The sequence below is a fragment of the Paraburkholderia sp. IW21 genome, from assembly GCF_041321145.1.
Lineage (GTDB): Bacteria > Pseudomonadota > Gammaproteobacteria > Burkholderiales > Burkholderiaceae > Paraburkholderia.
Genome location: NZ_JBGGWA010000015.1, coordinates 57,672 through 112,502, shown reverse-complemented (window position 1 = coordinate 112,502; position 54,831 = coordinate 57,672). Strand labels below are relative to the sequence as shown.

Genomic DNA, 54,831 nt, shown 5'->3' with positions numbered 1-54,831 from the left:
AGGCAAAGGCTGAGGCCAAGAAGACATCGAAATCGGTTGGTGCAACTGCGGGCAGCGGGCAGCGGAAAGGGCCGCTGCCGGCGATGTACCTCGACCCAAAGAGTGGTGCGACCTGGAGCGGACGCGGTCCGGCTCCGGCGTGGCTAGCCGGTGCGAAAGACCGGACGAAGTTTTTGATTGATGGCGACAACACGGCGGTCGATGCGAAAGCGGCGGTCAGGAAAGCTGTTGCGAAGAAGGCCCCGACGGCGAAGAAAACTGTTGCTAAGAAAGGCGTTAGCGCGAAGGCACTGGCTAAGAAAGCGGCTATGAAAAAGGCCGCCCCGGCTGTGGTTCATAAAGCGCCGGCAAAGAAGGCACCGCTGAAGAGCGTGGTGGCCGGGACTGCTCCGGTGACCACAGTCGAGCCTGGCGCCGAGTCGACGACCTGAGCGCAGTTGTTCGTTGCCCGGTGGACCAGCAATTCTCTGGTTCCACCGGGTACACCAAGCCGAGGATGTCTTATTGCGCCTGTGCTGCCGCCTGGCGCTGCGCGGCCTGCTGTTGCGCGTGCTGCTTCGCAAGGTGCCTGCCGACCACGCAGCCACCGACCGCACCAACGACAGCGTGGTGCCCCGCGTAGTGCCCAGCGACCCCACCTACCGCCGCGCCCGTGAGGCAGCCTGCGGCGTTTGCCGTGCCTGCCGCTGCGAAGGCCAGTGTCGTTGCAACCAAGGCGATTCTTATCGGACCGGTTTTCATTCGAAGATACTCTGAGGTTGGATTTTTCGGACGTGGCGCCTTCCGGCGTCGTTTCAATACCCGCGCCAATCACGACGCTCGCGCCACTCATGTTCACGCCATTCCTGGCGGCGCCATTCACGTTCACGCCACTCGCGACGGTCGCGCCATTCGCGGGCTCGCCAGCCGTCGTCATTGCCGTACGCGACGGCGACAGGTGCGGGCGCATACACGACGGGAGGCGGCGGTGCGTACACTGGTTCTGTCGGCGCATACACAGCTCCGGGGATGCCCAATCCGATGGCGACGTCGACGTGTGCCGATGCGGCCGTTGATGCTGCCAGCACTGCCAGACCGAGCGCTGCGCCGAGAATCTTCTTGTTCATCTTCGCTACTCCTCGCACATTGAGTGCAATGTCAGTGACTACGGCTCGAAGTGTAGGATGGGATATTGGACACAGGTGAAACGGCCGTGCGAGATTGGTAACTGGGGATTACGGGCTACGATGCAGTCTAAGCAGCGGCTTTATCACGCGACTTCGGCCAGCCACTTCGGCACGCGCTTGGAGAGCTGAACAACTGCTCGAAGCATTCTCGACGCCGGTTAGTGGCTTACGGGTTTCGCGGAAGCGCACGTTCTGCGCCTCGATTTGCAAGCAAGCCGCAAGGCTCGCAGGAAGCGGGCAGCAGCTGCCGTTTCGCGGATACGCCCGGGCTCACATGCGGCCCGTGTTCGCAAACGTGAAAAGACCGTTGCCGATGCGTTCCGAATTCGCATATGGGCGCCTATAGTGGAACCATGGTCGCCCTATGGCGAGTTTTCTGTTCAGACCGGGCATCTTTGACGGGGAATGGCGCGATGGCTACTGCGTCTGGTTTGGCTTCCGGCCCTCAGGGAAAGACACCAGAGTCATTGCTGGCCCTGGCCGAGTACCTCGAGCTCTCGCTTGATGAGGGGAAGTGCCTCGTCATGATTCGTCAAGATATAGACATCTGCGCTGTCTACGTAGGCGACCCAACAGGCCCGCAGGACGACTTCACGAGCCACGGGACCATTGCGGCGAGGCTGGCCGACGAGATACTGGAGTCGACACAGGCTGGCGCAAACCGGGTAACAATCGGTGACCAGACGTACCGGTTTATTCGGAGCTTCATGCAAATTGACGACAGCGGAGCTGTGGTATTTGCTCCGATGTAGGCCCGCACGCAATCGAGGAACGATGAAGCGCGCGGTCTTGGAATTTTGAACACCGAACGTCGAGCGAAGACGCGGGAATGCGTCCGGCGTCGACATCTGTGTCTGCGCCGGTCAAAACAACGTCGTCAAAGCCGTCAGCCATGCTGGACTTCCGGACAGCATCGCTGTCTCCAACATCTTGTCCAGCCCCGTCAATACGAGCACGCCAAAGACGACGAAAACCGTTCCAAGAACGGTTTTTCCAACAGTTCCCGCAGAGCGCAGCCGACCTCGCAGGTTCAGTATGGAAGTCCGGGAAAAGAAGCCGAGAATCGCCAGCGGAAGGCCGGCTCCAAGGCCAAATACACCCATCAACAGTGCGATATTGCCGAGATTCCTGCCTTGAGAGGCGAGCGTGGTTGCCGCGCCCAATGTCGGGCCGACGCAGGGACTCCAAACGGCTCCCAGAAGTAGTCCGACCGCGAACTGACCCGACAGGGTGTTGCCCTTTATCCGGCTCAGCCAGTTCTGGGTGGGACCGCTTATTCCCGCGGCCGCGCGATTGAGAGTAGCCTGCAGTCGTTGAGAAAACATCGCGAGCCCAAAAAGAATCATCAGCACAGCGGCCACGCGCCGAAAGACTTCACCATCCGCACCCAATGACACGCCGACGCTGGCCACGAAAATTCCGATGACCGAGAACGACACACCCAATCCGGCGGCGAGTGCGACAACACCCAGCCAATGTGCCGCCAATGCCGACGCAACGAGTACGGGAACGAGGGCGAGTACGCACGGTGACAAGATGGTCAGAACGCCAGCCAGAAAGCCGAGCATGTACGTACCCAGGGAGAAATCCATCACAGGGCCTTGACGAACGTGTCCCTGATATCCTGTTCGCGCGTCTGTCCCGTTGAACGCGCGACCTCGTGGCCGCCCTTGAAAACAACGAACGTTGACTGCTGGGTCACTTTCATTGCCCGCTTCAGGGCAACTTCCTTGTCGTAGTCGGCCACGAAAATGGTGACGTCTTTCATTTCTGGGCTCGCTGCGAGACGGTCCACAATGGGTTGTTGGACCTTGCAGGTGGGACACCAGATCGCGTGGAAGTAGACGACGTTTGACTTCCCGTTGGCGTTCAGCCTGTCAAACTGGACCTGGTTGAACGCCTGTTCGCCAGCGAAAGCCGTTCCGACGGACAGTAACAGGCTCGAAGCGAGAAGATATTTGCGAACAACCTTTAGCATGGCGGTCTACCGAGTGATAAGCGCAGTCTTATTGTTAGACGGTCAGGAAACGAAATGATTGCATCTGTCGCGTTGCTGCAGCCAGCAAGGCTCAGGTTGCCCTGCTGACTGCGACGCGCGTCGCACAGACCCGCTTTGTCCCGGTTGTGTCGGCGGTAGTGTGCGCTGTCAGCACGCACGACGCGGCCCGTGGCTCTGCTGCTGGCAGGCTGCGGATGCTGGCGTGGGCCGGCCTCCTTCGTCCGGTCCGCCAGGAGCTAACACTTTGAATGGGCGAGTTCGTCGCCGTCCATGAGTGCGTCGATGAGCGGGCACGATACCTTGCCTTTCGACGTCGAACAGCGTTGTACGAGCGTCGTCAATGCACCTTCAGGCCCATTCGTTTCCGGCGCAGTTTCTTCTAGCCGAGCGAACCCTCAGAGCACTCAGCTGAAGAGACAGTTGCTTGGCGAGGCTGCTTACTGAGGAACCGTCGCGACCCGCACAACCGAGACAGCAGCGGCAGAGATAAATTCCGCGCGAACCGAATCGCCGACTTTGAAGCTGTCCTGCGACAAAGCCGGGGCGACATCGAACTCCTGTGTCGGAGTCGGACCGCATAGGGTGGCCTCGCGATTCTTCCGCTCGATTTTCAGCACTGTCGCCACGAACTCCGCGCTTCGGGTCGAACTGACTCTCCATCCGACGCTGGCTGCGTGACTGCGGTTTCGATTCGCTCGCGGAGGCTATTCGATGCCACCTTGTGCATATGTGTAAGCAGACTGGCCATGTTAATGTGATTGTCTGGCCAAGCCTGCTGGAGCAGCAAAGGAAGCACCGGGCGTGGTGTTGCTCGCAGTGTAGAGAGTTTGGCAATGCCAGGAAGAAGTCCGCCATCCTGTGGCGTAGAGACTTGCTCACATCTCGCTGCTCTCGGCGGACCGGCAATCCACAGTCGAAATCTTTGCTGAATGGCTTCGTCTTTTCGGTGGTCTGCCCATTGGATACCATGGTGGGCTTTTCGGGCGTCGCGCTTGCGAGTGGCACGCGCGAGCGCGGTCTCCGTTGTGGTCATCTGCTGTGTGCGATTCCGTAATCCGCCTGACACCGGGTATCTCACGGCCAGCAGCGCGAATCGACAGGGCGCCAGCGAGACGGCCTTGCCTCTTCGCAGTTGGGCGCCAACTTCGCCGAGGTCAGGCGACCAGCAAGGAATAAATCGACCGTATGCATCAGGATATTCAAAGAAGCTGGCTTCCGGAGAAAGGCCGACCAGTAGCGAGGCCCAATCTCCGGCTCCTGCAACGCCGATAACAGGACGACTGGGATATTGGCGAGCGCGGGTTGGCATCTGAGGCGGCGGCACATTTCCGCGCCGTCCATCTCCGGCATTTGCCAGTCGGTGATGATGAGCCGCGGTATTTCCCTGGCCGCCTTTTGCAGTGCGTCACGGCCATTTTCGGCCAAGAGGACGTGATGACCACAGCTTTCCAAGGCCAGTTGAAGCGCCCAACGATTCTCAAGGTCATCATCGACAAGCAATACAGTAAGCATGGCATGGCGCGCATTACGACATCTTGCAAGCAGCGCAACCACCATACCCGAACGGCCTGGCCGCTGAACGGAAGTGTCGCTTTTGCGTCAGCACGGCGCTGCCGCTGAACGCAACCGGATGTCCCTGGGCGACGACGGGCTGAAAAGGAAGATTGGGCTTGCGGCAGTCGCCGCCTAGGCGCAGTTACCCAATGCGCCTTCCTTCTGCTATTGCGACGTCGACTTTGTCCGTCCTTTGACGACTGGCCGTACCCGAATTGCGTGATTCAGGATAGCGTTCGCCCGGCGGACGCGAGAATTGACGAGAGCGCGCGCATGTCCACCGGCTTCGCCAGATGATGGTCAAAGCCAGCCGCAAGCGCAGCTTCGCGGTCTGCCCGCGACGCGTCGCCGGTAAGGGCGACGAATTTTACATGGCCGAGGGCCGGCCTGTTTCGGAGCTGTGCGGCAAGGGTAAAGCCGTCGATTTCGGGCATATTCACGTCGAGGAAGGCCACGTCCGGAGTAAAACTTTCCAGCGTGATTAGTGCCTCGGGCGCGCTGATGGCGGTACGAACAATATGTCCGTCCAGTCCCAGCAGCAGTGCCAGCGATTCGACCGTGTCCGCGTCGTCGTCCACCAGGAATACGCGGCAGGCGTGCCTGCTCGCCGCACAACAGGATTCAAACCGCTGCAGCGACAATCATAACCGTTCCTGCCACTCATCTCGAATTCAGAGGGCAGGCAGCGCGCGAAACTGCAAGCTCAGGGCTCGTGGCTCTGTTTCCCGGCCCGAGTGGCCGACGGACGAAGACAGCGGTCCTCAGTGAGCAACCGCAGGTTCATCTAGTAGGCGCAAGGCGACAAGGCAGTCGTCCGGCTGCCCTCGTTTTTTTTTGCTCGTTCTGCGGGCGCTTCACCTGAATGGGGAAGGTAGTGTTCAGTTCGCAGGAGTCGGTCTCCAGCCGTTCAGGGACCCAGTGGAGCTACAGTTCGACTGAAACCTGATTCCGCCCTCTGCGTTTAGCTTTGTAAAGTGCGCGGTCGGCGCGACAGAATAGTGCGTCCAGCGTGTCCTGGTGGGAGGCCTGGGTAACGCCAGCCGATACGGAATATCGCACCTGCTTTCCCACCAGACTGACAACAATCCGGTTCGATGCCGCCTGACGTAATCGTTCGGCGAACTGCAAGGCCTCGTCTGCTGCTGTCCCGGGCATGACAATCAGGAATTCCTCTCCTCCGATTCGCCCGATAACATCGGAGGGACGAGCCATGCTTGTGCCCAGGGCGGCGAAATCGCAGAGAACAGCATCTCCGGCAAGGTGCCCATGCTCGTCGTTGATGCTTTTGAACCAGTCCAGGTCAAAAAGTACGATTGCGACTGACGTTCCGGGAGCCGGCAGAGTCAAAATTGCGCTGCCAAGGTAGTCGAGGACCTGTCGGCGGTTGGGAAGTGCCGTGAGTGCATCGGTCCTCGCCTCATGCAAAGCGCGCCTGTGGGCATTCGCTAGTGCCTGCTCGTTCTCTTTCAGCGGGGAAATTTCACTGCCCACGAGGACAAGCCAGCCGTCATCCAGCAGCGTTTCGGTCATCCAGTACCAGCTGCCGTCGACCATGTCCGTTGTAAAAAAACGCTGCCCCGGCCGACTGCGTCGTCGCCGTTGTGCGTCAGCAATAAATACCCGGGCGTCCTCGCAATCTATTCTTGGGCCGATACCGGCTTGCACCCCTCGCAATATCAGGTCGGCAAACGTCATCGTTCCTTCGACCGCTTCCAGACGGAACGCCCGTTTGAAGGCGGCACTCGCATAACGCAAGACGTCTTCCGGGTCGTAGGTCGCCACAATTAGCGACCCGGCTGCGAACGCGCGAATTAGCGCGTCAGCCGGCCCGGAACCAAACGGCACCGCGCCTGTTGGGTTCATTGTGCTGTCTCTCTCTCGGTAGGCCCCACCGGAATGGGACTTGTTTTTCTGACTGCATTCTATCCGGAAGCAACAGCATTGTGGCCGGTCGGAACGGGACAGGTCTTCGCGACCGGCGGCGAGCAGCGGCTTGGATGTCAAAACATTCCCATCTCGCGAAGTGTGCGCCGGGCTTGGGGCATTACTCAACGCTTCGAGTGCAGGCAGTTCCTTGACCCGCCCCAGATGGGCTCATTGAGAGCAGGCTCTTTCGTTCAAGAGACGCGTCCGTCTCCTCTCATGCGGTCGAAAGTTCCCTCGTTCTGCGGGACGGACGATACCGGGATCCTTCCCAGCCTCCTGCACGACATCTCCGAGGGCCGGGCAGACAACAAAACGTCATCCGCTTGGGAATTCCCGAGAAACGCAGCCCGATTGTCGACGACAGGGTCGGCAACGATTGCGCAGGTCGCTCCGTTGGATAAAGTGGCCACGCGGCTGACAGCATGGCCACTGAAATGTCGGCCGTCGCCGGGTCGTTCTTGAGCCGCCGGCACGGCCCAACGCCATCCATCCATACGCGACATCATCCAGTCCTTCACGATGAGATTCGACCGCTCGGTAGCACTCGCAGTGGAGCGCGGCTTGCCCGTCGGACGCCATGAGCACGCGCGGTAGCCTTCCCGCGCGAGCGGCAGTTGAAGCGGCCGCAGAATATTCGGGTCGCCATCGACAAGAAGCAGCGTCACCAATCAGTCCCATCTTCAACCAGACAGATAAATGAGAGCCGAACCTGGTGTTCCCGCGCCGTGCATTGTTATTCCACCAGGAGCCCATCGCAATTTTCGGGTTGCAGGAGCTACAATTCATTCCGAAAAAGTACTTCTTCCGCGCATCCGTAATACAAATTACAACCGGGAGGGCTCATGGCCGGACCGTCTGCGCCACCTGCAGAGGACCGCGCACGGCATGCGGGCACGTTAATCACTGCGGTACTCGACGAACGCTCGCATCGCGCGCCCGACTTCGCTGCAGAAAACGATGCGTTGCACCGTCTGGCACGTGCACTCACGTCGCCAGACGCCGCCATGCTGCAGACCTTGGCTGACATGGCACTGAACCTGTGCGACGCCGGTAGCGCTGGCATCGGCCTGCGGGAGCATTGTGCTGACGGTGTTCCGGCATTTCGCTGGGCCGCGCTCTCGGGCCACTGCGCCGCCTTCGCAGGCACCGTCGTCCCGAGTGACGACAGCCCGAGTGGCGTCACGCTCAGGCTGTCTGAGGCGCAACTGTTCTCATTTCCCCAGCGCCACTTCGCGTGCCTCGAACACATTGCCCCGGAGGTCGTTGAAGAACTGGTCGTACCGATTCCAGGCCGACCGGAGCCGTGGGGCACCCTGTGGGTAATGTCTCATGACAGGCAGCGTCTGTTCGACACGGAGGACCGCAGAATCCTGACCAGCCTGGCGAACTTCACCTGTGCGACGCTGACGATTACCCAGGCAAAGGCCGCGGCAGAAGCCCGAGCCGCGGACGCGGAGGCCGCAGGGAATGCGCTTGCGCTGGCTGAGGCACGGAAGGACGATTTCATTGCGACCCTCAGCCATGAGTTGCGCAATCCGATTGCTCCTATTGACAGCGCCCTGATGGCCGCGCGCAAGCTAAGTGCCGACTCTCCTTCCGTGCTATCCGCCCTGGACATCGCCGACAGGCAGCTGCGGCTATTGAAACGACTGGTCAGCGACCTGCTTGATGCTTCAAGAGTCAAGCATGGGAAACTGGCTGTTCACCGTTCTTACGGATTGCTCCAGGACATCGTCGCGGATGCGGTAACTGCAATGAAGTCCGATGTTCGCACCAGTCAGCACGAACTGCATATCACAGTTCCACCGTATCCGGTAACCGTCCACGCGGATGTCATGCGCCTCACGCAGGTAGTCTGTAACCTGCTGTCCAATGCGGTGAAATACACGCCTCCCGGCGGCGACATCTCGCTGACGGTGGAGGCGCCGGACCTGAGCAGCGAGCCAACGCCCGGCGAGTCGCCCGGCGATGCGGTCATCACCGTAAAGGACAATGGGTCAGGCATCCCGGCGTCATTGCTCCCGCATGTTTTCGAGATGTTTGCCCAGTCAGCGTCCGCGCGCAAGCACTCAGAAGGCGGACTCGGAATCGGACTGGCTGTGGTCAAGCACCTGGTGACGGCACACAATGGGGCCGTCACCATCGCGAGCGCCGGCGAAGGTCAGGGAACCGAAGTAACGCTACGGCTGCCCATTGTCTGCGCAAGCGTGGTGGCTTGGTCCGCCGCTGCGCCGCGCACGATTGAGCCAAAACGCATCCTGCTTGTCGATGACAGCGCAGACGCCACCGAGGCGCTGGGCACATTGCTGGAACTGGAAGGACATGAGGTCAAGCGGGCGACGAACGGACCTGAAGCACTTGCAATAGTCGAGTCTTTCAGTCCGGACGTTGCGCTCATTGATATCGCGATGCCCGGCATGGACGGTCAGGAACTGGCACAGTTGCTCCGTCTTCGGGCGCAGTGCTCACTGACGAAGCTGGTGGCCTTGACGGGCTACAAGAGGGCAACCGGCATGCCCGCAACCGACGAACGGGTGTTCGACGCCCATCTCATCAAGCCGCTGTCACTCAATGACCTCGCGATGGTGTTGGGGGGTTAGGGCCCGACATCTGAACTGATATGCCGCATCAAGGGGTCGTCCTCGCCTGCCTCACCGAGTTCATCCCCATCTGCCGCAGCCCACATCACGGCTCGACACGCAAACATGCTTGTTACCGGAAGGCTGGACGACGGGCCGATTTCGACCGGTGGTGTACCAGGCCACTTTCGACCGGACGTCGTTACAAAGTGCTGCGAAGCGTCTGACGCATGGATTCGAATCCTCACTCGAAGCTCCGGCGCCAGGACGCGTCAGTGCTGCCCCTCGCGAGGCGAAAGCGTCTTTCGACGCTTTGGAAGATGCGCGAGCGCGGAGCCGTGACAACCCACCCCTGCCGCTACAACTGGCGAATTTTGCCGCAGCCATCGAAGGACTGACGTTTGCCCCTGCTGGATTGGACCGGCTAACGTAAGGCGCGAGCCACTAACTGCGCCCGTCGACAGCTAGCCGCACTCCGGCTTGCTGCTTCTGGATGGAAACGCACATCTGGCAGAGCGCGCGACGCCGCTGGCAACTACCTTCCCTGCTCTTGCCAACTGACGGGGAACTCACCGGCTACAACGTGCATGTGGAGTCAAAACATGTAGCGTTAACACTGGTTTTAGCAGTCGTGTGTTTACCGCAGAATGCTCCTTCGACATGAAATCCCAATACGTGGGCTGCTGCGCGGGCAAGTGACCCCAGCGAAGTCGTGCCGTTGCAGTGACGCGCCACAAACACTTGGCGTGGACGAAGAAGCGTGATGGACATAGCGCAATGACGGCGGCCATTTCGACGTTACGTCGAGGTTACCGGCTTATCGCAAGGACATGTCCCGCACACAGTGGTCTGCATGCCGCAGACCTTGTTATCGAGAAGGCCGGCCGTGCGCCGGAGACGTTCGCTGCTCTGGACTACTGCTTTGATGACGAGCCGGCGTTGAGGTATGCGACCTGCTGGGGACGCACTTGGGTCGAATTGAATGCTGAGGTCTGCGTCACGCGTCAACGCCGTGATACGCAGGGGCAAACAACGGAGAATCGAATGCGCGATGTGCCACATATCGAACCGTCGTCCTACATCCATGCCGAACAAAGGCTGAGGTTTCTCGCGCGCGATGCCCAGAATCCCTGCGCCGCCATCGTCTACTGGTTAGGAGCGACCGAGCCGTCGCGCGAGTCCAGCTTTTTCGATGCCATGCAAAAATTCGGCGCGCTGATGCAACTGGTTCTGCCTGACGAGCGTCCAGGCGTCTTCGTAAAACGCGAAGCCGTTCAGAGCGTTACGGATTTTGGAACCGTGAAGCGACTCGTTTTCAGGGACGGCTCCGCTCTGGATGTTCGATATGCCGGGCCGTGTAGCGACCTGTGCGACGAGTGAACCGCGCAGCCCTGCCTGCAGTTTGTCCCCAGACAGACCGCCGCAGTCACGCGCTGGTGTCGGCCTGCGTAGCCCTGAACGTAACGAGCCGTGAGTGTTGCTGCTGACGACGGCATCCCTGCGCACCCGCGAAGTGTACTAGCGCACTATCGGGCGGTCCGACCCGGCGTTTTACCCGGATTGACCCACGTACCACAGCAGACTGCAACTTCACCGCGGAAGTCCCGGATAGCGGTCGGGCACTGCGATTGAGCCAGGGCACTCGAAGCAACTGTTGCAATAGATGTACGGCTTACGCGCACCGGATTAAAACGCGCTCTTCAAATTTGTAGGAGTGAGTGATGGCGACTGGAACCGTGAAGTGGTTTAACGACTCAAAGGGTTTTGGATTCATCACGCCGGACGATGGCGGGGACGACCTGTTTGCCCACTTCTCGGAAATCAGTGGGGCAGGTTTCAAGACCTTGCAGGAGAATCAGAAGGTCAGCTTCGACGTGAAAATGGGGCCGAAGGGCAAGCAGGCCGCAAATATCAAACCGGTCTAGGGAAAAGTCTGCATCTCTGAATCGCACGATGCCCGGTCCGGTCTGGCGTTGTACTTTCAGGGCGGAGTCGTGCGAGAGCGTCTGGGGAAAAAAGTGGCGCCCGGCACCAGGCGTCGAAATCCGGCATCAAACATGAAGTCGGGCATCAGCCTGAGGAACTGCACGCAAATGCCAATGGTTCTGATGCGTTCGCTGCACTGGGTTTCGATGGACCGGGTCTGCTCGGGCGTCGGCTCTTGCGCGTGCCGCCGTCGAAACGGCAGGCCGAGCAACGACATGGGCGGCTGTTCGTGAATAATCTACTGGAGAGATTGCAATGGACAACGTTTCGCGGGAAGAGAAAATTCGTGTGCGGGCCTATGAGCTCTGGGAAAAAGACGGCAGCCCCGAGGGACGCGCCGACGAGTATTGGGAGCAGGCGAGGGCCCAGACAGACGAAGAAGAGTCCGCGGCCGACGGAAACGGAACTGCACCAAAGAGCCGGATGCCCAAGTGACGGAAGCCGGACACGCTGAGGAGGAGCCCCGCCGTCGGCCGCCCAGGGGAGCCACAACTCTTGCAGTCGAACCGTTCGGCGGCGCGATGCACGCGGCGCGTCCCTTCCGTTGTCGTTGTGCGTGGCCCCCCCGACGCACCGGATGCTATCCAATTTCCTCACGTTGCCGCATAACGCTCCTGACCGCAATTCGACCTTGCAAACTACACAGGATGCCTCTGCAACAGCACCACTGTCAGTAGGCCTTCTTCATACCGCCGCTGTCGGAAGCAGGTGCAGCCATTCCTCCCTTCTTCTGCATCTTCGGCTTCATCTGCTTTTGCGACATATCGCCCGACTTCCCCATCGTGTTTGCGCCGGACGCGCCAGATGGTGACTCCGTGGCTCCATTTGCGTTCGGCGTTCCCATTCCGGTGCCGCCCTGGCCTGCACCAGCGCCCCCACCACCACTTGTGCCCGCACCCTGCGCATATGCGGCGCCAGACAAACTCAGAATGAACGCCGACAACAGGAATCCTTTCGTAGCAGCTCGCATGATGGTCTCCCTCGTGTGCGAAGCGACAGTCGCGACCCGGGTCGGTGCAACCCGCTGCGTTGATTCATGCAATTCCCGTGCCGCCGTTGGCCGTCGCAGAGGTCCCTAGTTTTCACCATCCGCCGTCCAGGAACTATTGCGCGCGCCGCGGCGGCCCGCGCACGGGCACGCGCATGCCGCTGCGCCGCACTGAAGGAGGTTCCCTGGACGCTGCTGTCCGTTTTCAGGGTGGTCAATACACCGCCGGCAGAGTGCACGGGCGCTGGCGAGAATCCATGCCGATAACTGTCGTACGCCAACCTATAGACAGAGATTGTTCACTGACGGGAGTGGGGATGGCGTGTAAATCTGCCGACCGAGTTAGCCCTTGCTGAACCTTGGACTTTGACTGCCTCGGCATGAGCCAGCAGCCGTCGCAGACACTGGCATCAGGCACGCATGCCATGTGCGAACAATGGTCGTTGTGGCATGCGCATTGCGCGCCTACGGGCATCAACCTATAGGAGAAGACCATGACAACCCTTGACCCCAAAATACCGTCGCAGACCGGCGGAGCAGGCGCGAACATCGTTGGCAGCGGAGTTGGCGATGGGCCAGGACCTGATGTGATGGCCGCATCGACTCTGGATGGCACCAAGGTGATGTCGTCTGACGGAGAACACGTTGGCAAAATATCCGACATCATGCTTGACGTTCGTGGTGGCCGCATCGCATACGCCGTTCTCGCCGAGGGAGGCTTTCTTGGCATGGGCAGCAAGCTGCACGCGATTCCCTGGAGCGCGCTGACGCTGGATACCGACGAGAAATGCTTCGTCGTCGACATTGCGGCGCAGCGAATCAAGGATGAGCAGGGCTTCGACAAGGACCATTGGCCGACAATGGCCGACGCGCGGTGGGGTACTACCGTCCACCAGTATTACAATCGTGACCCGTACTGGTCTGCGACCCGCGATGTCAGCGGAGGGGACGTAACTGACCTCTAGCCTCGTTTTGGCAGGCAGAATGCGCGGTCGCCACTCTGCCTGCCTGACCCGACCGGCGTGCACAGGCAACACGCCGGTGCACCGAGCCGCTGCCTCCTCCAAGGAGCACGACATGACGAACCACCGAAAGGAACAGACCCGCAATGCTGGCCGCGAACGTGACAAGGACAAGCGGCTCGTCGACATCCCGAACAGTGACACCGGCTCACCCGCACCTGACAGTGCTGCCCCTATCCTGCAGTCCGAGGACGACGAGCTGTTCGACGAAGACTCGCCGGAATAGCGGCAACGCTCACCCATGAGCCGGATGTCAACTGGCCATAGGGCGGCCCCCCTTTTTGGCAATAGGAAGAGGTCCATCGTGTCAGACAGTTACGTGCCGGACTGCGCCGGTGCGGACGTCGATGCGGAATCGGCTTCTACGGAACCATCGTTGCCAGACTTTTTGGTTCTGTCGCAGTAAGACGACGTGGCCGAGCAAATACGATTGTTATGTATTGCTTATGAAGCGAGAGAGTAGAACTGGTTGGCGGCAGAAAGCGGCGTTTTGTTTGCGCACTTCATCTGCCCTTTCTTGATCATATGCACAACTTCAATGCCGCTCAGAATGACTCGCGCGCAATCGAAGTCCTTGAACCCGAGCATCGCTCTAGTTCTGCGCTTGATCGCCCGATGGTCCTGCTCCACCACGTTGTTCAGATACTTCACCTGCCGAACCTTGATGGGCGTCTCGCGCTCGGCGTTCACTGCATGAAGCGCCCCCAGATTGGAACCACTCTTGTCGATGGTCACCGTCTCGGGTGCGCCATTCTGAGCGATGGCTTTCTCGAAGAAGCAGCGCGCGGCAGCCTTGTCCCGCTTGGCTCTGAACAGAAAGTCGATGGTATTGCCTGCCTTGTCCACGGCGCGATAAAGGTATTTCCACGAGCCTTTGACCTTGAGTGGAGTAAGAGACAGGGCGTAGTCGAACTATTTCCCCGCCTCTCCTCCCCGAACCGGACGTGCGCCTCTCAGCGCATCCGGCTCTCCGCTGAAGTGTCGATCCAATCAAAGGCGGCACCGTCCGCCGTGCCGCCCGTTTGCTTTGTATTTCACTGATTATCGAAGGTCTTCACCTCACTACAGTCAGTTAATCAACCAGGCAAACCACTTCAACTGCCTCCCTTCGCCATGTAGCCGGCTTTCCCGGCCTCGGACTACTACGGAGGCTCCGCCAGCTTGCACATCATCGGGGGCACACTCCCTTAACATCTGTGCAAGCCTTCCCCAGTTCACATGCTGGACTCAAGCGCACGGGCGAGGCTGCCTGTCGCAGTCTTTATCCTTGCTTGCCGCAAGTCGTCGCGAATACCACGGCCTAGCTACGCGCTCTCCATGGTTCCCTGCTGATGGGCCTACATATCCAATCAGCGTTCGCGTTGCTGGGCCGTACATATGATCGGCAACGATCCGCGTCCTGCCTGTTAAGCGGTGTTGAAGGCAGGGGTGACGATTCAACCCTCAGATGCGTTCAAACAGGTTCGTGTTCCTCAACCGTCCCATGCTCAGCCTGGAGGCTCATCTTGGCGTAACCGCTTCGCCGCAAGCCCCGTTTCCCACGGACTTCGTCACCTTGCCAGTGTCGGCAAGTCACCGCCGCTTCGGCTCACTTTCTCTCGTAGCAGAGAAAGGGCATACCCCGGTACTGCAACGACAACTTCTCCGGGTTTTGCATTCCAAACATGGTCAAGCAACTTCACCCCCATGTAGGCGGGCTACGTTGGCTGGGCGTACTATACGTTTCATCCATACGCCAGCTCTTGCCCACAGGAAGCTTGTGCATGCGAAACGTCTTTTCAAACAACGGCACCAATTTGAGCACCCACCGATGCACCGTCGAATGATCGACCCCGATGGCGCGTTCAGCCATCATCTCCTCGAGATCCCGAAGACTGAGCGAATGGGCTACATACCATCGCACGCACAGCAGCATCACATCCAGCGGATAATGAAGCCGCTTCAATACTTTGGCAATGCCTGCAGAGAGGGCCGTTCGTGGTGTCGCGGCCTTCTTCATCGTGAGCTGAAGCAACGTTTGTTCGGCCCGAACTTTAACGCAACATCGTTAATGCGACAGAACCGTTCATCTAAGCTCGACCGAAACAAAGCTGCGCGCGTTGTTGCGCTGGATCAGCACCGCTATCTCTTTCCCTGCCTTTGCTTCCAACGCGGCCACTTGCTCCTGTGATTCGACCAGCGTGCCATTGAGCGACAGGACGATATCGCCGGGCTGGATGCCTGCGGTTGCCGCCGGCCCATGAACCCCCTCCACCATCAGACCTACAGCAAGCCCGCTCGTGCGCCGCTCGCCCTCGCTCAGCGGATGCATGATCAAGCCCAGGCGATCCGTTGCGCTGCCTTCGTTTTGTCGAGCGTTAGGGCTTTCCCGGGACGCGCCGACCATCACCGCCATCGTCATCGATCTTCGATTGCGGATCAGCCTGAGTGTGGTTTTCGTTCCGGGCTGCAGACCAGCAGCATCCTCGACGAGTTCGGCTGAGCGATCAATCGTCTTGTCACCGAACTGCACGATCACGTCGCCCGGCTTGATGCCGATCGCGGCAGCCGGTGTGCCGGGCTCGACGGAGTTGACCAGCGCACCTGCCGGTCGCGGCAGGCCGAAGGCCACCGCCAACCCGGGACCGACGTCCTGCACCTCCACGCCAAGACCGCCCGGAGATATCTTGCGCTGGGTTTGCAACTGCGATTGCACCTTGATCGCCAGGTTGATCGGGATGGCAAAAGTCAGGCTCGGGTACCTGTCTGAGTCCACGTAAACCTGCACGTCGATGCCGACCACCTCGCCAGCACGATTGAACAGCGGGCCACCCGAGTTGTCGGGGTTGATGGAGACGTCGGTCTGGAAAAAAGGAAAATTGCTGCCATCCGGCAGCGTGCGGGAAGTGGCGCTGACTATGCCGGCTGTGACGGTATTCTTGAAGCGGTCGGGCGATCCGATCGTCAGCACCTGTTCGCCAACGCGCACTCGCGACGAGTCGCCAAGTTTGACCGTCGGAAGCTTCGTGGCGTCGATCTGAATCACCGCGACGTCGCTCTGGGCGTCGACAGCCAGCACCTTTGCCTTGAACTCGCGCCGATCGGTCAGCCTGACCATAACTTCGTCAGCTTGATCCACCACATGAGCCGTAGTCAGAATGAGGCCATCGGGGCTAACGATGAACCCGGACCCGACACCCTCTATCGCGCCTGGCGGGTTGCCTTGAGACTCCTGCGGTTGCTGCGCCGCGCGCTTGAAGAACGCAAAAAAGGGATCGTCAGGATCGAGCGCCACGAAGGCTGGGACCGACCCTTGCTGCTCCTGGGCCGTCGTGCTGATATTCACGACGGCGACCCCGTATCGCTCTACGATTGTGGGGAAGTCGACCGGCGCAGCAGCGTTAGCCGGCGAAACCCGCTTCTCCCTCGCAGGCAGCGGAGCCGAGCCCGCGGCAGCCGCCGTTGACTTCAGGCACGGATAGCCAGCGAGAAATACAGCTATCACGGCAGCGCGGAACAAGGTGCGGGCAAAAGTCTGGTGGCACACAGCACACCTCCAGGGCGATCGTTATGCCGGGGCCGGACGCGTGAAGCGCCGGTGGCAAACAAACACTGTGGATAAATTATTTCGCGCGTAGCAACCGGCGACTGTGACACAGCGCACCGATGAAATCGAAAACGAAAAAATCTGCAACGGCCAACGCATTGACAGGCCATGCGGCCCGCCCATGCAATCCACGTTCCGGATCCACCGACGCGAGCCATGAGCGGCCTCAGAAGCAGGTCGGGTTACCGTGAATCGATGTCCGCCTCGTAGAGAGAGAATGTCGACTCCGGATCATTAGCGTCAGGTCATTCTGCACCACTGCTGGAATGATCCGTCAGTCCGTGCCTGGCATCCGGATCACCGGCCCCGGCGGCGCCCGGAGCGGTCGTCTCCTTCTCGACGAGTGCACGGGCTGTGCGCCAGTACTCGTCAGCGCACCCTTCAAGGGCGCCGTCCAGTTGCCAGAGTTCGTATGCGCGCGCCCGGATCTTCTCTTCCACAGTCGTGGCACTCATTGCAATAGTCTCCATTGGTCACAGGGACACAGAGGGATAGAGATGACTGGCACCACTGTCCACGCCGCGGCCACCGGAGTCTTACATGACTGACTCGTGGACGGGATTGTCGGCAATTCGTTCGCACTAGCCATCGCGGCACTGATGGCTAACGGCCCTTGAGAACCGACTATCCGTTGATCGTAATGAGAGGTCGCTGTTGCCCGTGAGCGAGCTGTTCCAGCGTGACGAGTTGGCGTTCGAGAAGGGCTTCGAGATCCGCACGGTCCAGGCGATTGGATCTGGAGCGTCCTTGAGCAGCTATCAGGGTTGCGAATTCATGTGGACTCAGCATCTTCATCTCCTGGCTTATAGGGACTGCATTCGCTGGGAACTTGAGCTGTTGCCGTCCCGCTGCGAGCCGGATCACCCATCGATCAGGATGCGAGGCGTCTATGCTGACCGGGTGCGTACCGCACGCCGAGGAGGTCACTTTATGCTGCCTCTGTTCAATGATCAATATGTGGGATGAATATTTTTGAGATGACCTTGTCCGTCGGGACTGTGTGCGGGTAAACGTGGATCGCAGCCTCTGCTCAGCAGCAGGGATCCGGTGCGAACGCCTGTAAACCTAGAAGCCCTCTACAAGCGCACTGCCCCGCTCATCACGGCGCCCGGAAAGCGAAGGGCGGTGATAGAGCCGCTTCGAGTTCTTCATCGTGTCACCCTACCAGCACATCCAGTTACCGTGACACTGCCGTCGCGACGCCTCTGTCCGCGCCTTACCGGAGCGTCACCATGGATAACGCGGTCGCGCTAAACCGCACCGTCGCCGAATTCTCAGGCCGCCAGATCACGCTCAAAACCGGCATGCCACGCGGTGCCATCGCCGGCATCGCAAATACCAACCGTGCCGTTGCTTGGTCGAGTAACCGTGACTTACCGATAAAAATCGGGCCGACTGCGCCGCCGGCGGGATATTGATCTTCGTCGCAGTTGTCGAACTCAACGATGTCAAAGCCATGGCTTGCAGCAATCGATTCCTTCCTCCCGTTCGTCTTCACTGAACTCATGACACAGGTGAGATGCCATGGTCGTCTCCATCGTGAAGTTCGAGGAATCCTGGTATGAGTGACAACACGATACGAGCCGCACCGGCGGCCGAATTGAAGCCGTACCGGATGGTACGGGCCATTTTCGACGGCTTATTTCATCGCGTCGATGCGGCGCTCCGCGTCGAAACGCGCCTCTTCGATCGCCTGCTCCGGCGTTGCTGCAGGCGTCTCCCGGTTTTTCCAGTAGATGGGCGGCTTGGTCAACGTGTATGCCCAGTCCCACCTTCCGTCCTTTTGTTGGGTCACGTAAACGCTGTAGTTGACTTCGTTGTGCGAGAAATTGTGGCTGGCCATGAAGGTTTCTCTCGTGGTTTTCGAGGAATCCTAGCATGAGGGAATTGTCCGTAAGCCGGCTCACCGCGGCAGGTGAATCAGTGCTGCCCCGTGTTCAGGAGCATCCAGATCTGTCGCGCCGGTGGCCCGGCGAGAGTGCGCGCAAATACGCCGCAGCAGCGCACGCAGGCGTAGTGCTCTTCGATGCGCGTATCCTTCACGTCGCCAGCGCCATCTAGCGTCAGCTCCTCAGCAAACTCCAGGACTGCCTCGGCCGTCGGCATCGGGCGCGCGCAGCCTCGCCAATGGTCTGCCCAATGAACTGATTGCCGCGCTTCGTCGTGACACGGATGTATCCCTTGAACATGCCACCGGGAGCCGGCATCACACATGCCTCGACAGTTTGCCTTTTCATTTCCTTAAAGCCATGGCGCACCCCGGAAAGTGGCTGGAGGATCGTAGCATGGAGGAAGGCCCTGTCCCCTTCAGCGACTCAATGGCGCGCGCGCTGCTCGACGACGGCAAGACGCAGACTCGGCGCACCATCAAATCCACCGGCGTCCCGGACAGACCGTCACGCGGCCAGAAGGCTGCCGGCTGCCTGTATGCTGAAGGTCAGAAGTTGTAGGCGCGCGACGCACGACGTCAACCGGGTCGGCTCAAGGAGAGGCGAAACGGAGCGCGCCGTTACCACGCAGGTGTTGCCTATCAAGCCCACGATGGGCGCGAGCAATTCGAAACTTCGCCGGCCCTGTACCTCGAACCGGATGTGAAAGAAAGTCCCGGCTTGGCGCCGTCTACCCACATGCCGCGCTGGGCCTCATGCATCACGGATCTAACGCGCTACGGCACCGAGGAACTCGCTGCGGTCCCAAACGCACTCAATATCTGGCCTCGCAAATTTCTCGGCTGCAAAACTTTGCCGAAAACTCCGCGAGCATCTATCATCACGTGCATAAGACGTTGTTGCGACGACTGGCTGAATCCGGGACAACGCGCCGATCGACTCGCATTGGGGCACGCTGAAAAAAGCTAGCTGGTCTATCGTCGACGCTTCGCCACGCGTGACGAGGCCACGCGAGCCATCAGCGAATACATCAGGATGCTCTATAGCCGGCAGCGCACGCAGGCTCGTCTTGACTCCTGTCACCCGTAGCATTCACGCAGCGATACTCTCTGACTCCGGTCGCTGCTTAACCCGTTGGCATCCACGAGTTCCGACCGACCTCATCGTGGAGGCCAGCGCCGACTACGTTCTCGCCGTCAAGGGCAACTAGCCCTCCCTGCTTGCACATCCGAACGACACTCGATGCCATCGCGCGTGTGCGGCGGCAGGACCGGGAGGTGTTCATCACCGGGCGCAGCGAAGTCGAGAAGGCTCACGGCCGCATCGAGGCACGCCGCTGCGTCGCCAGCGACGTCCTCACCCGCTGGCAGCAGCCAATGATCTGGCCCGGTAAGCGCTCCATCGTAGCGGTCGAATTCACCCGCGAAATCGGCGATAGTCGCAACAGGGCGCCGGTATAAGGCTTACGGACGTTTGACCTTTCATGCAATCGCCTTGTGATTTTCCAGTTACGTCGACCAGCCTCTTCTCCTGCTGCGGCGCAAACGGGACGGCATCACATCATCAGCAATCCTTCGCACCGCATCATCCTGTTCAAAAATTGCAACGTGCAGGCATTTCCGGCGAAGCCTCCACAACTGCATTCTGTGCGCAGGAATTCGCGCCTGGCTCGCATCTTTTCGATTTGTTTCGCACTACAACGAAAACTACCAACCCTTCGCGGGGATCGACACCACTGGCCCTGCCACTGCAAACTGCGCAGATTTTGTGAGCGAATCGCCAGACGGCGGATCAGGTGCGCTCAGCAACACGGTGCCCGGTGGTGACTTCCATGCCATGCGCACCTGCGCGGCCACGGTGGCCGCAACTCCAGGGAGCTACAGTCCCAGCATGCGCGCAATGAGCATCTTCTGGATCTCGACGGTTCCGACGGCAAACAGGCAAAACGGTGCCTCGCGATAAAACCGCGACACCGGCTCAAAATCGAAATACGCGCGGCCACCCATCACACGGACGGCCTTTTCGACAACCTGCTGCAGCTGTTCCGAGCAGAAGTATTTCGCCATCGAAATGGCCTGCGTCGCATCGGTGCCGGCAGCATGCGCGCGCAGCGCATGCTCAAGGAAAAGCTGCATGCCCGTGGCGACGGTACTCATCTCGACCACCGCATGCTGGATGCTCTGAAAACCCGTCAGCGCCTCTCCAAACTGGTGGCGCTCCCGAATGAATGCGCTGGCACTGAGCGTGGCCGCGTGTGCAAGCCCGCAAGCCATCGCGGAGACGTTCAGACATTCAAGGATACCGGTAAGTCGCAGGGTGGGCCATGCACTTTCCACGACCCGCGGACCGCCGAGCACCTGCCCGGTCGTTGCGCGCACCCCATCGAGTCTGATCGGGCAGGACGCATGCGCGTTGCCTGCAAGCTTGCCCAGCGGTTCGACCGTGAGGTTTGCAGCATCCGCCGGGATCATGAAGATGCCAAACGCCTGGGATTGTCCGCCGACGTCCTGGCCACCGCCAGCACGATGTCGGCGGTAGCGGCACCGGTGATATAGATTTTTTCGCCCTCGAGCAGGTAGGCGTCGTCCTGCTTCGACGCGCGCGTTGACAGGCTGCCTGCGTCGGAGCCCGCGCCGGGCTCCGTCATTGCAAAGGCCAGTTGCAGCCTTCCCTGCGCCGCACGCGGGAGCAACGCAGCCTTCTGGTCTCTTGTGCCCGCGCACGAGATGCACAGCGCCCCAGCAGGCCGCTTACCATGTAGATGGTCGCCAGGGTACCGGACCGGCCCGCAAGCGCGCAAATGATCTCGCAAGCCCTGTCCATATCGCCCGGCTTCGGTCCGGTATGTGACGGGTCCGAGAATCCGAAGGTGAGCAGATCGTGAGAAGCGAATACCGCAAGCACGCCGGCCATGGCGTCGCGGTTTGCGTCATCGCCTGCGTCCCCATCAATGTCATATCTGCCGACCGCCTCCCTGGCGGCCTCATTCGCGCGCGTCGCAAGTTCACTTGCGGAGTTGCTTTCTTCAGCACAAAATCCATCGCGCTGCAATCGTGCTGCTCTTTTCACCCGTTGCGGTGGGGCACTGCCTTGTCCAGGATCCGTGTCATGAATCGATCCCGGTCGATGATGACGCGCTCATGAAAGCCCTCGGCGATCACATCGCGTTCATCCCTGCACTGGACCCGAAAGCGCAGCTTCCTTCCCTCGACCCCGATCAGCTCCACTTCCGCCAGCACCGTCATGCCGACAGGGGTAGCGGCGCAATGGCTCACGTCGATGTGGGTGCCAACGGTGCCCTCGCCGCCAGCCAGGTACGGGTGCAGGGCCTCGATACAGGTCGCCTCGATGAAGCCGACCAGATAGGCGGTGGCAAACACGCGCGGCATGTCGGCAAAAGCAGGAAATGAGGGGGAGACTTCGGGCACCGTCAGGCCGTTCGTGACGGCAAGCGTGGCTGAGTGGCGAAGTCCTGCTTCGAGTGTTGTCATGTGGATCCAGTTTGGGCGTTCGGAAAATCAGGCACTAAGGGAGCCACGCAAAGCAGCCGGCGGGTGGCGACGCTCGGTCCGCATGACGGTGATCGACCTTCCAGCCACTCGTCGCGCCACTGGGGAGCAGACGCACAACGTTTCAGGTTGCCGGTTTGAAGTGGTCAGGTTAATTCAGGCAGTCGACAGTCATGGCTGCGGCTTGGGATCTGCACGGGGAGACAAACCCGTCTGGCTTGTCCACCCCGGGCTGAATTGCTGTGGGCTCTCAGTCGTCGTCGCCGGTCGCCGTCACCGTGGCCCCCTCGATCATCAGCATCGCCGTCCGGTCCGGCGCGCGCGTGCGATGCACGATGCCTTTGGGCACGGTGAAACCCTGGTTTGGCAAAAGTTCGACCGTCGGACCGTTCTCCACATCGATGAACAGCCTGCCGTCGACGACATAGAAGAACTCATCCTCATTGTCGTGCTTGTGCCAGTGGAATTCACCCTGGACAACACCAAGGCGCACGACGCAGTCGTTGACGCGGCAGAGTGTCTGGTTGGCCCAGTCGTCCGTGACCTGCTCGCGAATCAGGTTGACGTCGATCAGCTTCAGGAAACCGAACTTCACTTCTGTATCGATCCTGTAGTGGTATTGCCTGCTCATGTTGAACGCTCCTTGTTGCAGCATGTGGATCAAGCCTCAATAAACCCGAAAAAACCGCTGTCACGACAGGCATATCGCGAAGCGATCGAGCACGTAAGATTGAACACTTAAGTTGAACCCGTTCCGCCAGTCAGTCGTTTGCAGTCAGTCATCCTCACCCGGACCCGACCGCCGTCCGGATCCTGCGTTCGTCCCGCAGTGCCACATTGAGCCCGGCGACGACCAGCGCGGCGGACAGGCAGAGCCCCCACGATGGCAGTCGGCGATCGAGCAGCAACTCGATCGCCGTTGCTGTAACCGGTCCCAAAGCCTGAAAGGCGACCACGCGACTCGCTTCGAGTTTGCCCAGCGCCCAGAGCCAGCAGAAATAGCCGACCCCGCTCGACAGGCCGATGAACGCGACGTTCGCCCACTGCAGCGCCGACAGCCGGGGAGCGAGCGGCTGCGCCGTCGCGAGGCATAACGCGCCAAGAAAAATCACGGCGGTGAACATCGCCAGCGCGCTGGTCGGCAACGCCGGATAGCGGCGCAGGTACGGCCGGTACAGCATGCTGCAAACCGCGCCGATCACCGTCGCGCCGATCAGCGCCGCGAGCGCGGACAGATCAGCGGCGTGCGCCGAAACGTGCGATAGCGATGACCGGAGCAGCAGGCCGACACCCGATACCGCCATCAGGAGTCCGACCAGTCTCGCAGGACTGAAGGCCTCGCGGCGCAGTCCGACGGCGAGACACATTGTCACGAGCGGCATCGTCGAGAAAATGAGTGCGCACGTTGCCGCCGATAGTGTTTCCAATGCGTAATTGAGCAGCACGATCAGCACCGCGAACTGCAACACACCGAGACCCGCGATGGCACTCGTGTCCTTCGGCGTAAAGCGCGTGCGACGGGCCAGAAACACGGGCACAGCCAGTACGCACATACCGATGAAATAGCGCAGGAAGGCGAGCGTCGCGGGCGAGGCATCGGGGGAAACCGTTCGCGTGGCCACCATCGCAGCACCCACCAGCACACCGGTTACCGCTGCCGCGAGCGTCGCCAGGGGTCGGGCGGTCACAGAGCACGTGCCCACGTCTGCCCGACCAGGTCCTTGCCAAAGCTGTGATGCGGCTCTTCCTCTATCAGCCGGAAACCCGCCCGTTCGTAGATCCGGCGCGCGTCGCCCAGTACGCTGTTGGTCCACAACACCATCTTCCTGTAGCCTGCAAGCCCGGCGAAGCGCAGGCATTCCTCGACAAGCCGCCTGCCGATTCCGAGACCGCGGGCACTGGGTTCCACGTAGAGCAGGCGCAGTTTTGCGGTGGCTTCATCGTGTCGAACGACGAATACCGAGCCGACCACCCTGCCATCCTTCTCTGCAATCCAGCATCGCTCCGAGGTCCGGTCGAGCTCACGCACGTATTTGCAGACTATCTCGGCAACGAGTGCTTCGAAGTCACTATTCCAGCCGTACTCTTGGGCATACAGAACGCCGTGTCGATGCACGATCCAGCCCATGTCCCCAGGTTGCGGGTCACGCAGCAGATAGGACGGCGTGTGTTCGCTGAGCAATCCTTCGATCTGGCCCATCGCGTCAATCAGCTGATGCTGCTCGGGTATTGATAACCGCTCCAGCATCGCCATGACTTCCCGGCGGGATGCATCATTTAGCGGTGCGAATGTCGCGCGCCCCTTGTCCGTCAGTTGCAGTTGCGCGACGCGCCCGTCAACTGGGGAGCGCATCTTCGCGACGAATCCGTTCTTCTCGAAGCCGGCAATCACGCGACTCAGGTAGCCTGCATCAAGCCCCAGTTCACGGCACAGATCTGACGTGCTCAACGCTGGCCGGTGCGCCAGTTCGTACAGGATACGGACCTCTGTCAGCGAAAACGCGCTCTCCAGCAGATGCTCGTGGAGCACACCAATCTGGCGGGTATAGAAGCGGTTGAAGCGGCGGACGGTCTCGGCGCGGTCCTCAAGGTGCTCAGCAGACATGGGCTCTCCAGAACGTTGCGTTTGGCATAATATTATGTGCCAAAGGCAATCAAATCAAGTCCCGCCACGGAAAAACTGCTGATCCTGGTACGGGCGGCACCAGGGACGTATGTCGTGAACAGGGAATATGCAGTGCTCAAGCTTTTGGTAAAACCTTGGCTCCGTAGACTGCACCCCATCCTTCGAAAAATATGTCGCGGAGCGGGCTCAGGTTTGGCGAACTGATGGAGCACGACCGGCCGGCCTCGCCGTTCATCATGACGCTCCGCAACCTCGACCGCACGAAGTCGTTAGCCCGTCTGCTGCTGGCGCAAATCGTCCTCGCCCGGCGTTATTGTTGCGCCAGCTGGAACCTGAGCTCGAAAACCGATAAACCTTCCTGCGAAAAATCCAGATCCTCCGACCGTGCGAAGCCCAACCGCTAATTGAGAGCTCCCACTGCGATGGTTTTAAGGCTCGACGGACACGAGGTGAAGGTCGCATGCGACGGTCCTTCCGCCTTGCAGTGCGCGACGGATTTCCTCCGGACGTGATCCTGCTCGACATCGGGTTGCCGGAGATGGACGGCTACGAGGTCGCCCGCGGGATACGTGCGACGCCCGGGTTCGCTGATACATCGCTGATCGCGCACAGCGGGTACGCAGGGGAAGAGCATCTCCATCGTGTCAGACAGGCGGGTTTCGACTACCACCTGGTCAAACCAGCAGACGTCGCGCGGCTGAATGAGCTGAAGCGTCACGCCACTCTCCATCCGTCACAGATCGCGGAAAGTAGACGGCGCACGGTCCATCGAGTCCACTGCAACCAACTGTGCGACCGCCAGGCCTCGACCTTGTCAGCAGGCGATGCGTGCGAACCAGTCGTAAGCGACTAGCTCGCAATGTTCAGCCCCCCGTGGGTTCAAAATCGGCTCAACCCGCACAACACTAGCCCTGGCGCGCGGCCGATTCGTTCCCCTCTTATGGCCGCCGTGCCCCGTCGTCGGCTGAATCGCGATCGACTATACTCGGACAAGGGTCCAGCGACCCTTTCCGTGACCCTCACATCATCCCGACGACGACACCCGGCCTCATGCTGGCTCGATCAGACCAGGTTATCGCGTTCGCCAGACAGGCCACGCGTTATCTAAAAGACTGGAGGGGGCAGACGTCGCAGCCGTGAATGGTCATGACGGCGGGCTCGAATGACGATTGGTTGCCCTGAACGCGGACCTCTGCAGCACATACCACAGTTCCGGGAACGCATGCGCGCGCTGCCCGGTGTGCCGGTTTCCGCTCGAGCGAACGGGTGGACGCAGCATCGGCGCCGCACTTGCCTGCGCCTTCAGCACGTTCATCCTGCTCATCCCCGCTAATCTCGCGCCCTTGAGACGGTCCACATGCTGGACGCCCAGAGAACCCCGGTCCTTGCGTCGGGCACCGTACTTCGAATGCCGATGGGGCCAGAAGATGCTGAACTCGGCGCGCGGTTGCCGTACGCGGTCGCTGTAAGCTGTACCGTGTCTGGGTAAGGCAAGATGGCATGTGTTCCAACTGTCAGCAGCCCGTCATAATGAACACCCGCTGGGATGTAACGCATATTGTGAAGCAAAACTGACCGCGGGACGGATGCAGCAAGCAATCTTCAAGTGCACCTTCTCAATTGCCGTAGGACTCCGCAATACGCCTGTAGAAGTTGTGCCACAGGGGGTAGACAGATGCCGCCTTCGTAGAGGCTTGAGCCGTATGCTCCTAAAGGCGCACGTACGGTTCTTAGGGGGCCGTACCGCAGCAATGCGGTACGGCTATCCGACCAGGATCATCGCAACCTCAAAGCGAGGGTGAACGTGATGCTCGGCTTTAAACGCTTGAGGACCGCGGCAACAACCATTTCCGGCATCGAGCTGATGTGTAGACAGCAGCACTTGACTCGACAGACAGTGTCAGTTCAACCTCACAAAGCTGCACCTCAAAGATGCCGCTGTGCCTGCTGTTTGGAAGGCGATCCTCCCAGCACAATAATGGACCAGCGAATAAGCCATTTTTTTCGCTTGCGCCCGTAATTTGCACCAGAGCCTTGCGGCGCCCTTGGACGCATACGCCGCAGTTGCGACCCGGCGGCCGCTCAATCCGCTGCAGCCTAGGCTGCAGTGCCTCGTAAATCTCTGATATGCTGATATGCGGTCGCGCGACCCATACCTAGAACGTTGGCAACGTAGTTAGCCGCGCTCTTTCCTTTGAACGCTCCTTCCTCCCACAGTGCCTCGACAAGTTCGCGACGGTGCCCCCGGGTCAGAGAGTTTAGTGCTAGTTGGCGTCCCTGAAGCCATGCTTGGAGAAAGGTATTGATACATCACAGGCGCATTGGATTTGCTAAACTTATCGGTTGCCCAGCCACGTGCCTGAACAACTCGTAGGCGATCGCTACATCTTCCAGTCCAAGTCCGATTGAGCGAAAGAAAGCATGCTGTCGATAAGATGGTTTCCTGGCCATGCCAGATACAAGTCCGGGCAAATCTCCCAGAACGCTTCCCGGCGACCAGTGATGCAGTTGCGCCGCCAATTTCATTTCACCTGCGCTGGCAGGCGTGGTTTGCCGGTAGTCGCAATAGACGTCCATGTCTTGAATCCACGCCGGTGAAATCTCATGTGCATTAGCGACATTCGTGCTGATCGACGTGATGAGCGCCGGCTTGGTCAGCATATTGTCCGACAGTACGGGAGTGCCCGAGGAAGTGCACAACGCGACCACGTCGGCATCGCGCACGCAATCGTCAAGCTGGGTGCAAATCCGCACACGCTCATGAAGGGCGGTGACCTCTGCGCGCTTCGCCGCGTTTCCCGCAAGCGCCGGTGAAAACACAGCGATTGAGTCCCACGGTCGCAGCGCTGCAAGGTGGCGCATATGAGCCTGTCATGGGCAACTCGAGGCGGGGTGACAGACTGCCCAGCGTGGCGGAATATCTTCGTGTGAGTTCGATCGGTTGTGGAGTTCCAACCCGACCGCGCTAGAGCGCGCATGGATGACGCAGGTGATTGGGCTGATCGGTGTTTGAGACAGCGCATCAAAACCCTGACGAGTCGGGCTCCGACGCACAGCGGACGAGCGAGTCGTTACGCCCGGGTTTTGACGCTTTCCGTTCAGGGGACCGTCAAGATTCGGATGCGCGTACAGAACCCTGTTCTGCGGGCAACCGGATACCGGAAACAGGCGTGCCGCTCGCGACTGTTTGCGACAGCACGCGTGTTCTTGATCTGCCGTTGCAGAGAGCCGGTTTCAGAAAAGCCGGGCCAGGGCATCAGTGGTATCCCGACAGCGGTTCCCCGTTTGCCGCCGCGGTATGACGACCCGACTGCGCAGCAACGCGGGCTTGGGCGGCCCGGATGTCGGCCGGATAGGTGGCGTCATCGCGCCTGGCCGGATTGTAGCCAGCATTTTCCAGCTGGACCAGTTCGGCGCGCACCCGTGCACGGGCCAGCGGCGCATTCGATTGTCGGGCAAACGAGGCGACCGGAGCCGCTAGCACAGCGGCAACCAAAACAGCCTGAATAAATACTCTCATGATTTCGTACCTCCACTATCGCTACCGTTACGAACAGCCCTGTTCGCAACCGGTGACTACACGCTAAGGCACGCATCCTTAACGCCTGATGAAGCGCTTGACGAAAGGATAAATGGGCCGGTGTTGGCTGCTTTTTTACACAAACCTGTTCGCGTGGACCGTTTGCCCCGACGTGAGTGCGAAGCACCGGATCGAACCGTGCGCAAAAGATATCTGTGTGTCATGTGTTTCTGGATACTCTCCGTACTTCGGGTGGCCGTTGTTCAGCTCACATTGGAATGCAGCAGCGCGCGTATCGACCGTGAGCGATGAATCAAGTGCACATGGACTGCAGAGGCCTGAACGGGCAGCATGCGTCCACACAGGCGCCCCAATTCGGTCGAGCCGCGCACGACCGCCGACCGGTAGGCAAGCCGCCGCTTGAGAGAAACGAGATCGCGAGGCTGGCGATGAGCGGGCTGAAAACAATGGCGACGCCGCCCGGATAGCCGATGCCAAGCGATCGGTCGGCGAAGTCGGCGAGCGTCGTCGTCGCGACGATGGTCGCCCAATAGAGGAAAGGGTGAAACTTGCGAGCCTTGATCTGTCCAGAAACGAGGCCGATGAAGACGATCGCGAAAATCGCCGAGCCAATCAGATAGCCAAGCTTCAGCGACATCGTCACCCAGTCTCCGACGGTCTCGCCAAGCGTCGTCGCGGCGATCTTGATGACCCACAGAAGCCGAGCGTCACTTCGGGGACCTTGCTGACAGCCTGTACAGCGAGGTTACTTGGGTTATTCGTCATGTCGATTCTTCCTTAGGTCATACCGGCAACATGATGCAGCAACGCCGGTGTCCCGCCGGGACGCCTGCAGCAGTGCAGAACGTGGCGGCCCGCTGTTCATCTGAATGCGTACTCACCGAGCGACGCCAGTAAGGCCGCTGAACAGGCGCTGCGTGCCGGATTAATGCATGCCTCAACCGGTCGGCTTGTCGGGACCCGGAGCATGTCAGGTTACCGGTTTCACCCAAAGCAGGGATTACCTGCATACCGGCGCAAATCGCCCAAAGGGGCGAGCGCCGTTGCCATCAAGACTGCCCATCACAATGTGCGCAACAGCTGACCGGGTTACTCCGTTTCCAGAAGCACAAACCGATTCTTGGCGCCCTCTCGGTTCATTGCGTGCATCAGTGGTGCCTGTACGGACTCCGCCGCCGGTTCATGGCACGCCGGTGATGCCTTGCCTTTCTGGACGCATGGGTCGAACCGGCGGTTGGTGTCGCCATGTCGGCCGCCCTCGCTGCCGGCGAGGGCTGTACGGCATTCTGCGTCGGGGTCTGCGGATTTGTCGGTGGCGCGGAAGTCTGCGCATGGGCCTGCGTCAGCATCAGGCCGATCACGGCAGAGGTCAGGACGATCATTCGTTTCATGTTTCGCTCCCAAGAATCAGTGCGCAGCACAGACCGTCGTGCAATCTGTGCTGCAAGTCGTCAGGGGGACCTGGCGAGACGGATGGCATGCGAGCGCACCGCACAGTTACTGCGCGTTGCGGTTACGCGCAGTTGACGCGCGGTGCGGTTGCAGCGGACGGATAGTGGTTCCTGTTACCCGGGTGCCTGCGCAACCTGGCGGTCGCGTCGATTTGTGCTTCAATACGCTCACGCTTGCTGAGCATCTGCACGGCGACCGGCCGCATCGATTGCGGTTCGTTGACGGCGCACACCACCTGCTTTCCGTCGTGCAGATGAACCGTCGTCATATAGGTCGTGAACGGCGCCGCAAAAGCTGTTCCTGCGGTAGCAAGTACTGCGACGACAAGCGCAACGTGGAAAAATGTACGCATCATAAATTCTCCGTCAAAGTGGTAACGGCCACCTTGTAACGTATTGTGCTGCCGCATTTCTTAACGCACGCTGAACTGATCCGGATAATTGACGCATCGGCTCACCTGCTTGCCGCTCATGTTCTCCCTGCGTTTCGCGCGGCTGCTGTTGTGGAACACTCTCCGCGGGTCGCATCTGCTGCTACGGGTCGATCCAGGTGAATATGCCGGCGCGGGGGGTTCTGTCGTGGGAACTGGAATAACCGAAGCGGAAGCGATATGTGAAGGATTGCTTATGACGCTAGCGAGTAAAACTGCTGGGCAGCGGACAGCGGAGTCTTGCCCCGACTTTTCATCTGCCCTTTCTTGATCATGCGCATCAATTCGATGCCACTCAAAATGATGCGTGCGCAGTGGAAATCCTTAAACCCCAGCGTCTGGCGGGTGACGCGCTTGATGTCCCGATGGTCCTGCTCGACCACGTTGTTCAGATACTTGACCTGACGGATCTTGATGGGTGTCTCCCCCTCGGCATTCACTGCGTGCAGCGCGGCCGGATTGGAGCCGCCTTTATCGATGGTCGGGGTCTCAGGCGCATTATTCTGGGCGATCGATTTTTCAAAGACGCGCCGTGCTGCCACCTGGTCCCGCTTGGCTCTGAACAAGAAATCAATGACACCACAAGCCTTCGCCTGTGTTCGTGACACACTTTCGTCCATTCGCCAGCTCTCTTGCCGCATCAGTTTAATCACCCAGCGATGCACCGTTAAATGATCGACGGCAATACCGCGTCCGGCCATCATCTCTTCAAGATTACGTAAACTGAGCAAATAGGCGACATACCATCGCACAGATAGCAACATCACATCAAGCGTTTAGTGAAGGTGCTTTAGCACTCGGGCGATGCTCGGAGCAAGCGTCTTTCGCGGTATTCTCGTCTTCTTCATCGGGCAGCCGAAGTGTATTTGTCTGGCCCGACTACTACCTCTCCCGCGTTAATGCGACAGAACCTGCCAAAGCCCATGCCGACATAGATGCGCGGATGCGGCCGACGATGCTGCCAGCACCGTCACGCCAAGAGCTGTTCCGCGAGCTTCTTGCGCATGACACTCTCGCGCCTGGCGCATTGCGATTGATGTCATGACGATGATTGAGGTCCGGCTCCCGTTGCCTGTAGAGCTCGCGCTTGACCTGAAAGGCTGGGAAGCGGATAGTGCTCACGCCGCGTGTTTTCGGTGTATCGTAGCCGGGCAGCCAGCCGGGAATCAAGGGGGAGGAGTAATGGCAGCGATACAGCACATCTTCGTTCTCATGCTTGAGAATCGCTCCTACGACAGCATCTTTGGCCTCTCGGCCTTCTCTGGCAACGTCCCCGGCGGCGGCCCGACGACAGGTAACGGGTTGACCACACAACCGATTGTCAACTTTGGCCGGACGGGTACGCGTTATCAGCTGGGTACAGGCGCTCCTTACGCTCTTGGCTTTGACCCGGGCCACGAATTTACCGACACTTGCGTGCAGCTATGCGGCTTGCAAATCGCGAGTGCGGACACGGTCAGGAGCGATACGCTTGTACTCGGGTCCGCGGGCTACCCGCCCCTCGCGGTGGACCCGTCGACCACTGGCTTTGCCGGGACATACGAAGACCACGCCGACATCGTGGCTGACGCGTTCAGCGCGTTCACTCCCGGCCAGCTACCCGTGCTGAATTTCCTCGCGAGCCAGTTTGGCGTATGTGACAACTGGTTTGCGTCGGTACCTGGTCCAACCTGGCCGAACCGCTTTTTTGCAGTCGCAGGAACATCCTCTGGACTTGACCACTCGCCCAGTGACGCACAGGTACTCGACGCTATCTTCTTGAATGCGCCCGTATTTACGTTTCCGAACGGCACCATATTCTCGAAACTGCGCTCGATTGATTGGCTCATCGTACAAGGCGATGTTGCCCAGACGCGGGCCATCTATGGCATGCAGAGTCAGCTCAGCCGTTTTGTCGGGATGGACGCGCTTTTGTCCCAGCTCGCCGATGGCTCCTTGACTTCGAAGTTTGTCTTTATTGAGCCTTCATATGACGCGAAAAACGATTTTCGGAATGGCGACTCCATGCATCCGGCAGGCGACGTGCGCAAAGGCGAGGCGCTGGTGAAAACGCTGTACGACGCCATCAGCGGGTCGAGCCTGTGGCCCGGCAGCATGTTCGTTATCGTGTTCGACGAACACGGTGGCTTCTTCGACCACGTACGGCCTCCGCCAGCAGTACCTCCGGGCTCAGGCGAGAACCCTAAGCTCAAGGCGCACAACTATCCCTTTGACCGTCTAGGCGTGCGTGTCCCGGCACTCATCATCTCTCCCTATGTTCCATCTGGAACCATCGACCATACGGAATACGACCATACATCGATATTGAAAACTGTCGATAGGGTGCTTGGACTGAACGGTTCGCTGAATCTCACTGCCCGCGTGCGGGCTGCCGCCGACTTTTCGAAGATGCTGTCACTGCGGGTCGCGCGCTCCGATATCCCAAAGTGTCCGTCGCCTGCGGCCGTCGGTAATGTGCGCCCATCGAGCGCCGGCGCGCCGCGTGCTAAAGACCCCTTCCTACCGCTTTACGCGCACCGGTAGGGGTCGATTACCTTGCCTTGCTTGCGCTCGGGCGGTTCGGCGTGTAGTGGCTCATCTCTCACCAACAGCGACGGCGGTATCCATCGCGCGTCGCCTCGGGTTAACGATGTCGTCGCGTCAGACCGGGTGGCCGACGCTGCGGTGCTTGCAGACTATCTCGGGCGGGCGCTCGACGACAGTGAGAGCATGGACCGGATGATATGGTATTACACACGCACTCTCAACGCGTTCGACGTCGAAAAAAAAAACGGACCTCGCTCACAAGCACCCCGAGCCGCTGTATGGCAGGCCACGCACACGTGTGTCGCACCCTAATTTTTCCGAACGACGCACGCTCGCGGCGAGCAGATATCTGTCCAGGCGCAGCGCTATTTCAGGTATGAATCGACGTCGCCAGTCGGTGCTGCTGTCAATGTTTGCGCTGCATCAAGATAATGAGACATCCGTCTGAGCAGTCGCGCGCGCCGATGTTCGCGGCGGTAATGGCCCATGACCAGCATCGCCGCAACCGGGAGCACGAACGTCTCGAGAACCACGCCCATCCAGGATTCAACCATCGCGAACTCCTTCTCACGCGTTCGAATGCTTACGGAGCCTTACTGCAGATGCTGGCCGCCGTAAATCGCAATGTTCGAGTCGGTCACAAACGCCGCCTCGCGAGTACAGATACAGGACCAGCGCGGCCACTTCCTCGGACTACCCCAGCCAGCCAACCGGAATCTTTGAACTGATCTTCGTGTCGAGAATCTCCCGCGGCACCGCGGCCACCATCCGGGTCGCAACATACCCGGACGAGATCATGTTGACTGTCACGCCTTCTTTGCCACCTCGAGCGTCAGCGATTTCGTCAAGCCATGCATGCCGGCGTTGGCGGCTGCACAACGGGTCCGTCCAAAGCCGACCTTCGAGGCCATCACCAACGACACGCCGATGATGCGAGCCCTGCCGCTTTCGACCATGCTGTCGCACAGCGGCTTCGTCATGTTGAACACTGAGTCGACATTGGTCCGGATCACCGCATCCCGGATGACCTTGTCCGGCTTTCTGAAGGTCGCGTTGCGCGTAATGCCCGCATTGTTGACCGAATGTCTGGCCGGTCCAGCTTCGATCTGGATCCTGGCCGCACAGTGCCGTGCAGAAATCGTAGTCGACCACGTCCGGCAGACGTGTACGGTCCGCGTTGTCTCGTGACGGCTCCCGCCACGAACGCGTGCAGGAGAAAGACCGTGAGCGACCGGTGGGCGGCCGCCGGTCGCGACGACGACGACGACCGCGCATTGCGCGTTATTCCTTTGCAGCGCGCCACGCCTGCCTGAGGGCGTGCTGGGTCGCTTTTGACGCCTCAGCAGCGGCAATGTTGAAGTTGCTTTCGGTGACTTCTACGGCTTGCCGGGTGGTGCGCTGGACCGTTTCGTATAGTGTGCCGGTGGCCGTGACGGCGGACTTCAGCGCCGCGACGGCCGCTTCCGAACCAGCCGGTGCGCTCTGAGCGACGGTGTCGACCAGCATTTGCACGCGGCGGTTATGCGCTTCGTACTGTGCCTCGGCGACCTTTGCGAATCCGGTTTGCATCGCAGTCACGATGGCAAACACCTCCCGGCTGTACGACTGCATTTTCCCGGCCGTCGGCTGCATCATGCGGGCGGGCAACATGGCCAGTTCCTGCGGATCCCTGACCGAGAGTGCCAGGAGCACACTGTCCTGCTCCTCAGCGAGGGTCGATCTGGCTGCCTGCAGATTCAGTTCAACGAGCCTCTGCCAGCCTTCGAATGCCGTTCTGGTCAGACCGAACAGCGTGTCAAGATTGGCTTTTTGCCCAGCAGCAAATTGTTCGGGCGGCAACAGACTCATGATGAAGCTCCTGAAAGTGGATCCGTGACGTGGCCGGAGAACCGGACCCAACGTTGATGTGACGGACCGGATTGATCGATGACCGCAAAAACATCCAAACTCAAAACCGCGAAAAAGTATTCAGACATTGTCTGTTATAAGCACTACTGATCACGCGGGTGTCTACCTGATGTCGTCGTCAGACATCGACAGGCATCGTCAGGCGTGAGCGTCGCCGCCTGACCAGACGGCAGGCGCAACGCGGTGAGTGGAGCTTTGCGGACCCTCAGCAGACCCGCGCCACGGCGTGAAGGACCGCCTCGCCGCGACAGGTGACGTAGGGGCGAGGCTGGCCAGGAGGGTGTTTGTCGAGGGCGACGATGCATCTTTTTTTGCGTGTTTTTGTCTGATGATTTTCTTCAGCATTACTACACTCTCCATGTGTGCTGCGTGTTTGAATTCGACTATTTGGTTGCCACAACGTCTTGCTAGATGGGCGATGCTCAGGGTAAACGTCGAGTCACTGATGCTTCGCACTCGCGTGAAGCGGATCAATATGCGCGGCCTTCGGCTCGACGCTCTTTTGTGACAGATCCACCGGCTCGACTCCGATCTCGAGCGTCACATAGGCGTAGATGCCCTGCCCCTTGAGCCCATGGGGTAGCCAACCATTGCCGCCTCGACGACGTCGGGATGGGTCACCGGTGCGCTTTCCGCTTCTTCGATATCGAGCTGATGCCCCCAGACGTGACGACCCCGTCGATCCGTTCGGTGATCCAGTGGTTGCCGTCTTCGCCGCGATAGCAACCGCCTCCGGTGATATCGGTCCGCGCCGCAATTGACATCGACTCGAATGTGACCGTCATTTCGTCGAAGTCGTGTTTCCTGCTGCAATGAACCCGATGCGTTTCGCATGCGCGGCGTGCTCACCCAGAGCCTGCCAGACCGGAATGATCCTTAGCTGGCCGCCCGCAGCCCGCACCATGAGGCCCGACGAGGCGGTCCTGATTGGGTCTCGGTCTTGAGAGGTCTTGCAGAGGTTGCCAGCTAATCCGGGGCCCGTCGTCGTGTCTGTGAAAAACGCAGGTCAGCTTGGCTACTGGACACGAACGGGCACGGAACGAATAGAGGTAGCGATGCCGGCGCCGCGTCACGTCCCACCAACGACGATCGTCCATCCGCTGAGCAGGCGCTGTAAATGCTCGCGCCGATAGTGCCCAACGACCAGCGTCGCGGCGATTGCGAGCGCGAACAATCCAATGATCACGCCGGCCCAGGATTCGATCATGGCAAACTCCCTACGGACTTCGACTGCCTTTTACAACTTTGGGGGAGCTGCTAATTATCCAGCATCGTGTAAATTACCCGCTTTTCCTCCGCGCGTCCGCAATCCGATCCAGTTGCACCAGTAACGCCGCAGCCCGTGCGGCGATGGACTCGGAAACCGCTGGCGTAGCCAGCAACGCATCGATCCGCTTTCGCCAATAGTCGGGTTGCGTTACCGGATTTTTACAATCCTGAACATCACCCCTCTCGATTAATCGGTCGAGTTCAAGCACCATTTTCCGGATATGAAAAAACTCTTCCTGCTCGTGGTCATCCGCCATAGTCCGTCCGCCTCCTAGTCTTATCGGTGTTCTGCGCTCGGCGTATTTTACAGGAAGCTTACATTAGTTCAGCATGAAGAAAGTTTGATCGGCCTGAACTGTCGATGTTGTGGCGGGAAAACAAGGGGATATCGCTGTCCTGACATCAACAATACTGACCGTCTTTGTTGATTATCTTGATAATTTCTCGGCGCAGCTCATATGGCTTTCCTGCCAACGAGATCAATAACCTGCACCGAGCAATGCGGGGACGAAGCGTTAAATACGAGGAATTTGATTCACAGTATCGTAAATTTCCTAATATGCGGCAATGTGGGGTGCCTGGGCCGACTTCGCATTGATTAATGCAGCGAAAGGAGAGTAAGCGATCCATTTTCGGCGTCTAGCGGCTGGGGACAGGAGCGAGGAGCATAGGTGTCCACCTATTCCACGATCGTATGTGTCATGACGGATCCCTGCTATTCGATAGAGTAGGCCAATATGATCGCCGATTCGCAAATCGCGAGGCTATCGCTGCGTATCAGGATACCGCCCGGTCGGAATGCACCGGTGGGCGGGAGTCGTTCATATCATTCAGAATTGATCGAGCGAAATTGATGTCGTTGTCGACGAAGTGCCTTGCGATTGACATTTGCAAAATGGGCAGAGAGGCCCATTGCCTGCTGACCGGTCTTGATGTTGAAAGTTGAATTTGATAAAAAAGACGGTTAGTTGCATTAATAACGCAGTTTGAGGCTCGCTGCACGTGCAACGCTGGCAACGTCACGAAATCAGAAACCATGCCTCCGTTATCAAGTCAGCAAGCGCGTTACTGCTACACGACTATTCGCACCACTTCCCGTTTCGCGAGCCACCGGCTTGTCAATCAGGCTGACGCCTCTCCAAGCGTTTGCCGTAACAATTCTGCCGCGATATCCGCGACCCTGGCCACATGCGCGGTGGCTGCGTCGCGCGCTCGCCGCGCGTCGCGCGATTGGATCGCAACGAGAATTCGGTTCATCTCCTGCACGGCTTGTCGGCCGCGGTCATCGGAGGCGATCGTCATCGCGCGCAAACGGTTGATTCGCGCATTGAGCGTCTGAACGATTTCCCACGACACCTTCTTGCCGCCGCCATGGAACATTGCCTCGTAAAACGTAGTCGTTTGCTCCCGCACCGTCTGATGCGCGTGGCTTTCAAACGCGTGCTGGATCCGTGTGATGCACTCGGCTAGCAGCGCAATCACGGCTTCATCCGCATGTTGTGCGCATGCCATCGCTGCATCGCCTTCCAGCAACGCGCGAATCTCGTAGATTTCGGCCGCTGTATCGGCATCCAGCCTCGCGACGATCGGCCCCTGGTTCGGGATCGAATCGACCAGTCCTTCCGTCTCCAGATGCCGCAAAACCTCACGCACCACGGTCCTGCTAACGCCCAGTTCTTCACATAGCGAACGCTCGACCAGCCGTTCGCCCGGACGAAAATGGGCCTCCAGGATCGCCGTGCGCATTTTCTCAAGCGCGAGTTCGCGCAACGTCGTGGTGCGGCGTTCGACTTTCAGCGAAGGCAGAGCGTCACTCATGGTGTGCATTGTCGTCATGCCTGAGCAAACAGCCGCACATCGCGCGTGTCCCAATCGACGAGCGCCTGCGTGCCGATCGACAACCCGCTGTCATGGCGATGTCCCGCCGGCATGCGAATCGAAATCTCCTGCTGCCAGGGCGTCGCGACGGCGTAGTGCATCGCGTCGCCGAGATACGTGATATCGCGTACGGTGACAGGCAGGCCCGCCGCACTGCTTGTGTTGTGCAGTGCGTGAATGTGCATCTGCTCCGGGCGAATCATCAGCGTGCCTTCGTCGCCCGCCGTGAGCACCGGATTGAAGCTGCCCGACGTCACAGTATGGCCGTTCGGAAACACGCCGTTCATCCTGCCGTCGCTATTCGACGTCACACGCACCGGCAGGAAATTCGAGTTTCCGATAAAGCTCGCGACGAACCGCGACGCCGGATTCCCATACAGTTCCTCGCCGGTGCCGACCTGCTCGATGCGCCCCTTGTTGAACACGGCGATGCGATCCGACAGCCGCAGCGCCTCTTCCTGATCGTGCGTCACATAGAGAATCGTCACGCCCGTCTCCTGATGAATGCGGCGCAATTCGAGCTGGATTTCCTCACGGAGTTTCTTGTCGAGTGCGGAGAGCGGTTCGTCCATCAACAGCACGGGTGGATCATAGGCGAGCGCGCGTGCAATCGCGACGCGCTGCTGCTGGCCGCCCGACAATTGCGCGGGCATCCGGTCGCGGCACTCGGACAGATGCACGAGCTTCAGCATCTGTTCGATCTTGGCCTTCACTTCGGCGTCAGGACGGCGGCGCACGCGCAATGGAAAGGCAATGTTCTCGCCCACCGTCAGATGCGGAAACAGCGTATAGCGCTGAAATACCATGCCGATGTGGCGCTTGTTCGGCGCGACGGAGAGCAGCGGCTTGCCCTCGAGCAGCACGCGCCCTTCGCTCGGCTCCTGAAAGCCCGCGACGATATAGAGCGTCGTGCTCTTGCCCGAACCCGACGGCCCGAGAAAGGTCATGAACTCGCCCTTGCGCACATCGAGCGACACCTGGTCGATGGCGACGACGTCGTCGTAGGTTTTGCGCAGGCGCTGGATTTGCAGGAATGCGGCAGTCATGGCTCGTTCACCTCGGTTATCGTGCGCGGCGCAGCATGGCGCCCGCCAACATCAATACGGTTGTCAATCCGACGAGCAGCGAAGACGCCGCCGCCACGACGGGGGTCAGGTCTTGCCGCAGCGTTGCCCAGATCCGTACGGGCAGCGTCTGCAAGGTCGGGCTCGACATGAAGATCGACACCACCACTTCGTCCCACGACGCGAGGAACGAGAAGATCGCGGCGGCGAACAGGCCGAGCCGGATCGCGGGCAACGTGACGCGCAGCTTTACTTCGAGCGGCGACGCGCCACAGATCAGGGCCGCATCTTCGAGCGCCGTGTCGAAGCTCGACAGCGAGTTGCTGATCGAGATGATCGAGAACGGCAGCGCGATGATCAGATGGCCGATCACGAAACCCGTCATCGTGCCGTTCAGGCCGATGCGCAGGAAGAACGCGTACAGCGCGACGGCCAGCACGACGACGGGCAGCACCATCGGCGTGAGGAAGAACGCCTGCACGGCATTGAGTCCGCGAAACCTGCCGCGCACCAGCGCCAGTGAAGCGAGAAAGCCGATCAGGACGGACAGCGCGGTGACGATCGCCGCGAGCTTCGCGCTCGTGAGCAGCGCGTCGATCCAGCCGGCATCGGTGAAAAGCTGGCGATACCACTCCAGCGTCCAACCCGGCGGCGGAAAGATCAGCCACTGCGAATCGCCGAACGACAGCACGACGATGAACACGATCGGCAGCAGGAGAAAGAGCGCAACGGCTGCGCCGACGGCAAGCAACATATAGCGCAGCGCGCCCAGACGGTCGAAATCGAGCAACATGTCAGTGGCCTCCCGGATTTGCGCGTGCCCTGCCCGTGAAGCGCAACTGCAGCGTGTACAGCGCGAGCGTCACGGCGAGCAGCACGAAGGCGGCCGCACCGGCGAGGCCCCAGTTCAACAGTTGCTGCACGAGCTGGGCGATGAGTTCCGCAAGCATCATGTAGGACGCGCCGCCGAGCAGTGCCGGCGTGACGAAATAGCCGAGCGCCATCACGAACACCATCAACGCGCCCGAGGCGATGCCCGGCATCGCGAGCGGCACCAGCACGCGCCAGAACGCCTGCCAGCGGCTCGCTCCGCAGATTGCAGCGGCCCGCAACGTCGATGGATCGATGCTGCGCAGCGTCGCATGCAGCGGCATCACCAGGAACGGCAGCATGATGTACGTCATACCGATGGTCACGCCGATCAGGTTGTTTACGAGCGTCAGCGGTTCGCTGATCACGCCGAGCGCCATCAGCAAACGGTTGATTGGTCCAGTCTGTTGCAGTAGCACCATCCAGGCGAACGTGCGCGCCAGCAGGTTGGTCCACATTGACAGCAGCAGGATCGCGAACAGCAATGAACTCAGCTTGCGCGGCGCGATGGCGAGCAGCCATGCGGTCGGGAATCCGATCGCGAGGGTCGCCAGCGTCACGACCGTTGCCACCAGAAACGTATTGCCGAACACGCGCAGATAGGTCGTCGAGCCGAGCAGTTGCACATAATTGCCCAGCCCCGGCGTGGGTTCGAGCACGCTGCGCAACAGCAACGACAGCACGGGCAGCAGAAAGAAGATCACAAGCAGCAACAGCGCGGGCACGAGCAGGCGGATGCTGCGCCAGTCGCGCCGCCGTCGCGCGGCCGTCGCGGGCGGATGCGCGACGGTACTCAGAACATTAGGCATGGTGTCTCCCATCCAGTCCGATTGCTATGCGACGCTGACCTGCCCCGCGCTTATTTCGACTGCCATGCATACCAGCGCTTGGCGATCGCATCACGATTCTCGGCCCAGTACTTCATGTCGAGATTGATCTGCGAGGACCTGTACTGATCGGGCAGCGTCTTCGCGATGGCGGGCGACATCAGCGCGGCCGACTTCACATTGATCGGCGCATAGCCGGTATCCATCGCGAACTTTGCCTGCGCATGCGGGCTCGTTGCGACGGCGAGGTACTTCATTGCTTCGGCCTTGTGTTTCGCGCCCTTCGGAATCACCAGCATGTCGGCGGCCGTCAGGTTCTGATTCCACGAAATGCCGACCGGCACGCCGGTCTGTTCGAGCGCATGCAAGCGTCCATTCCAGAACATACCGATGGGTGCCTCGCCCGACGCGAGCAGTTGCTGCGATTGCGCACCGCCGCTCCACCAGACAATATCGCCCTTGATGGTGTCAAGCTTCCTGAATGCGCGGTCGAGGTCGAGCGGATACAGCTTGTTGGGCGGCACGCCGTCGGCGAGCAGCGCGATTTCAAGCACGCCGGGCGCAGACCATTTATAGAGCGTGCGCTTGCCGGGGAATTTCTTCGTATCGAACAGATCGGCCCACGCGGCCGGCTGCGCGCCCGTGTACTTCGCCTTGCTGTAGCCGAGCACGAACGAATAGTAGAAGCTGCCCACTGCGTCCGGCGTCGCGAAGCGCGGATCCAGTTCGTCTTTCTTCACGACGGAATAGTCGATCGGTTCGATCAGTCCTGCCTGCTGCGCAGCGTACGCAAAATCGCCTTCGACATCGACCACATCCCAGTTCACGTTGCCGCTGTCGACCATCGCCTTGAGCTTGCCGTAGTCGGTCGGGCCGTCCATCAGCACGTTGACGCCGGTTGCCTGTGTGAATGGCTGCGCCCAGTTCTTCTGTTGCGAGGACTGTGTGGTGCCGCCCCAGCTCGTAAAGACAATGGGGGCCGCGGCCAGTGCCGGGGGCGCCGCGAGCGTCACCGCGCAGAAAGCGATTAGCGACGCGATTGAGGAAGTGGTTCTACTGCTCATGTCTGTCTCCAAAGATTTCGGTAGGTATAGTGGCAACGTGTACCGCGGCCAATCGAACGCTCTATCTCAGGCAAGCGGCGAAAAACGCGCTGGCTTCATGATCTTGTTTTCCATTTCTTCCATCAGCGCCTGGATCTTCGGCGCGAAGGCCTGCCACGCGGGATCTTCAGCGAGCGCGGCACGGCGGCGTTCGCGTTCGTCGAGACTCGGATAGGCCCAGATATGCACAATCTGATTCAACGGCCCGATCTCCGACAAGAAGTAGCCGACCAATTGACCCAGGTACCGCGTCTGCAACTCGATGCCCTCTTCCTCCACGAGTTTCAGATAGGTGGGCACGGCCCCCGTCTTGATGCGGTACGTGCGGATTTCGTAGAACATGCTGGCTTGTCTCCTCGCAGCGTAAATGGCGGTGCTTCGATCGCGCTCGTGCGTCAGCGCATCACGAACGGATCGGCAATCGGCTCGTCCGACGTGCGGATCCACACCGACTTCGTGCGCGTGTATTCGAGCACCGCGTCCAGCCCGCCTTCGCGACCGAGGCCGGACAGGCCGTAGCCGCCGAACGGCACGATCGGCGACACCGCCCGATACGTGTTGACCCACACGATGCCCGCGCGCAGCGCGCGCACGAGCCGGTGCGCCCGCGTGAGGTCCCGCGTGAACACGCCTGATGCGAGGCCATAACGCGTGTTGTTGGCGAGCGCGATAGCGTCGGCTTCCGTATCGAACGTGACGACGCTCAGCACCGGTCCGAACAGTTCTTCCATCACGCTCGGCACTTGCGCGCTAGCGCAATCGACGATGGTCGGCAAAAAGTAGTTGCCCGGGCCGACGCCGTCCGGTTGCTTACCACCGGTGAGAATGCGTCCGCCCGCTTCGACGCTCGCGCGCAGCACCTTCTCGATGTGTTCGAGTTGACGGCCGGTGGCGAGCGGTCCCATTTCGGTGGCCATGTCCCGCGGATTGCCGATGCGAATCGCCTGCGCCTTCGTGACGAGCCGCTCGACCAACGCATCGTGGATGCCGCGCTGCACGACGAGGCGCGAACCTGCGACACAGCTTTGCCCCGTCGCCGCGAAAATGCCGGCAATGACGGCATTGCAGGCGCTGTCGAGGTCGGCGTCGTCGAACACCAGCACGGGCGACTTGCCACCGAGTTCCAGCGACATCGCCGCCAGGTTCTCGGCCGAATTGCGCACCACGTGACGCGCCGTTTCCGGGCCGCCCGTGAACGCGATCCGCGATACGAACGGATGACTCGTCAGCGTGCGCCCGCAATCGTTGCCGAAGCCGGTCACGATATTGACGACGCCTTTCGGAAAGCCCGCTTCGTGCACGAGCCGCGCGAATTCAAGCAACGGCGCGGGACCGTCCTCCGACGCCTTGAGAACGATCGTGCAACCCGCGGCGAGCGCAGGACCGACTTTCACCGCCGACAGGAACAGCTGCGAATTCCACGGCACGATGCCCGCGACCACGCCCACCGGTTCGCGCCGCAACGTGACTTCCATATCGGGTTTGTCGACCGGCAGCCACGCGCCCTGGATCTTGTCCGCGACGCCCGCGTAATAGCGGTAGTACTCGGCGACATAGCCGATCTGGCTGCGCGTCTCGCGGATGATCTTGCCCGTGTCCTGGGTTTCGAGTTCGGCAAGACGCGGCGCATGTTGCGCGACGAGATCGGCGAGCTTGTAGAGCAGCTTGCCGCGAGCGCTCGCCGTCAGATTCCCCCACGCGGGATCGTTGAGCGCGCGATGCGCCGCGCGCACCGCGCGATCAACGTCGTCCGCGCTGGCGGACGGCATGCTCGCCCACACGTCGCCCGTCGATGGATCGACGCTGTCGAAATGCTCGCGCGCATCTTCGAACGCACCGTCGATGTATTGCTGAAACCGCTGGACCATGTCAGCCACTCCGTGGAGTTAACAAAGGCGTGCGCGTCAGCGCGCGTCGAACGCGGGCATCACGTCGGAAATGAACAGCTCCAGAGACTTGCGCTTGCGCTCGAAGTTCATATGGCTGTCAAGCCAGAAGCTGTACTGGTCGTAGCCGAGTTCCTCATAGCCCTTGAGGCGCGAGATCACCTGTTTCGGCTCGCCGATCACGAGGTTCTTGCGAATCGCCTCGGGCGAGTACTGCGGGAACATCTCGACATCGGCATCCGTCAGCGACTCGATGAAGCCCTGCTCGACCGGGCGCTCGTTCTTGAACCATTTGCTGAAGTAGCGATAGAAGCGTGCAAGGTCCTCCACCGCCTCATCCACTTCGGCGGCGTTCGCGCCGACGAACGTGTGCATCAGCATCATCACCTGCGGACGCGACACGTCGGGATGCACGGCGCAGGCAGCATTGAAGCGCTCAATCAGACTCACGACCTCGGCATCGCCCTGAGCCAGCGACGTCACTTGCACATTGCAGCCGTTTGCGACCGCAAACGCATGCGAGTTCGGATCGCGCGCGGCGAGCCACATCGGCGGATTCGGTTGCTGGACGGAACGCGGCACCGGCGTTGTCGACGGCCACGACCAGAACTCGCCCTGATGCGCGTAATCGCCCTTGAAGAGTTTGCGCAACGCGGGCACCAGTTCACGCATGCGCGCACCCGCACCCATCGCGTCGAGGCCCGGCAAGAGGCGCTCGTATTCGAACGAATACGCGCCGCGGGCGATGCCTAGATCGAGCCGCCCGTTGCTCGCGACATCGACCATGCCCGCCTCACCCGCCAGTGCAATCGGATGCCAGAACGGCGCGATCACCGTACCCGTGCCCAGACGAATGCGGTCCGTCTTCGCGGCCAGATACGACAGGTTGACGAAAGGGTTCGGCGCGATCGTGAATTCCATCGCGTGATGCTCGCCGATCCAGGCTGTTTCGAAACCGCCGCGCTCGGCGATCTGGACGAGCTCGGTCATCTGGTCGAACAGTTCGCGATGCGACGTCGTGTTGTCGTACCGCTCCATGTGCAGGAACAACGAAAATTTCATGATGATTCCTCTCCCGTGTCGACCGGAGTTCGTGCTTTAGCACCTACTCCGGTCCCATGCTGCGGGCTGCGCGTCGGGTGCAGCAAGATTCGTTGGCGGATGGGTCCGTGATGTCCTCAATGCGCGAGCGCGAGCGGCTGCACCGTGCCTGCTTCCGTGTCGCCCACATAGATACCGAACGCGTCTTCGCTGCGTTCGCGCACGTAGCGCTCGAGCATCGAGCGCACCGCCTCGTCCCGAAGTTCGTTCCACGGAATCTGCGCCAACGGGACAATGCGGATCGTGCTGTCCATCCACGCCGCGCCGCTGTCGATCACGCGGCCGCGATAGTAGATTTGTACACTCGACGACTGCCCGCTGCCCGACTCGAATACGGCAAAGATAAAGTCGAGATGCGCTTCAAGGCCGAGCTTCGCCAGCTGGCCGCGCAGACTCGCCGCATCGCTCGCGGGTTCGAGCTTGAGGCCCGTTGGCAACTGCAAGCCCTTGGGCGTATCGAGCAGCACGAGTCCATCGCGATGTTCGAGAATCGCGCCCACTTGCGCGCGCGATCCGGCGGCAGCCAGTGCGTCCTGAGAAAGGCTAAAATTCACATACGCGCCCCGGCAGTAGCCGAGCGGCGACGAACTCGTGTGAACGAAATCGACCACGCGTCCGATCAGAATGATGTGATCGCCGGCATCGACCACGTCATGCGTCGTGCAATCGAAGGTCGCCGCCGCGCCATTCATCACGGGCGCGCCTGTTGCACGCATCTGCCAGGCGACTTGCGCGAACTTGTCGGCCGCCTTCGATGCGAACACGCCGGACACGGACTTCTGATCTTCGGCAAGCACGCTCACGGCGAAGTGGCGTGTCTGCGAAAACACTTCATAGCTCGATGCGGTCTTGCCGATGCACACGAGGATCAGCGGCGGATCGAGCGACACCGACGTGAACGAGTTGGCCGTGAAGCCGCGCGGCGAGCCGTCCGGCTGGATTGTCGTGACGACCGTCACGCCCGTCACGAACGCGCCGAGCGCGCGGCGAAATTCGGCGATGTCGAAAGCCTGTTCGGTGGGTTGGTCAAACATCGGCTCAGTCATGGCGTTCTCCGTTGATCGATTCATGCGGCGCTTCCTTCGCCGACGCTTCGGCGAGAAACGCGAGCAGCCGGTCGTTGACGCCCTCGGGATCAGTGACGTTCATCAAGTGCCGCTCGTTCGCGATGATCTCCGCGCGGCCGAACGGCGCGGCCGCCGCCATTGCGCGCGACATCGCCGGGCTCGAATTCGGATCGCACGCACCCGTGAGAAACAGCGCGGGCACGGCGAGGTTGGCGAGACGGCCGACGTGCGCGTCGTCCGAGCAGGCAAAAAGCCGGTACGTGCGTGCATAACCGACGGGATCGACAGACAGCAGCAGCCTGCGCACGGCTTGCGCCGCCTGGGTCAGATGACCCGGAACCGGATCGCCGAACCAGCGTGACAACGTGGCGTCGACGCCCGTATCCAGGGGCGCATCGGCGAGCGTCGCGGCGCGCATCATCACGGCCTTACGCTGCGCCGGCGTGCGGTCGTATACCGCGTTCAGCGCGACGACGCTCAGCGTGTGTTGCGGATGCGTCAGCGCGAATTCGAGCGCGACGAGCGCGCCCATCGAGTGCCCGACCACATGCGCGCGTTCCATATGCATCGCGTCGAGCAGCGCTTTCAGTTGCGACGCGTATTCGTCGAGCGTCGGTGAGGCTGTCGGCAACGCGCTGTCGCCGTGGCCGAGCATGTCGTACACGACGACCTGGTAACTCGCCGTCAATGCCTCGATCTGCGGCAACCACGCGGTCTGGTTCATGCCAACGCCGTGGATCAGCACGACCGTGGTTCGCGCTTCATCCGACCGCGGCATGTAGACGCTGTAGCTCGTGCCCGCGGCCTCGCCACGCAACACGCCACGCCCGGGCGCGAGTTCAGGCGTCATTGGACTCGAGCTCCTTCAGGTCCTGATAGCGATCGCCGATGCGGTGATGCGGACGGCCGCCGATCGATGCACCGAGCGCGATCACCAGTTCATCAGGAGCAGGCGCGTCGACGATCGAAAACTGCACCGTCAGGTAGTGCGAGCGCATGCCTTCGTCGTGCTTGTGCATCAGCGGAATCGAGATCGGGCAGTTCGGTCCGCCGCGCAGATTCGTAAAGCTCAGATAGCTCTTCGCGCCGACCGCCTTGCGATAGTAGTTGCCGAAGCGCAGCGTGTGAATCAGCGCCGACGCGTGCTCGATCTCGCCCGACGTACCGACGATCGCCGCCTTGCCGTAGCCTTCGACCGCATCGCCGGACCCGGCCACGCGCAGCACTTCCGCCGTCAGCATTTCGCCCAGTTGCGGCGCGAGCGCGTGAATCTCGGGCTTGAGGTCTTCGACGAAGCCGCGCCCCGCCCACGGATTACGCAGCACGGCCGCCGCGCCGAACAGCTTCAACGGCCGCGCTGCCTCCTTGCCGCCTTCAATAAAAGTCTCTTCGACGTAAGTGACCAGCTTGCGCACTTCCAGCTTCATATCGTTCTCCTGACGAGGGGGCCGAGGCCGTGAATGTCATTCGTTGAGATTATGGTATTCCATCTTACGGCGTACACCAAGAAAATCGATGTTATGGAATACCATGATATGACGTACGTCGTTTCAGGTATGTTTTCGGCCAAGCGCGATCGGCGCATCCGCTTGTGCGATGCAACATGCCTACGGCGGAATATGACAGGACAGAACGTGCCGCCAGCCGAACCGGCAAAACAAAAGCCGCCGGAGTACCGGCGGCCTTCGTGGGAACGGGTGTAATGTAATGTGACTCAGACGTCGCCGACGATCTCGCTTTGCTGCGTGAGCGCGCTCAGCGCCAGTTCGGCGGTGCGCTTGATGTGCTCGGCCGACGCTGCCGACGCCGCATCGCCGTCGCGCCGCTCGATCGCGTCGAGCAGCCTGTTCATCTCGCGATTGGACTCGCCACCGCGCCCCGGCGTGGCGATGGTAAGTGCGCGCAGCCGGTTGATGCGCGCATTCAGCGTTTTGACAACGGCTAGCGATACACTCTTTTGCGCACCCTCGAACATCGCTTCGTAGAAACGCTCCGTGTAGTCGAGCACCTGCAGCAGGTCCTGTTTCTCGAACGCGTCTTCGATGACCGCGCGGATCTCGCGTAACTGCCGTACGAGTTCGGGCGTCGACTGTTCGGCGCACGCGCGCGCGGCATTGGCTTCGAGCAGGCCGCGGAGTTCGTAGATTTCGCCGACCTGTTCAGGATCGAGCCGGGCGACGATCGGCCCTTGCCGCGCGACGATCTCAACAAGCCCTTCCGTCTCCAGATGCCGCAGCACTTCGCGCACGACGGTGCGGCTCACCCCGAGTTCGTCGCACAGCGTGCGTTCGACGAGCCGCGCGCCTGGCCGGAAATACCCTTGCACTATTGCGCCGCGCAGCTTGTCCAGCGTAAGTTCGCGCAGGGTCTTGGCATTGCGGTCGATTCTGAGGTCTGACATGGGCGGCAAAAGAGAAATGAGGCGATAGCTATGCTGTGCGCTAGATACGCCCAGGCACGTAGATTGGAATGCCATATTATCGTTCATCTCGCCTTCACGCGTGTGCGGCGGTTTTCGCCGCGGCAGATTGCGTAATCGTCGAACGCCGGTGGCGGCCCTATTGCACCGTGGGTCGCCGGGCTCTGGTGCAAATAGCTGGTGGGGCCGAGACGCCTCCGATAAATAAGGATATCTTATTTATTGAATAGGACAGCATTCCAGACGGCGGGCGCCGCGGTATCCTTGAGTCCGAGAGCGGAAAGGTCGAACTGACCCTTGCGAATGCGGTGCATCAACTCAATGCCTGAAATCGTGGTCGCGGCACTCCTGAACCGTTTGAAGCCGAGCATCACGTTCGTTCTGGACTTGATGTTTCGATGATCCTGCTCGATCACGTTGTTCAGATACCTCGACGGGCGCACATGCGTTCCCTCAGGCAGCAGAGCGTCAGCGATCATCTCCCGCACGGCCCGGTGTGAGGCGGCATACCCATCGAGCGTGATCGTCTCCGGTGGCTGGCCCTGATGTTTGATGGCGTTGCTGAAAAAGGCTTTTGCCGCGGTTGCATCGCGCTTCGCTCTGAGCATGCAGTCCACTGTCTGGCCGGCCCGATCTACCGCCCGGTAGAGATAGACCCACTTGCCACGAATCTTCAGATAGGGGTAAGTAGGCTAGGGGAATTGCACCCCGAGCCTCTCGCAGAACCGTGCGTAAATCTCTCGATTTACACGGCTCCCGTTATCCGACCTTTAGCCCCAGAAACTGCCAGTGCACAAACTGTCGCGGGTACGCCTTCCTCATTTTTTGCAACCACTCGTCGCTGCGCCGTTTACGCCGTCGTAGGGTTTTGTACTTGCGCCGGGCCCAGCGGGCGAGCTTGCGGTCTAGATGCCGACGAGCCCCTGCATGGCCGTCCGATAGAAAGCCCCGTAATAGTTCCACCAGCCACGTATCGTGGGATTGCATTGATCGGCCAGTTCGACCAGTGACCTGAACGTCTGACGAGGTAGCCGCCACCCCCGCACTGTCTGTCGCATCCGTTTCAGGGCATCACGACCCACGCCGGGCAGAAAGCTCGTTGAGAGCTGCCCCGACCTGGTCATCACCTTTCGCGGACGAAACAGGATACCCAGAAATGTAAAGGTCACATTCGGGTAGGCTTGAGTACGGCTTCTGTCCCTGCAATACACGATGCCTGACTTTTCCGGATGCATCTCCAGCCCGCATTCCGCCAGCCGCGGGGCAATGGCATCCATGACCTCCTGCGCCTGCGCCTCACTGCGGCAGTGGACCACCGCATCATCGGCATAACGCGCAAAGGGACATTGCGGGAAGTGTCGCCGCATCCATGTGTCAAACGCATAGTGCGTGAACAGATTCATCAGCATCGGGCCGACCACTCCGCCCTGAGGTGTACCTCGCACCCGCAGCAGTCTCGCTCCGTCCGCAGTCTCAAACGGCGCAGTCAGCCATCGCTCATATACAGCAGGATCCAGTCCGCCTTGATGTGCCTGCGCACCGCCTTGAGCAGGACGGCCGCGATTCTGATCACGGTGTACTGAGAGCTGCCCTCTCATGCCTCTTTTGCGCTCGCGTTCAGCAACCAGTTTCGTCATCGCGCCACCTCGAACAGCGCCGCCGCGCCCATACCACCTCCGACACACATCGTCGTCACTTGACGCCGCGACGCTTTCCCCCGATCAATGCATGGCCAAGGAGTCGCGCGCCGGTCATGCCTTAAGGGTGTCCGATGGAAATGCCGCCGCCGTTCACGTTGTAACGTGCAGGGTCGATGCCCAAACTGTACGGTCGCCTCCGCGACCGACCGCCGCACAGTGGCAGTTGGGTCGGTGCGGTGAGGGTCGAGGACGGCGTGACGCCCCGCACGCTAGCGCAGGCTCTCCTTCTCGCGTTCGGAAGCGCCCTCCCGGTCGATGGATTGGCTTGAGCTGGATTCGGCAGAGGTTCCATCGGACGGCTCTCCTTCCGTTCCCGCTCCGGCGGATAGCTGCTCGCGGGCTTGCTCCCAATATTCCTCGGACCGCCCGTCCGGACAACCTGCCTTTTCCCAGAGGTTAAAAGCAAGCGTTCTGATCTGCTCTTCGGTGACAAATACATCCATTTGAGCCTCCCAAAATTAGGCGCACGGGCTGAGTCGGCGTCCGCCGTCTGGCGTTCCTAATGAGCAACGGACGATTTCAGTATAGAGCGGGTAACAGGGCTCGCTCAGGCAGACGCGCTGTTACTGGGCCGTCGTCAGCAGCCAACGGTGTGTCCGGGCGCTGACGACCAGCACCCGCCCGGTTCCTTCCGATCGCAGCTGGACTTACAACCCCCGTGTCGCCACATTGCACCGGGTCGCCGAGTGTGGAATAAATAGGCCGCAATTGGAGGAGAACGTCGAGAAATCAGGTTTCTCCGTAACGGAATGTCAAACGGAAACGTTACTCTGGCCGACACCGTAGCCGGATCGCTGCGGCGTCTGGACGACCGCTAACGCGGAATGCGACCATTCCATCTAAAAAAAACGGCCCGCCGATAGACGAGCCGAACCCGAACACCACCATGACGTCCCGCTTGGGGACTTCCCGATCCCGCAATCGACGTGCCGCCGGAGCCAAAATGCAACGGATCGAGCGCTTCGAATAGGAGCAGTGGCCACGCCGCCGTTGCGTTCGCCGGCACCTTGAAAACCTTACGCGTTCGCGTTGCAGTTTGTTTAGGCGGGCGCGTGCGGAAGCAGCATCGAACGCTTGCGGCTGGGCCAGAAGCGAGGTCGCCCGCGTCGTCGTGAGCCGGTCATTTACCAGCCCGACTTTCTGTGACCCCAAAAATGCTGCCTGCAAACTGCCCCATCTGCCAAGTCGGCCACCGGGCACTTCCACTGCACTTGCAGTTCTTCGGGCGGGCGCTTCGCGAACGTCAGAGACCACGTGGCGGAGCTGGAGCCCGGTTGGGCCCGGAGCTCCGGCGGCGGCAACCCTCGGGTAGACTAAGCGTCTTGATCTTTTGCGGAGATACCCTATGCCGTTGCCGACTAAGCAGGAACTCGAGATCCGCGCGTTTCAACTTTGGGAAGCTGATGGCAGGCCAGACGGTCAGGCGGACCACTATTGGCATCTCGCGTGCGCATCGTTCGAACGGGAGCCGGAGAAAAATACGTCGCCCCCGGCGGGTAACGCGCAGTCACGCAAAGAGGCGGCGACGTCATCCAATGATTCACCGGGTACGGAAAAAGCGCCGGCTGGAAACAAAGGTGGCGCGTCGTCACGGAGGAAGAAGGCCCCAACCGGTCCGGACGGGGCGTCCCCCGCTTCCTTGCCGCCGAGCGTTCGGCGGCAAGGAAGAAATCAAGCGGGTGAGTCAGGGCCTCGCGGGTTGTGTGGAAGGCTTTTGTGAATCGCCGTCGCGGCGATGGCCGCTTCGCCTGTGGCGACGCTAATCTGATTGAGAGTATTGACGAGGTCGCCGGCGGCGTACAGATGCTCGACACTGGTACGCTGGTGCTTGTCCGTTTTCACCATTCCCTCTTCGTCGCGCTCAATGACAACGTCCAATACGTCGATCTCCGGGCGGCAGCCCATGACGGGATAGACGGAGTCGAAGGTGTGGATAGCACCGCCTGCGCTGATAATGTGCACTCCATGATCAGCTCCGCCCGGTTCCTCCAGTCTCCAAAGCTCTATTAACCTGATGCCAGCAGCGACAGCGGAGTCCACTTCTGCGCAGGAGAGCGTGTCAAGGTCCGAGGCGACGACAGAAACGTCGCGAGTGAAGGTTCGCATGAAAATAGCATGCCCCAACGCACATTTCGCAAGACCTAACATCGCAATGCGGTGGCCATCGGTCTCGTAACCGTCGCATATCGGGCAAAGGCGGAAAAGACCGCGACGGGTAAGCTCGCTGGCATTCGCCACGACCGGAAGGACATCGCGCACCCCTGCTGCGAGCAGAACGCGCCGGGCAAATGCCGACTGCACCGCTTCTTCCTGAAGGCTGCGCATCGGTCGGAAGTCGATACGGAACCCATCGTTGACAGCCTTGATGGACTGGACGCGAGCGGACTCCGGCACCAATCCGTATGGCATCAGCTGCACGCGCAGGTTCGCCAGCCATTGCGCCCCGCTTGTGCCGGATGGGAAACCGGGCACGTTCCGCGCAACAGGGATTAGCCGGGCGCGACTTTCTCCTGAGTCGAAGACTCTCACTGATCGCCGGTAACGAGCGAGATATAAAGCCGCCGTCAGGCCGGCCGGCCCGCCACCTACAACCACGCAGTCGATCAAACCTGTCATCGGGGTCATAATCCAAAGGCGCACGCAACATGGTGCGTGCCTGTGTAAAAACGATACTGTGTCCACCTTCGGGGTCCGCGCGCGCGACCTGTCCGCACAGTGGCCCACCCCGTCGAATCTCTGCGGGCCCGATGCGCAGCCATCGGTGCAGGACCGTATGGAGTCCTTCTGAAATGAAAATGCGTGCAATCGTACACTTCATAATTTCAATATAGATAGCGGCCGGATTTCGCCCCGCTTCCTTGCGCCGTCCCCACCGTAGATTTTTTAGACGCCCGTCCGGTTCGGCAGTTTGGAGGCCATCGCGCGCGGTCAGAAGGGCCCGTTTCAGTTGCATACTTCTGCAGGTGGGGATGGCTATCGGCGCCCGGGCCATACCTGTAAATGTCGATAGTGCGGCGATCGCTCATGACAAACGGTACAAGTCGAACGGCGCCGCGCTGACGGTTCCGACTGTCAGCGCGCTCTGCTCTGCCTCGGCATCCACATGCCCGCTGCGTGCTATTTATGATCTTGCTGGTCGCCAGCGTCGTTCGCGACCGCCGACCACCGGGCGCGCGGCGGATCCTGCGCGATTGGCCCCTTCACAGCGAAGGGCTAACGCGACGCAATCGCAAGCGCTGTCTGGATCTCTCAAGCATGGTTCATGCCTATAACGGATGCGCACTGGACGTGGGAACATTAGCCCGATGCGCAGGGCGTGCCAGCCTGGCGCGAATATCCAGAAGGAAGCCGACCACCTCCGTCATCGCATCGAAAGCCAATGGGTAGATGATGAACCACCCAGACTGGCGGGGTGCGACAAACGCGGCGTGTGAGAGGAAGGAATGTAAAGTCGTATGCGCCCTTTTTGTGTATTGAGCGTGCTCCTTTATGTGCAATAAGTTCACGCCGAAAGCGCAATACGGATAGCGAGCCGGCCCCAGCGAGTCTCGTAAAGCCGATCCGCACAGGGGGGTAGTCGTAAAAGGGAACCAGCCTGTTCCATGAAGCGTTTGGTAAAAAAGTCGCGAGCGCAACCGCGAACGACCGGAGGCCATCTAGCGCGTTGCGCGAGCACCTTGGCCCGGCGCGAGTTGAAGTCGCGACTGGCATGGGCATCACGCCCCTTAGCCTACGCACGCCAGAAACGAGGAGAGCGACTACGCGAACATTTCGCGCGAAAAGATTGCGGTCGCGCTCCGAATCTACCGTCACGCAGCACGGCGAAACACCTCGCAGCGTCGTCTGGAAAGAGCGATGCGTGCCTGATTGTGGCGCTTGCCCCGCTGGCCTTGCGAGCGTAGTAGTCCCTTGAGGCCGTCGAAGCTCGAATATCCGATCGCGATTGATTGATACAGCAAAAGGCCAGCCGGATTCCGTATGTTCCAGCATCGTCGCACGGGCCGCCAGGTTTGCCGCTGATCCTGACGAGCCATTTGGGAACACGTTCTTCAACCCCGGATGGACCTCGAACGATCATGTCTGTCGCTCGACAAAGGCTGGAGCGCCATTTTGCCGTCGGGAACCAGGATTATTGCAAGGCGATGAGGAAAGCGCCCTGAAGAGACGCCTCTCGTCGCCGTCGCCTTGTTCGATTCAAAGCATCTCGGTCCTGTCACCTGCCGATTTGCTGCCCACCGCATCGAGCGCGCCCTGCAACTCCGCCTTGCGCTTTGCAAGCTTTTCGCCAAGTGCGCGGAGATCGCATTTCGACTTGCGCAGTTCAGGGAAAAGTTGTCGTTCTTCTTCCTCGACATGATGGCCCACCATCTCGCTCATTACCTTAAAGGTCGCGTCGAAGCCTTTGTCGCCCGCTTTCAGCGTTTCGAACTTCGCGATTAGCGTTTTGACGAGGTAGTGTTCGATGTACGCTTCTTCGACATCCACTATGTCGCTGTCGGGCAATGCTTCCTGAGCGGCGGGATAAAGCAGTTCCTCCTCAAGCATTGTATGTATTGATAGCTCTTCGCACGCGCGCTGCGCGAGTGTCGACTTCGCTTCGAGGTCGTCGTCGGCCGCCTTCGTGAACGCGGTAAACAATTTCTCAACTGCGCGATGCTGCGCCTCGAGCAAGGTGAGCGCATCGCTGCTGCCGGAGCCGGTCTCTGCCTGGTTCTGTTTCGTGGCTTGCATGTGACCTCCTTGGGTGATGTGGCTGAATCCGGGATTGATCGATTCGAGCAAGCCTTATGCCTACGGCCCGAAAGGGCCTGTGGTCGCTTAGCGCCTCAGGTTCGGGATAAAGAGGGTCATCGGTGGGGCTGGCGCACCACCAGTTACCCGCCGGTTCTCGTCCGGCGAGTGACGCTCGCCATCCAGCTTAAGCAAGCGTTGCCCCGGTAACATACTGCCGCGGAACCAT

The 54,831-nt window shown here is 60.4% G+C and carries 58 protein-coding genes and 9 pseudogenes (1 of these 67 cut by a window edge); 15 read left to right on the top strand and 52 right to left on the bottom strand.

Annotated features, from left to right (window positions below; genetic code table 11):
• Positions 1-431, top strand: the 3' end of a protein-coding gene (locus tag ACAX43_RS28760) for an H-NS family nucleoid-associated regulatory protein (protein ID WP_370711742.1). The gene continues 742 nt to the left of window position 1, outside the view; the window shows 431 of its 1,173 coding nt (coding positions 743-1,173); the start codon falls outside the window, past its left edge; it ends in the stop codon at positions 429-431.
• Positions 432-501: 70 nt separating this feature from the next.
• Here ACAX43_RS28760 and ACAX43_RS28755 read toward each other — a convergent pair whose 3' ends face one another.
• Both ACAX43_RS28755 and ACAX43_RS28750 read right to left on the bottom strand, forming a co-directional pair.
• Positions 502-741 (bottom strand): hypothetical protein, encoded by a 240-nt coding sequence (locus tag ACAX43_RS28755; RefSeq protein ID WP_370711741.1) that lies wholly within the window; start codon positions 739-741, stop codon positions 502-504.
• 53 nt (positions 742-794) lie between these two features.
• Positions 795-1,106 (bottom strand): hypothetical protein, encoded by a 312-nt coding sequence (locus ACAX43_RS28750; RefSeq protein ID WP_370711740.1) that lies wholly within the window; start codon positions 1,104-1,106, stop codon positions 795-797.
• Between the two features lie 473 nt (positions 1,107-1,579).
• Here ACAX43_RS28750 and ACAX43_RS28745 point away from each other — a divergent pair, with 473 nt between their 5' ends.
• A complete protein-coding gene (locus ACAX43_RS28745; protein WP_370711739.1) occupies positions 1,580-1,918 on the top strand; it encodes a hypothetical protein in 339 nt (112 codons plus the stop codon).
• A gap of 111 nt (positions 1,919-2,029) precedes the next feature.
• On the opposite strand, the gene ACAX43_RS28740 is transcribed toward ACAX43_RS28745, so the two are convergent.
• The 5 genes from ACAX43_RS28740 to ACAX43_RS28720 form a co-directional block, all read right to left on the bottom strand.
• Positions 2,030-2,758: a cytochrome c biogenesis CcdA family protein gene (locus tag ACAX43_RS28740; RefSeq protein ID WP_370711738.1), complete on the bottom strand. Its 729-nt coding sequence runs from the start codon at positions 2,756-2,758 to the stop codon at positions 2,030-2,032.
• Positions 2,758-3,144 (bottom strand): thioredoxin family protein, encoded by a 387-nt coding sequence (locus ACAX43_RS28735; protein ID WP_370711737.1) that lies wholly within the window; start codon positions 3,142-3,144, stop codon positions 2,758-2,760. The genes ACAX43_RS28740 and ACAX43_RS28735 overlap by 1 nt, the downstream gene beginning before the upstream one ends.
• 1,095 nt (positions 3,145-4,239) lie before the next feature.
• Positions 4,240-4,722, bottom strand: a complete 483-nt coding sequence (locus ACAX43_RS28730) for a PleD family two-component system response regulator (protein WP_370711736.1) — start codon at positions 4,720-4,722, stop codon at positions 4,240-4,242.
• A gap of 221 nt (positions 4,723-4,943) precedes the next feature.
• Complete coding sequence (locus ACAX43_RS28725; RefSeq protein ID WP_370711735.1) at positions 4,944-5,360, bottom strand: response regulator; 417 nt, start codon at positions 5,358-5,360, stop codon at positions 4,944-4,946.
• Between the two features lie 283 nt (positions 5,361-5,643).
• Positions 5,644-6,582: a GGDEF domain-containing protein gene (locus ACAX43_RS28720; protein ID WP_370711734.1), complete on the bottom strand. Its 939-nt coding sequence runs from the start codon at positions 6,580-6,582 to the stop codon at positions 5,644-5,646.
• Positions 6,583-7,487: 905 nt separating this feature from the next.
• On the opposite strand from ACAX43_RS28720, the gene ACAX43_RS28715 reads away from it, so the two are divergent.
• The 3 genes from ACAX43_RS28715 to ACAX43_RS28705 all read left to right on the top strand — a co-directional run bounded on the left by ACAX43_RS28715 (position 7,488) and on the right by ACAX43_RS28705 (position 11,149).
• Complete coding sequence (locus ACAX43_RS28715) at positions 7,488-9,245, top strand: ATP-binding protein (protein ID WP_370711733.1); 1,758 nt, start codon at positions 7,488-7,490, stop codon at positions 9,243-9,245.
• A gap of 756 nt (positions 9,246-10,001) precedes the next feature.
• Positions 10,002-10,604, top strand: a complete 603-nt coding sequence (locus ACAX43_RS28710; protein WP_370711732.1) for a hypothetical protein — start codon at positions 10,002-10,004, stop codon at positions 10,602-10,604.
• Between the two features lie 341 nt (positions 10,605-10,945).
• Complete coding sequence (locus tag ACAX43_RS28705) at positions 10,946-11,149, top strand: cold-shock protein (RefSeq protein WP_370711731.1); 204 nt, start codon at positions 10,946-10,948, stop codon at positions 11,147-11,149.
• Between the two features lie 56 nt (positions 11,150-11,205).
• On the opposite strand, the gene ACAX43_RS28700 is transcribed toward ACAX43_RS28705, so the two are convergent.
• Entirely contained in the window at positions 11,206-11,427 is a 222-nt protein-coding gene (locus ACAX43_RS28700) for a hypothetical protein (protein WP_370711730.1), read from the bottom strand.
• 38 nt (positions 11,428-11,465) lie between these two features.
• Between ACAX43_RS28700 and ACAX43_RS28695 the strand changes: the two genes are divergently transcribed.
• Positions 11,466-11,645, top strand: a complete 180-nt coding sequence (locus ACAX43_RS28695; protein WP_370711729.1) for a DUF2934 domain-containing protein — start codon at positions 11,466-11,468, stop codon at positions 11,643-11,645.
• Between the two features lie 235 nt (positions 11,646-11,880).
• On the opposite strand, the gene ACAX43_RS28690 is transcribed toward ACAX43_RS28695, so the two are convergent.
• The gene (locus ACAX43_RS28690; RefSeq protein WP_370711728.1) at positions 11,881-12,180 is read right to left on the bottom strand and encodes a hypothetical protein; all 300 of its coding nucleotides are present in this window, start codon (positions 12,178-12,180) and stop codon (positions 11,881-11,883) included.
• A 512-nt stretch (positions 12,181-12,692) separates the two neighbouring features.
• Between ACAX43_RS28690 and ACAX43_RS28685 the strand changes: the two genes are divergently transcribed.
• Positions 12,693-13,163, top strand: a complete 471-nt coding sequence (locus ACAX43_RS28685) for a PRC-barrel domain-containing protein (RefSeq protein ID WP_370711727.1) — start codon at positions 12,693-12,695, stop codon at positions 13,161-13,163.
• Positions 13,164-13,275: 112 nt separating this feature from the next.
• On the top strand, positions 13,276-13,446 hold the full coding sequence (locus ACAX43_RS28680; protein WP_370711726.1) for a hypothetical protein: 171 nt from the start codon (positions 13,276-13,278) through the stop codon (positions 13,444-13,446).
• 218 nt (positions 13,447-13,664) lie between these two features.
• Here the strand turns inward: ACAX43_RS28680 and ACAX43_RS28675 are convergent.
• The 6 genes and pseudogenes from ACAX43_RS28675 to ACAX43_RS28650 form a co-directional block, all read right to left on the bottom strand.
• Positions 13,665-14,111: pseudogene (locus ACAX43_RS28675) on the bottom strand (IS6 family transposase); the annotation flags it as partial.
• 826 nt (positions 14,112-14,937) lie between these two features.
• Positions 14,938-15,219 (bottom strand): annotated as a pseudogene (locus tag ACAX43_RS28670) (IS6 family transposase); the annotation flags it as partial.
• A gap of 66 nt (positions 15,220-15,285) precedes the next feature.
• Positions 15,286-16,746, bottom strand: coding sequence for a trypsin-like peptidase domain-containing protein (locus ACAX43_RS28665; protein ID WP_370711725.1), 1,461 nt, complete (start codon positions 16,744-16,746; stop codon positions 15,286-15,288).
• Between the two features lie 305 nt (positions 16,747-17,051).
• The gene (locus ACAX43_RS28660) at positions 17,052-17,261 is read right to left on the bottom strand and encodes a DUF2934 domain-containing protein (RefSeq protein WP_370711724.1); all 210 of its coding nucleotides are present in this window, start codon (positions 17,259-17,261) and stop codon (positions 17,052-17,054) included.
• 761 nt (positions 17,262-18,022) lie between these two features.
• Entirely contained in the window at positions 18,023-18,304 is a 282-nt protein-coding gene (locus tag ACAX43_RS28655) for a hypothetical protein (protein WP_370711723.1), read from the bottom strand.
• 141 nt (positions 18,305-18,445) lie between these two features.
• Positions 18,446-18,649, bottom strand: coding sequence for a hypothetical protein (locus ACAX43_RS28650; protein WP_370711722.1), 204 nt, complete (start codon positions 18,647-18,649; stop codon positions 18,446-18,448).
• Positions 18,650-19,091: 442 nt separating this feature from the next.
• On the opposite strand from ACAX43_RS28650, the gene ACAX43_RS28645 reads away from it, so the two are divergent.
• The 3 genes and pseudogenes from ACAX43_RS28645 to ACAX43_RS28635 all read left to right on the top strand — a co-directional run bounded on the left by ACAX43_RS28645 (position 19,092) and on the right by ACAX43_RS28635 (position 20,155).
• A complete protein-coding gene (locus ACAX43_RS28645) occupies positions 19,092-19,256 on the top strand; it encodes a hypothetical protein (RefSeq protein WP_370711721.1) in 165 nt (54 codons plus the stop codon).
• A gap of 361 nt (positions 19,257-19,617) precedes the next feature.
• Positions 19,618-19,825, top strand: a pseudogene (locus ACAX43_RS28640) (IS3 family transposase); the annotation flags it as partial.
• 147 nt (positions 19,826-19,972) lie between these two features.
• Positions 19,973-20,155 (top strand): hypothetical protein, encoded by a 183-nt coding sequence (locus tag ACAX43_RS28635; protein WP_370711720.1) that lies wholly within the window; start codon positions 19,973-19,975, stop codon positions 20,153-20,155.
• A gap of 417 nt (positions 20,156-20,572) precedes the next feature.
• Here ACAX43_RS28635 and ACAX43_RS28630 read toward each other — a convergent pair whose 3' ends face one another.
• From ACAX43_RS28630 to ACAX43_RS28605, 6 genes are all read right to left on the bottom strand, one after another.
• Positions 20,573-21,166 (bottom strand): acyl-CoA dehydrogenase family protein, encoded by a 594-nt coding sequence (locus ACAX43_RS28630; RefSeq protein WP_370711719.1) that lies wholly within the window; start codon positions 21,164-21,166, stop codon positions 20,573-20,575.
• Positions 21,163-21,342 (bottom strand): acyl-CoA dehydrogenase family protein, encoded by a 180-nt coding sequence (locus ACAX43_RS28625; protein ID WP_370711718.1) that lies wholly within the window; start codon positions 21,340-21,342, stop codon positions 21,163-21,165. The genes ACAX43_RS28630 and ACAX43_RS28625 overlap by 4 nt, the downstream gene beginning before the upstream one ends.
• Before the next feature lie 418 nt (positions 21,343-21,760).
• The gene (locus ACAX43_RS28620) at positions 21,761-22,186 is read right to left on the bottom strand and encodes a thioesterase family protein (protein ID WP_370711717.1); all 426 of its coding nucleotides are present in this window, start codon (positions 22,184-22,186) and stop codon (positions 21,761-21,763) included.
• Positions 22,187-22,454: 268 nt separating this feature from the next.
• Positions 22,455-22,835, bottom strand: coding sequence for a cupin domain-containing protein (locus ACAX43_RS28615; RefSeq protein WP_370711716.1), 381 nt, complete (start codon positions 22,833-22,835; stop codon positions 22,455-22,457).
• Positions 22,836-22,989: 154 nt separating this feature from the next.
• On the bottom strand, positions 22,990-23,892 hold the full coding sequence (locus ACAX43_RS28610) for a DMT family transporter (RefSeq protein ID WP_370711715.1): 903 nt from the start codon (positions 23,890-23,892) through the stop codon (positions 22,990-22,992).
• A complete protein-coding gene (locus tag ACAX43_RS28605) occupies positions 23,889-24,809 on the bottom strand; it encodes a GNAT family N-acetyltransferase (protein WP_370711714.1) in 921 nt (306 codons plus the stop codon). Before ACAX43_RS28605 ends, ACAX43_RS28610 begins: the two co-directional genes overlap by 4 nt.
• Before the next feature lie 224 nt (positions 24,810-25,033).
• Here ACAX43_RS28605 and ACAX43_RS28600 point away from each other — a divergent pair, with 224 nt between their 5' ends.
• Positions 25,034-25,234, top strand: coding sequence for a hypothetical protein (locus ACAX43_RS28600; protein ID WP_370711713.1), 201 nt, complete (start codon positions 25,034-25,036; stop codon positions 25,232-25,234).
• A gap of 56 nt (positions 25,235-25,290) precedes the next feature.
• On the top strand, positions 25,291-25,683 hold the full coding sequence (locus ACAX43_RS28595) for a response regulator (protein ID WP_370711712.1): 393 nt from the start codon (positions 25,291-25,293) through the stop codon (positions 25,681-25,683).
• Positions 25,684-26,927: 1,244 nt separating this feature from the next.
• Here the strand turns inward: ACAX43_RS28595 and ACAX43_RS28590 are convergent.
• From ACAX43_RS28590 to ACAX43_RS28560, 7 genes and pseudogenes are all read right to left on the bottom strand, one after another.
• Positions 26,928-27,137, bottom strand: a pseudogene (locus ACAX43_RS28590) (helix-turn-helix domain-containing protein); the annotation flags it as partial.
• A 3-nt stretch (positions 27,138-27,140) separates the two neighbouring features.
• Positions 27,141-27,698, bottom strand: a pseudogene (locus ACAX43_RS28585) (ornithine cyclodeaminase family protein); the annotation flags it as partial.
• A gap of 388 nt (positions 27,699-28,086) precedes the next feature.
• Positions 28,087-28,350, bottom strand: a complete 264-nt coding sequence (locus ACAX43_RS28580; protein ID WP_370711711.1) for a DUF4148 domain-containing protein — start codon at positions 28,348-28,350, stop codon at positions 28,087-28,089.
• 415 nt (positions 28,351-28,765) lie between these two features.
• A pseudogene (locus ACAX43_RS28575) lies at positions 28,766-29,136 on the bottom strand (hypothetical protein); the annotation flags it as partial.
• A gap of 383 nt (positions 29,137-29,519) precedes the next feature.
• On the bottom strand, positions 29,520-29,762 hold the full coding sequence (locus ACAX43_RS28570; RefSeq protein ID WP_370711710.1) for a hypothetical protein: 243 nt from the start codon (positions 29,760-29,762) through the stop codon (positions 29,520-29,522).
• A 122-nt stretch (positions 29,763-29,884) separates the two neighbouring features.
• Positions 29,885-30,232 (bottom strand): hypothetical protein, encoded by a 348-nt coding sequence (locus ACAX43_RS28565; protein WP_370711709.1) that lies wholly within the window; start codon positions 30,230-30,232, stop codon positions 29,885-29,887.
• Positions 30,233-30,447: 215 nt separating this feature from the next.
• The gene (locus tag ACAX43_RS28560) at positions 30,448-31,017 is read right to left on the bottom strand and encodes an IS6 family transposase (RefSeq protein ID WP_370711708.1); all 570 of its coding nucleotides are present in this window, start codon (positions 31,015-31,017) and stop codon (positions 30,448-30,450) included.
• A 418-nt stretch (positions 31,018-31,435) separates the two neighbouring features.
• Here ACAX43_RS28560 and ACAX43_RS28555 point away from each other — a divergent pair, with 418 nt between their 5' ends.
• Positions 31,436-32,776 carry an alkaline phosphatase family protein gene (locus tag ACAX43_RS28555; protein ID WP_370711707.1) on the top strand — a complete coding sequence of 447 codons (1,341 nt, stop codon included), beginning with the start codon at positions 31,436-31,438 and terminating at the stop codon, positions 32,774-32,776.
• 368 nt (positions 32,777-33,144) lie between these two features.
• Here ACAX43_RS28555 and ACAX43_RS28550 read toward each other — a convergent pair whose 3' ends face one another.
• The 22 genes and pseudogenes from ACAX43_RS28550 to ACAX43_RS28445 all read right to left on the bottom strand — a co-directional run bounded on the left by ACAX43_RS28550 (position 33,145) and on the right by ACAX43_RS28445 (position 50,314).
• Positions 33,145-33,333 carry a hypothetical protein gene (locus ACAX43_RS28550; RefSeq protein ID WP_370711706.1) on the bottom strand — a complete coding sequence of 63 codons (189 nt, stop codon included), beginning with the start codon at positions 33,331-33,333 and terminating at the stop codon, positions 33,145-33,147.
• A gap of 39 nt (positions 33,334-33,372) precedes the next feature.
• Positions 33,373-33,934: pseudogene (locus ACAX43_RS28545) on the bottom strand (SDR family oxidoreductase); the annotation flags it as partial.
• A gap of 126 nt (positions 33,935-34,060) precedes the next feature.
• Entirely contained in the window at positions 34,061-34,627 is a 567-nt protein-coding gene (locus ACAX43_RS28540; RefSeq protein ID WP_370711705.1) for a phasin family protein, read from the bottom strand.
• 677 nt (positions 34,628-35,304) lie between these two features.
• Complete coding sequence (locus ACAX43_RS28535) at positions 35,305-35,472, bottom strand: hypothetical protein (RefSeq protein ID WP_370711704.1); 168 nt, start codon at positions 35,470-35,472, stop codon at positions 35,305-35,307.
• Positions 35,473-35,756: 284 nt separating this feature from the next.
• Positions 35,757-35,894, bottom strand: a complete 138-nt coding sequence (locus ACAX43_RS28530) for a hypothetical protein (protein WP_370711703.1) — start codon at positions 35,892-35,894, stop codon at positions 35,757-35,759.
• A gap of 73 nt (positions 35,895-35,967) precedes the next feature.
• Positions 35,968-36,213, bottom strand: a complete 246-nt coding sequence (locus ACAX43_RS28525) for a hypothetical protein (RefSeq protein WP_370711702.1) — start codon at positions 36,211-36,213, stop codon at positions 35,968-35,970.
• Positions 36,214-37,078: 865 nt separating this feature from the next.
• Complete coding sequence (locus ACAX43_RS28520; RefSeq protein ID WP_370711701.1) at positions 37,079-37,774, bottom strand: GntR family transcriptional regulator; 696 nt, start codon at positions 37,772-37,774, stop codon at positions 37,079-37,081.
• Positions 37,775-37,788: 14 nt separating this feature from the next.
• The gene (locus ACAX43_RS28515; protein ID WP_370711700.1) at positions 37,789-38,880 is read right to left on the bottom strand and encodes an ABC transporter ATP-binding protein; all 1,092 of its coding nucleotides are present in this window, start codon (positions 38,878-38,880) and stop codon (positions 37,789-37,791) included.
• Positions 38,881-38,896: 16 nt separating this feature from the next.
• A complete protein-coding gene (locus tag ACAX43_RS28510; protein WP_370711699.1) occupies positions 38,897-39,691 on the bottom strand; it encodes an ABC transporter permease in 795 nt (264 codons plus the stop codon).
• A 1-nt stretch (position 39,692) separates the two neighbouring features.
• Positions 39,693-40,577, bottom strand: coding sequence for an ABC transporter permease (locus tag ACAX43_RS28505; RefSeq protein ID WP_370711698.1), 885 nt, complete (start codon positions 40,575-40,577; stop codon positions 39,693-39,695).
• 50 nt (positions 40,578-40,627) lie between these two features.
• Positions 40,628-41,659: a polyamine ABC transporter substrate-binding protein gene (locus ACAX43_RS28500; protein ID WP_370711697.1), complete on the bottom strand. Its 1,032-nt coding sequence runs from the start codon at positions 41,657-41,659 to the stop codon at positions 40,628-40,630.
• 66 nt (positions 41,660-41,725) lie between these two features.
• Positions 41,726-42,040 (bottom strand): NIPSNAP family protein, encoded by a 315-nt coding sequence (locus ACAX43_RS28495; protein WP_370711696.1) that lies wholly within the window; start codon positions 42,038-42,040, stop codon positions 41,726-41,728.
• 53 nt (positions 42,041-42,093) lie between these two features.
• Complete coding sequence (locus ACAX43_RS28490; protein ID WP_370711695.1) at positions 42,094-43,566, bottom strand: aldehyde dehydrogenase; 1,473 nt, start codon at positions 43,564-43,566, stop codon at positions 42,094-42,096.
• A gap of 36 nt (positions 43,567-43,602) precedes the next feature.
• Entirely contained in the window at positions 43,603-44,646 is a 1,044-nt protein-coding gene (locus tag ACAX43_RS28485) for an LLM class flavin-dependent oxidoreductase (protein ID WP_370711694.1), read from the bottom strand.
• 116 nt (positions 44,647-44,762) lie between these two features.
• Positions 44,763-45,731 carry a flavin reductase family protein gene (locus ACAX43_RS28480; protein WP_370711693.1) on the bottom strand — a complete coding sequence of 323 codons (969 nt, stop codon included), beginning with the start codon at positions 45,729-45,731 and terminating at the stop codon, positions 44,763-44,765.
• Positions 45,724-46,602, bottom strand: coding sequence for an alpha/beta fold hydrolase (locus ACAX43_RS28475; protein ID WP_370711692.1), 879 nt, complete (start codon positions 46,600-46,602; stop codon positions 45,724-45,726). The genes ACAX43_RS28480 and ACAX43_RS28475 overlap by 8 nt, the downstream gene beginning before the upstream one ends.
• Positions 46,592-47,179: an amino acid synthesis family protein gene (locus ACAX43_RS28470; protein ID WP_370711691.1), complete on the bottom strand. Its 588-nt coding sequence runs from the start codon at positions 47,177-47,179 to the stop codon at positions 46,592-46,594. Before ACAX43_RS28470 ends, ACAX43_RS28475 begins: the two co-directional genes overlap by 11 nt.
• Positions 47,180-47,466: 287 nt before the next feature.
• Positions 47,467-48,153, bottom strand: a complete 687-nt coding sequence (locus tag ACAX43_RS28465; protein WP_370711690.1) for a GntR family transcriptional regulator — start codon at positions 48,151-48,153, stop codon at positions 47,467-47,469.
• 233 nt (positions 48,154-48,386) lie between these two features.
• Positions 48,387-48,851, bottom strand: a pseudogene (locus tag ACAX43_RS28460) (IS6 family transposase); the annotation flags it as partial.
• A gap of 225 nt (positions 48,852-49,076) precedes the next feature.
• Positions 49,077-49,580: a reverse transcriptase domain-containing protein gene (locus ACAX43_RS28455; protein ID WP_370711689.1), complete on the bottom strand. Its 504-nt coding sequence runs from the start codon at positions 49,578-49,580 to the stop codon at positions 49,077-49,079.
• A 224-nt stretch (positions 49,581-49,804) separates the two neighbouring features.
• Positions 49,805-49,992, bottom strand: a pseudogene (locus tag ACAX43_RS28450) (acetyl-CoA C-acyltransferase); the annotation flags it as partial.
• An 88-nt stretch (positions 49,993-50,080) separates the two neighbouring features.
• Positions 50,081-50,314: a DUF2934 domain-containing protein gene (locus ACAX43_RS28445; RefSeq protein WP_370711688.1), complete on the bottom strand. Its 234-nt coding sequence runs from the start codon at positions 50,312-50,314 to the stop codon at positions 50,081-50,083.
• A 902-nt stretch (positions 50,315-51,216) separates the two neighbouring features.
• Between ACAX43_RS28445 and ACAX43_RS28440 the strand changes: the two genes are divergently transcribed.
• Positions 51,217-51,591 (top strand): DUF2934 domain-containing protein, encoded by a 375-nt coding sequence (locus tag ACAX43_RS28440; RefSeq protein WP_370711687.1) that lies wholly within the window; start codon positions 51,217-51,219, stop codon positions 51,589-51,591.
• On the opposite strand, the gene ACAX43_RS28435 is transcribed toward ACAX43_RS28440, so the two are convergent.
• Both ACAX43_RS28435 and ACAX43_RS28430 read right to left on the bottom strand, forming a co-directional pair.
• Positions 51,543-52,487: an NAD(P)/FAD-dependent oxidoreductase gene (locus ACAX43_RS28435; RefSeq protein ID WP_370711686.1), complete on the bottom strand. Its 945-nt coding sequence runs from the start codon at positions 52,485-52,487 to the stop codon at positions 51,543-51,545. The genes ACAX43_RS28440 and ACAX43_RS28435 overlap by 49 nt on opposite strands.
• Positions 52,488-54,065: 1,578 nt before the next feature.
• Positions 54,066-54,602, bottom strand: a complete 537-nt coding sequence (locus tag ACAX43_RS28430) for a hemerythrin domain-containing protein (RefSeq protein ID WP_370711685.1) — start codon at positions 54,600-54,602, stop codon at positions 54,066-54,068.
• Positions 54,603-54,831: the final 229 nt, after the last annotated feature.

Excerpts from the sequence above, each read along its gene's own strand:
- ACAX43_RS28755 (WP_370711741.1), bottom strand. The coding sequence starts at position 741 with ATGAAAACCGGTCCGATAAGAATCGCCTTGGTTGCAACGACACTGGCC.
- ACAX43_RS28750 (WP_370711740.1), bottom strand. The coding sequence starts at position 1,106 with ATGAACAAGAAGATTCTCGGCGCAGCGCTCGGTCTGGCAGTGCTGGCA.
- ACAX43_RS28745 (WP_370711739.1), top strand. The coding sequence starts at position 1,580 with ATGGCTACTGCGTCTGGTTTGGCTTCCGGCCCTCAGGGAAAGACACCA.
- ACAX43_RS28740 (WP_370711738.1), bottom strand. The coding sequence starts at position 2,758 with ATGGATTTCTCCCTGGGTACGTACATGCTCGGCTTTCTGGCTGGCGTT.
- ACAX43_RS28735 (WP_370711737.1), bottom strand. The coding sequence starts at position 3,144 with ATGCTAAAGGTTGTTCGCAAATATCTTCTCGCTTCGAGCCTGTTACTG.
- ACAX43_RS28730 (WP_370711736.1), bottom strand. The coding sequence starts at position 4,722 with ATGGTGGTTGCGCTGCTTGCAAGATGTCGTAATGCGCGCCATGCCATG.
- ACAX43_RS28720 (WP_370711734.1), bottom strand. The coding sequence starts at position 6,582 with ATGAACCCAACAGGCGCGGTGCCGTTTGGTTCCGGGCCGGCTGACGCG.
- ACAX43_RS28715 (WP_370711733.1), top strand. The coding sequence starts at position 7,488 with ATGGCCGGACCGTCTGCGCCACCTGCAGAGGACCGCGCACGGCATGCG.
- ACAX43_RS28710 (WP_370711732.1), top strand. The coding sequence starts at position 10,002 with ATGACGGCGGCCATTTCGACGTTACGTCGAGGTTACCGGCTTATCGCA.
- ACAX43_RS28705 (WP_370711731.1), top strand. The coding sequence starts at position 10,946 with ATGGCGACTGGAACCGTGAAGTGGTTTAACGACTCAAAGGGTTTTGGA.
- ACAX43_RS28700 (WP_370711730.1), bottom strand. The coding sequence starts at position 11,427 with ATGTCGTTGCTCGGCCTGCCGTTTCGACGGCGGCACGCGCAAGAGCCG.
- ACAX43_RS28695 (WP_370711729.1), top strand. The coding sequence starts at position 11,466 with ATGGACAACGTTTCGCGGGAAGAGAAAATTCGTGTGCGGGCCTATGAG.
- ACAX43_RS28690 (WP_370711728.1), bottom strand. The coding sequence starts at position 12,180 with ATGCGAGCTGCTACGAAAGGATTCCTGTTGTCGGCGTTCATTCTGAGT.
- ACAX43_RS28685 (WP_370711727.1), top strand. The coding sequence starts at position 12,693 with ATGACAACCCTTGACCCCAAAATACCGTCGCAGACCGGCGGAGCAGGC.
- ACAX43_RS28680 (WP_370711726.1), top strand. The coding sequence starts at position 13,276 with ATGACGAACCACCGAAAGGAACAGACCCGCAATGCTGGCCGCGAACGT.
- ACAX43_RS28660 (WP_370711724.1), bottom strand. The coding sequence starts at position 17,261 with ATGAGTGCCACGACTGTGGAAGAGAAGATCCGGGCGCGCGCATACGAA.
- ACAX43_RS28650 (WP_370711722.1), bottom strand. The coding sequence starts at position 18,649 with ATGGCCAGCCACAATTTCTCGCACAACGAAGTCAACTACAGCGTTTAC.
- ACAX43_RS28645 (WP_370711721.1), top strand. The coding sequence starts at position 19,092 with ATGGAGGAAGGCCCTGTCCCCTTCAGCGACTCAATGGCGCGCGCGCTG.
- ACAX43_RS28630 (WP_370711719.1), bottom strand. The coding sequence starts at position 21,166 with ATGATCCCGGCGGATGCTGCAAACCTCACGGTCGAACCGCTGGGCAAG.
- ACAX43_RS28625 (WP_370711718.1), bottom strand. The coding sequence starts at position 21,342 with ATGACGGAGCCCGGCGCGGGCTCCGACGCAGGCAGCCTGTCAACGCGC.
- ACAX43_RS28620 (WP_370711717.1), bottom strand. The coding sequence starts at position 22,186 with ATGACAACACTCGAAGCAGGACTTCGCCACTCAGCCACGCTTGCCGTC.
- ACAX43_RS28615 (WP_370711716.1), bottom strand. The coding sequence starts at position 22,835 with ATGAGCAGGCAATACCACTACAGGATCGATACAGAAGTGAAGTTCGGT.
- ACAX43_RS28605 (WP_370711714.1), bottom strand. The coding sequence starts at position 24,809 with ATGTCTGCTGAGCACCTTGAGGACCGCGCCGAGACCGTCCGCCGCTTC.
- ACAX43_RS28600 (WP_370711713.1), top strand. The coding sequence starts at position 25,034 with ATGGAGCACGACCGGCCGGCCTCGCCGTTCATCATGACGCTCCGCAAC.
- ACAX43_RS28595 (WP_370711712.1), top strand. The coding sequence starts at position 25,291 with ATGCGACGGTCCTTCCGCCTTGCAGTGCGCGACGGATTTCCTCCGGAC.
- ACAX43_RS28580 (WP_370711711.1), bottom strand. The coding sequence starts at position 28,350 with ATGAGAGTATTTATTCAGGCTGTTTTGGTTGCCGCTGTGCTAGCGGCT.
- ACAX43_RS28570 (WP_370711710.1), bottom strand. The coding sequence starts at position 29,762 with ATGAAACGAATGATCGTCCTGACCTCTGCCGTGATCGGCCTGATGCTG.
- ACAX43_RS28565 (WP_370711709.1), bottom strand. The coding sequence starts at position 30,232 with ATGCGGCAGCACAATACGTTACAAGGTGGCCGTTACCACTTTGACGGA.
- ACAX43_RS28560 (WP_370711708.1), bottom strand. The coding sequence starts at position 31,017 with ATGTTGCTATCTGTGCGATGGTATGTCGCCTATTTGCTCAGTTTACGT.
- ACAX43_RS28555 (WP_370711707.1), top strand. The coding sequence starts at position 31,436 with ATGGCAGCGATACAGCACATCTTCGTTCTCATGCTTGAGAATCGCTCC.
- ACAX43_RS28550 (WP_370711706.1), bottom strand. The coding sequence starts at position 33,333 with ATGGTTGAATCCTGGATGGGCGTGGTTCTCGAGACGTTCGTGCTCCCG.
- ACAX43_RS28540 (WP_370711705.1), bottom strand. The coding sequence starts at position 34,627 with ATGAGTCTGTTGCCGCCCGAACAATTTGCTGCTGGGCAAAAAGCCAAT.
- ACAX43_RS28535 (WP_370711704.1), bottom strand. The coding sequence starts at position 35,472 with ATGACGGTCACATTCGAGTCGATGTCAATTGCGGCGCGGACCGATATC.
- ACAX43_RS28530 (WP_370711703.1), bottom strand. The coding sequence starts at position 35,894 with ATGATCGAATCCTGGGCCGGCGTGATCATTGGATTGTTCGCGCTCGCA.
- ACAX43_RS28525 (WP_370711702.1), bottom strand. The coding sequence starts at position 36,213 with ATGGCGGATGACCACGAGCAGGAAGAGTTTTTTCATATCCGGAAAATG.
- ACAX43_RS28520 (WP_370711701.1), bottom strand. The coding sequence starts at position 37,774 with ATGAGTGACGCTCTGCCTTCGCTGAAAGTCGAACGCCGCACCACGACG.
- ACAX43_RS28515 (WP_370711700.1), bottom strand. The coding sequence starts at position 38,880 with ATGACTGCCGCATTCCTGCAAATCCAGCGCCTGCGCAAAACCTACGAC.
- ACAX43_RS28510 (WP_370711699.1), bottom strand. The coding sequence starts at position 39,691 with ATGTTGCTCGATTTCGACCGTCTGGGCGCGCTGCGCTATATGTTGCTT.
- ACAX43_RS28505 (WP_370711698.1), bottom strand. The coding sequence starts at position 40,577 with ATGCCTAATGTTCTGAGTACCGTCGCGCATCCGCCCGCGACGGCCGCG.
- ACAX43_RS28500 (WP_370711697.1), bottom strand. The coding sequence starts at position 41,659 with ATGAGCAGTAGAACCACTTCCTCAATCGCGTCGCTAATCGCTTTCTGC.
- ACAX43_RS28495 (WP_370711696.1), bottom strand. The coding sequence starts at position 42,040 with ATGTTCTACGAAATCCGCACGTACCGCATCAAGACGGGGGCCGTGCCC.
- ACAX43_RS28490 (WP_370711695.1), bottom strand. The coding sequence starts at position 43,566 with ATGGTCCAGCGGTTTCAGCAATACATCGACGGTGCGTTCGAAGATGCG.
- ACAX43_RS28485 (WP_370711694.1), bottom strand. The coding sequence starts at position 44,646 with ATGAAATTTTCGTTGTTCCTGCACATGGAGCGGTACGACAACACGACG.
- ACAX43_RS28480 (WP_370711693.1), bottom strand. The coding sequence starts at position 45,731 with ATGACTGAGCCGATGTTTGACCAACCCACCGAACAGGCTTTCGACATC.
- ACAX43_RS28475 (WP_370711692.1), bottom strand. The coding sequence starts at position 46,602 with ATGACGCCTGAACTCGCGCCCGGGCGTGGCGTGTTGCGTGGCGAGGCC.
- ACAX43_RS28470 (WP_370711691.1), bottom strand. The coding sequence starts at position 47,179 with ATGAAGCTGGAAGTGCGCAAGCTGGTCACTTACGTCGAAGAGACTTTT.
- ACAX43_RS28465 (WP_370711690.1), bottom strand. The coding sequence starts at position 48,153 with ATGTCAGACCTCAGAATCGACCGCAATGCCAAGACCCTGCGCGAACTT.
- ACAX43_RS28455 (WP_370711689.1), bottom strand. The coding sequence starts at position 49,580 with ATGCTGATGAATCTGTTCACGCACTATGCGTTTGACACATGGATGCGG.
- ACAX43_RS28445 (WP_370711688.1), bottom strand. The coding sequence starts at position 50,314 with ATGGATGTATTTGTCACCGAAGAGCAGATCAGAACGCTTGCTTTTAAC.
- ACAX43_RS28440 (WP_370711687.1), top strand. The coding sequence starts at position 51,217 with ATGCCGTTGCCGACTAAGCAGGAACTCGAGATCCGCGCGTTTCAACTT.
- ACAX43_RS28435 (WP_370711686.1), bottom strand. The coding sequence starts at position 52,487 with ATGACAGGTTTGATCGACTGCGTGGTTGTAGGTGGCGGGCCGGCCGGC.
- ACAX43_RS28430 (WP_370711685.1), bottom strand. The coding sequence starts at position 54,602 with ATGCAAGCCACGAAACAGAACCAGGCAGAGACCGGCTCCGGCAGCAGC.